General features: G+C 35.1%; 56 protein-coding genes, 1 tRNA gene and 1 pseudogene (2 of these 58 running past the window's edge). 45 read left to right on the plus strand and 13 right to left on the minus strand.

Annotated elements, in window-relative coordinates:
- Positions 1–173, plus strand: partial view of a hypothetical protein gene (locus tag KDN24_RS08730; protein WP_409974480.1) — the 3' portion only. Its footprint begins 532 nt before the window's first position; only the last 173 of its 705 coding nucleotides appear in the window; its start codon lies off the left edge, out of view; the stop codon is at positions 171–173.
- Between the two features lie 65 nt (positions 174–238).
- A tRNA-Val gene (locus KDN24_RS08735) sits at positions 239–311 on the plus strand.
- Positions 312–430: 119 nt separating this feature from the next.
- Here KDN24_RS08735 and KDN24_RS08740 read toward each other — a convergent pair.
- Positions 431–811 carry a tyrosine-type recombinase/integrase gene (locus KDN24_RS08740; protein ID WP_491348382.1) on the minus strand — a complete coding sequence of 127 codons (381 nt, stop codon included), beginning with the start codon at positions 809–811 and terminating at the stop codon, positions 431–433.
- Positions 812–861: 50 nt separating this feature from the next.
- A complete protein-coding gene (locus KDN24_RS08745; RefSeq protein WP_409974481.1) occupies positions 862–1,086 on the minus strand; it encodes a hypothetical protein in 225 nt (74 codons plus the stop codon).
- A 251-nt stretch (positions 1,087–1,337) separates the two neighbouring features.
- On the opposite strand from KDN24_RS08745, the gene KDN24_RS08750 reads away from it, so the two are divergent.
- The 3 genes from KDN24_RS08750 to KDN24_RS08760 all read left to right on the plus strand — a co-directional run bounded on the left by KDN24_RS08750 (position 1,338) and on the right by KDN24_RS08760 (position 4,768).
- Entirely contained in the window at positions 1,338–1,985 is a 648-nt protein-coding gene (locus tag KDN24_RS08750) for a hypothetical protein (protein WP_409974482.1), read from the plus strand.
- A gap of 1,049 nt (positions 1,986–3,034) precedes the next feature.
- Entirely contained in the window at positions 3,035–3,895 is an 861-nt protein-coding gene (locus KDN24_RS08755) for an alpha/beta fold hydrolase (protein WP_409974483.1), read from the plus strand.
- Between the two features lie 315 nt (positions 3,896–4,210).
- Positions 4,211–4,768, plus strand: a complete 558-nt coding sequence (locus tag KDN24_RS08760) for a hypothetical protein (protein ID WP_409974484.1) — start codon at positions 4,211–4,213, stop codon at positions 4,766–4,768.
- A 164-nt stretch (positions 4,769–4,932) separates the two neighbouring features.
- Here the strand turns inward: KDN24_RS08760 and KDN24_RS08765 are convergent, their stop codons facing one another.
- Entirely contained in the window at positions 4,933–5,277 is a 345-nt protein-coding gene (locus KDN24_RS08765) for a hypothetical protein (protein WP_409974485.1), read from the minus strand.
- Positions 5,278–5,490: 213 nt separating this feature from the next.
- On the opposite strand from KDN24_RS08765, the gene KDN24_RS08770 reads away from it, so the two are divergent.
- Both KDN24_RS08770 and KDN24_RS08775 read left to right on the plus strand, forming a co-directional pair.
- Positions 5,491–6,111, plus strand: coding sequence for a TetR/AcrR family transcriptional regulator (locus KDN24_RS08770; protein ID WP_409974486.1), 621 nt, complete (start codon positions 5,491–5,493; stop codon positions 6,109–6,111).
- A 139-nt stretch (positions 6,112–6,250) separates the two neighbouring features.
- Complete coding sequence (locus KDN24_RS08775) at positions 6,251–7,783, plus strand: DHA2 family efflux MFS transporter permease subunit (RefSeq protein ID WP_409974487.1); 1,533 nt, start codon at positions 6,251–6,253, stop codon at positions 7,781–7,783.
- A gap of 665 nt (positions 7,784–8,448) precedes the next feature.
- Here the strand turns inward: KDN24_RS08775 and KDN24_RS08780 are convergent.
- On the minus strand, positions 8,449–8,529 hold the full coding sequence (locus tag KDN24_RS08780) for a hypothetical protein (RefSeq protein WP_409974888.1): 81 nt from the start codon (positions 8,527–8,529) through the stop codon (positions 8,449–8,451).
- Between the two features lie 445 nt (positions 8,530–8,974).
- On the opposite strand from KDN24_RS08780, the gene KDN24_RS08785 reads away from it, so the two are divergent.
- Positions 8,975–9,739, plus strand: a complete 765-nt coding sequence (locus KDN24_RS08785; protein WP_491348383.1) for a hypothetical protein — start codon at positions 8,975–8,977, stop codon at positions 9,737–9,739.
- Positions 9,740–10,518: 779 nt separating this feature from the next.
- On the opposite strand, the gene KDN24_RS08790 is transcribed toward KDN24_RS08785, so the two are convergent.
- Positions 10,519–10,623, minus strand: coding sequence for an IS3 family transposase (locus KDN24_RS08790; protein ID WP_409974489.1), 105 nt, complete (start codon positions 10,621–10,623; stop codon positions 10,519–10,521).
- A 126-nt stretch (positions 10,624–10,749) separates the two neighbouring features.
- On the opposite strand from KDN24_RS08790, the pseudogene KDN24_RS08795 reads away from it, so the two are divergent.
- The 4 genes and pseudogenes from KDN24_RS08795 to KDN24_RS08810 all read left to right on the plus strand — a co-directional run bounded on the left by KDN24_RS08795 (position 10,750) and on the right by KDN24_RS08810 (position 12,843).
- Positions 10,750–11,252: pseudogene (locus KDN24_RS08795) on the plus strand (TIGR00366 family protein).
- An 83-nt stretch (positions 11,253–11,335) separates the two neighbouring features.
- Entirely contained in the window at positions 11,336–11,578 is a 243-nt protein-coding gene (locus KDN24_RS08800; RefSeq protein ID WP_409974490.1) for a GntR family transcriptional regulator, read from the plus strand.
- 131 nt (positions 11,579–11,709) lie between these two features.
- Positions 11,710–11,961: an FCD domain-containing protein gene (locus KDN24_RS08805; RefSeq protein ID WP_491348384.1), complete on the plus strand. Its 252-nt coding sequence runs from the start codon at positions 11,710–11,712 to the stop codon at positions 11,959–11,961.
- Between the two features lie 21 nt (positions 11,962–11,982).
- Positions 11,983–12,843 (plus strand): fumarylacetoacetate hydrolase family protein, encoded by an 861-nt coding sequence (locus tag KDN24_RS08810; protein WP_409974491.1) that lies wholly within the window; start codon positions 11,983–11,985, stop codon positions 12,841–12,843.
- Positions 12,844–13,292: 449 nt separating this feature from the next.
- On the opposite strand, the gene KDN24_RS08815 is transcribed toward KDN24_RS08810, so the two are convergent.
- Positions 13,293–13,427, minus strand: a complete 135-nt coding sequence (locus KDN24_RS08815) for a hypothetical protein (protein WP_409974492.1) — start codon at positions 13,425–13,427, stop codon at positions 13,293–13,295.
- A 466-nt stretch (positions 13,428–13,893) separates the two neighbouring features.
- On the opposite strand from KDN24_RS08815, the gene KDN24_RS08820 reads away from it, so the two are divergent.
- The 9 genes from KDN24_RS08820 to KDN24_RS08860 all read left to right on the plus strand — a co-directional run bounded on the left by KDN24_RS08820 (position 13,894) and on the right by KDN24_RS08860 (position 24,145).
- Entirely contained in the window at positions 13,894–14,358 is a 465-nt protein-coding gene (locus KDN24_RS08820) for an NUDIX domain-containing protein (RefSeq protein WP_409974493.1), read from the plus strand.
- 460 nt (positions 14,359–14,818) lie between these two features.
- On the plus strand, positions 14,819–16,027 hold the full coding sequence (locus KDN24_RS08825; RefSeq protein WP_409974494.1) for a chromate transporter: 1,209 nt from the start codon (positions 14,819–14,821) through the stop codon (positions 16,025–16,027).
- Between the two features lie 237 nt (positions 16,028–16,264).
- A complete protein-coding gene (locus KDN24_RS08830; RefSeq protein ID WP_409974495.1) occupies positions 16,265–17,794 on the plus strand; it encodes an MDR family MFS transporter in 1,530 nt (509 codons plus the stop codon).
- Positions 17,795–17,929: 135 nt separating this feature from the next.
- A complete protein-coding gene (locus KDN24_RS08835) occupies positions 17,930–18,859 on the plus strand; it encodes a stalk domain-containing protein (protein WP_409974496.1) in 930 nt (309 codons plus the stop codon).
- A 68-nt stretch (positions 18,860–18,927) separates the two neighbouring features.
- A complete protein-coding gene (locus tag KDN24_RS08840) occupies positions 18,928–19,479 on the plus strand; it encodes a cysteine hydrolase family protein (protein ID WP_409974497.1) in 552 nt (183 codons plus the stop codon).
- Between the two features lie 135 nt (positions 19,480–19,614).
- A complete protein-coding gene (locus tag KDN24_RS08845; protein ID WP_409974498.1) occupies positions 19,615–20,322 on the plus strand; it encodes an MOSC domain-containing protein in 708 nt (235 codons plus the stop codon).
- A gap of 370 nt (positions 20,323–20,692) precedes the next feature.
- Positions 20,693–21,337 (plus strand): glycosyltransferase, encoded by a 645-nt coding sequence (locus tag KDN24_RS08850; protein ID WP_409974499.1) that lies wholly within the window; start codon positions 20,693–20,695, stop codon positions 21,335–21,337.
- Positions 21,338–21,518: 181 nt separating this feature from the next.
- The gene (locus KDN24_RS08855; RefSeq protein ID WP_409974500.1) at positions 21,519–22,862 is read left to right on the plus strand and encodes an alkaline phosphatase family protein; all 1,344 of its coding nucleotides are present in this window, start codon (positions 21,519–21,521) and stop codon (positions 22,860–22,862) included.
- Positions 22,862–24,145, plus strand: a complete 1,284-nt coding sequence (locus tag KDN24_RS08860) for an MFS transporter (protein ID WP_409974501.1) — start codon at positions 22,862–22,864, stop codon at positions 24,143–24,145. Before KDN24_RS08855 ends, KDN24_RS08860 begins: the two co-directional genes overlap by 1 nt.
- 42 nt (positions 24,146–24,187) lie before the next feature.
- Here KDN24_RS08860 and KDN24_RS08865 read toward each other — a convergent pair whose 3' ends face one another.
- Positions 24,188–24,394: a DUF2187 family protein gene (locus KDN24_RS08865; RefSeq protein WP_409974502.1), complete on the minus strand. Its 207-nt coding sequence runs from the start codon at positions 24,392–24,394 to the stop codon at positions 24,188–24,190.
- Between the two features lie 163 nt (positions 24,395–24,557).
- Here KDN24_RS08865 and KDN24_RS08870 point away from each other — a divergent pair, with 163 nt between their 5' ends.
- From KDN24_RS08870 to KDN24_RS08920, 11 genes are all read left to right on the plus strand, one after another.
- Positions 24,558–25,214: a TetR/AcrR family transcriptional regulator gene (locus tag KDN24_RS08870; protein ID WP_409974503.1), complete on the plus strand. Its 657-nt coding sequence runs from the start codon at positions 24,558–24,560 to the stop codon at positions 25,212–25,214.
- A 39-nt stretch (positions 25,215–25,253) separates the two neighbouring features.
- The gene (locus tag KDN24_RS08875; protein ID WP_409974504.1) at positions 25,254–25,718 is read left to right on the plus strand and encodes a CBS domain-containing protein; all 465 of its coding nucleotides are present in this window, start codon (positions 25,254–25,256) and stop codon (positions 25,716–25,718) included.
- A 35-nt stretch (positions 25,719–25,753) separates the two neighbouring features.
- Positions 25,754–26,491, plus strand: coding sequence for a GTP pyrophosphokinase (locus KDN24_RS08880; protein WP_409974505.1), 738 nt, complete (start codon positions 25,754–25,756; stop codon positions 26,489–26,491).
- 473 nt (positions 26,492–26,964) lie between these two features.
- Positions 26,965–28,338 (plus strand): NAD(P)-dependent oxidoreductase, encoded by a 1,374-nt coding sequence (locus KDN24_RS08885; protein WP_491348385.1) that lies wholly within the window; start codon positions 26,965–26,967, stop codon positions 28,336–28,338.
- Between the two features lie 29 nt (positions 28,339–28,367).
- Complete coding sequence (preA, locus tag KDN24_RS08890) at positions 28,368–29,654, plus strand: NAD-dependent dihydropyrimidine dehydrogenase subunit PreA (RefSeq protein ID WP_409974507.1); 1,287 nt, start codon at positions 28,368–28,370, stop codon at positions 29,652–29,654.
- A gap of 45 nt (positions 29,655–29,699) precedes the next feature.
- Positions 29,700–31,124, plus strand: coding sequence for a dihydropyrimidinase (gene hydA, locus KDN24_RS08895; RefSeq protein ID WP_409974508.1), 1,425 nt, complete (start codon positions 29,700–29,702; stop codon positions 31,122–31,124).
- A 122-nt stretch (positions 31,125–31,246) separates the two neighbouring features.
- Positions 31,247–32,722, plus strand: a complete 1,476-nt coding sequence (locus tag KDN24_RS08900; RefSeq protein WP_409974509.1) for an NCS1 family transporter — start codon at positions 31,247–31,249, stop codon at positions 32,720–32,722.
- Positions 32,723–32,754: 32 nt separating this feature from the next.
- Positions 32,755–32,979, plus strand: a complete 225-nt coding sequence (locus tag KDN24_RS08905) for a hypothetical protein (RefSeq protein ID WP_409974510.1) — start codon at positions 32,755–32,757, stop codon at positions 32,977–32,979.
- A 138-nt stretch (positions 32,980–33,117) separates the two neighbouring features.
- On the plus strand, positions 33,118–34,719 hold the full coding sequence (locus KDN24_RS08910; RefSeq protein WP_409974511.1) for a PucR family transcriptional regulator: 1,602 nt from the start codon (positions 33,118–33,120) through the stop codon (positions 34,717–34,719).
- Between the two features lie 178 nt (positions 34,720–34,897).
- Entirely contained in the window at positions 34,898–36,364 is a 1,467-nt protein-coding gene (locus KDN24_RS08915; protein WP_409974512.1) for a CoA-acylating methylmalonate-semialdehyde dehydrogenase, read from the plus strand.
- Positions 36,365–36,585: 221 nt separating this feature from the next.
- Entirely contained in the window at positions 36,586–37,938 is a 1,353-nt protein-coding gene (locus KDN24_RS08920; RefSeq protein WP_409974513.1) for an aspartate aminotransferase family protein, read from the plus strand.
- A 142-nt stretch (positions 37,939–38,080) separates the two neighbouring features.
- On the opposite strand, the gene pepT is transcribed toward KDN24_RS08920, so the two are convergent.
- Together pepT and KDN24_RS08930 are read right to left on the minus strand one after the other, a co-directional pair.
- Positions 38,081–39,319 carry a peptidase T gene (gene pepT / locus KDN24_RS08925; RefSeq protein WP_409974514.1) on the minus strand — a complete coding sequence of 413 codons (1,239 nt, stop codon included), beginning with the start codon at positions 39,317–39,319 and terminating at the stop codon, positions 38,081–38,083.
- Positions 39,320–39,355: 36 nt separating this feature from the next.
- Complete coding sequence (locus KDN24_RS08930) at positions 39,356–39,838, minus strand: hypothetical protein (protein ID WP_409974515.1); 483 nt, start codon at positions 39,836–39,838, stop codon at positions 39,356–39,358.
- Positions 39,839–40,076: 238 nt separating this feature from the next.
- Between KDN24_RS08930 and KDN24_RS08935 the strand changes: the two genes are divergently transcribed.
- Positions 40,077–41,216: an amidohydrolase gene (locus tag KDN24_RS08935; protein ID WP_409974516.1), complete on the plus strand. Its 1,140-nt coding sequence runs from the start codon at positions 40,077–40,079 to the stop codon at positions 41,214–41,216.
- Between the two features lie 61 nt (positions 41,217–41,277).
- On the opposite strand, the gene KDN24_RS08940 is transcribed toward KDN24_RS08935, so the two are convergent.
- Entirely contained in the window at positions 41,278–41,463 is a 186-nt protein-coding gene (locus KDN24_RS08940) for an alpha/beta-type small acid-soluble spore protein (RefSeq protein WP_409974517.1), read from the minus strand.
- Between the two features lie 120 nt (positions 41,464–41,583).
- Positions 41,584–41,820, minus strand: a complete 237-nt coding sequence (locus KDN24_RS08945) for a helix-turn-helix domain-containing protein (RefSeq protein ID WP_409974518.1) — start codon at positions 41,818–41,820, stop codon at positions 41,584–41,586.
- Between the two features lie 133 nt (positions 41,821–41,953).
- On the opposite strand from KDN24_RS08945, the gene tgl reads away from it, so the two are divergent.
- From tgl to KDN24_RS08975, 6 genes are all read left to right on the plus strand, one after another.
- On the plus strand, positions 41,954–42,709 hold the full coding sequence (gene tgl / locus KDN24_RS08950; RefSeq protein WP_409974519.1) for a spore coat transglutaminase TGL: 756 nt from the start codon (positions 41,954–41,956) through the stop codon (positions 42,707–42,709).
- A gap of 94 nt (positions 42,710–42,803) precedes the next feature.
- On the plus strand, positions 42,804–43,115 hold the full coding sequence (locus KDN24_RS08955) for a metal-sulfur cluster assembly factor (RefSeq protein WP_409974520.1): 312 nt from the start codon (positions 42,804–42,806) through the stop codon (positions 43,113–43,115).
- Between the two features lie 329 nt (positions 43,116–43,444).
- Positions 43,445–43,969, plus strand: a complete 525-nt coding sequence (locus KDN24_RS08960) for an NfeD family membrane protein (protein ID WP_409974521.1) — start codon at positions 43,445–43,447, stop codon at positions 43,967–43,969.
- A 15-nt stretch (positions 43,970–43,984) separates the two neighbouring features.
- Positions 43,985–45,514 (plus strand): flotillin lipid rafts scaffold protein FloT, encoded by a 1,530-nt coding sequence (gene floT / locus KDN24_RS08965; protein WP_409974522.1) that lies wholly within the window; start codon positions 43,985–43,987, stop codon positions 45,512–45,514.
- A 211-nt stretch (positions 45,515–45,725) separates the two neighbouring features.
- The gene (locus KDN24_RS08970) at positions 45,726–45,854 is read left to right on the plus strand and encodes a YjcZ family sporulation protein (protein ID WP_409974523.1); all 129 of its coding nucleotides are present in this window, start codon (positions 45,726–45,728) and stop codon (positions 45,852–45,854) included.
- Between the two features lie 43 nt (positions 45,855–45,897).
- Positions 45,898–46,035 carry a YjcZ family sporulation protein gene (locus tag KDN24_RS08975; RefSeq protein WP_409974524.1) on the plus strand — a complete coding sequence of 46 codons (138 nt, stop codon included), beginning with the start codon at positions 45,898–45,900 and terminating at the stop codon, positions 46,033–46,035.
- Positions 46,036–46,135: 100 nt separating this feature from the next.
- Here the strand turns inward: KDN24_RS08975 and KDN24_RS08980 are convergent, their stop codons facing one another.
- Positions 46,136–50,491: a S8 family serine peptidase gene (locus KDN24_RS08980; RefSeq protein WP_409974890.1), complete on the minus strand. Its 4,356-nt coding sequence runs from the start codon at positions 50,489–50,491 to the stop codon at positions 46,136–46,138.
- Between the two features lie 710 nt (positions 50,492–51,201).
- Here KDN24_RS08980 and KDN24_RS08985 point away from each other — a divergent pair.
- Together KDN24_RS08985 and KDN24_RS08990 are read left to right on the plus strand one after the other, a co-directional pair.
- The gene (locus tag KDN24_RS08985; RefSeq protein WP_409974525.1) at positions 51,202–51,729 is read left to right on the plus strand and encodes an RNA polymerase sigma factor; all 528 of its coding nucleotides are present in this window, start codon (positions 51,202–51,204) and stop codon (positions 51,727–51,729) included.
- On the plus strand, positions 51,713–52,324 hold the full coding sequence (locus KDN24_RS08990; protein ID WP_409974526.1) for a YhfM domain-containing protein: 612 nt from the start codon (positions 51,713–51,715) through the stop codon (positions 52,322–52,324). The genes KDN24_RS08985 and KDN24_RS08990 overlap by 17 nt, the downstream gene beginning before the upstream one ends.
- A 99-nt stretch (positions 52,325–52,423) precedes the next feature.
- Here KDN24_RS08990 and KDN24_RS08995 read toward each other — a convergent pair whose 3' ends face one another.
- On the minus strand, positions 52,424–52,780 hold the full coding sequence (locus KDN24_RS08995) for a hypothetical protein (RefSeq protein WP_409974527.1): 357 nt from the start codon (positions 52,778–52,780) through the stop codon (positions 52,424–52,426).
- A gap of 498 nt (positions 52,781–53,278) precedes the next feature.
- On the opposite strand from KDN24_RS08995, the gene KDN24_RS09000 reads away from it, so the two are divergent.
- The 4 genes from KDN24_RS09000 to mtnK form a co-directional block, all read left to right on the plus strand.
- Positions 53,279–54,388 carry a sugar ABC transporter substrate-binding protein gene (locus KDN24_RS09000; RefSeq protein ID WP_409974528.1) on the plus strand — a complete coding sequence of 370 codons (1,110 nt, stop codon included), beginning with the start codon at positions 53,279–53,281 and terminating at the stop codon, positions 54,386–54,388.
- Positions 54,389–54,722: 334 nt separating this feature from the next.
- The gene (locus tag KDN24_RS09005) at positions 54,723–56,231 is read left to right on the plus strand and encodes a sugar ABC transporter ATP-binding protein (protein ID WP_409974891.1); all 1,509 of its coding nucleotides are present in this window, start codon (positions 54,723–54,725) and stop codon (positions 56,229–56,231) included.
- Position 56,232: 1 nt separating this feature from the next.
- Positions 56,233–57,234 carry an ABC transporter permease gene (locus tag KDN24_RS09010; protein ID WP_409974529.1) on the plus strand — a complete coding sequence of 334 codons (1,002 nt, stop codon included), beginning with the start codon at positions 56,233–56,235 and terminating at the stop codon, positions 57,232–57,234.
- A 15-nt stretch (positions 57,235–57,249) separates the two neighbouring features.
- Positions 57,250–57,671: the beginning of an S-methyl-5-thioribose kinase gene (gene mtnK, locus KDN24_RS09015; RefSeq protein WP_409974530.1), read on the plus strand. It continues 802 nt past the right edge of the window; only the first 422 of its 1,224 coding nucleotides appear in the window; its start codon is at positions 57,250–57,252; the stop codon falls past the right edge of the window.

The raw sequence follows: 57,671 nt of genomic DNA on the forward strand, positions 1-57,671 counted from the left end.
TAAAGTGGCTCATATGGATTTTCCCGCCCATATTTAGAGTGATCGGGTATATGGGAGATGAGGATATTATCATAGTCGACCAAGGCTTTATGATTGACCTCCTATTAGTGGTTTTATATTTAACCGTTTTTTTAGGATTATCTATCTTTCTATTTATAAAAAAGGAAAGGTAGCATATTGACTTTTTGTTGTAAATATTATATATTAATTATTGTCTTTACTAATGTTTACAATAATCGATTCCGTAGCTCAGCTGGGAGAGCGCTACCTTGACAGGGTAGAGGTCGCTGGTTCAAGCCCAGTCGGAATCATTGGGTGCCAAACCCGTAGGAACCCTTCGGAACAAAGGGTTCCCGTAAAAAGACTGTCTCAGCCGGGGCGGTCTTTTTTTTTCATGGTTTTTGCTAAAAGTGACCAACGAGTGACCAATTCAAAGTAATTCATCAAATACATCACTTGCCTTCTCATCATCTTTTTCAGTTACGTGGGAATATGTGTTTAATGTTGTTTTGATATTTTTATGACCCAGACGCTTTTGAACAATCTTCATATTGACTCCCTCACTCAATATATATGATGCTGACGAATGCCGAAGATCATGGAACCTAATTCTTTTAATCTTCTTTTCATTACGGATCATAAATCGATTCCAAAATTGGGTAACTGTATCGGGTCTATAAGGAGTTCCGTCATCATTTGAAAATAATAAAATTACTTCCTTACCTTCTTTATCTTTAACCTCTTTCCAATTCTCACCCATCTCCATTTTCACATTTAACTTTTTAATATAAATTGCATGCAGTTTATCCATAATTTTTTTAGGGAGAGTAACTGTTCTTTCATCCTCTGTTTTAGTTCCCTTTAGTACTCACCCATCCCGCTTAGTAAATTGTAAGGAACGTTTAATTTAACAAATACTCTACCTAGAATCCTCCGTTGTAATTTTTTAAGCTCTTTCTTCTCTTCGTTCTCCTTATTTGCTTCTTCGGTGTTGCCCTTTTTTATTTCATCCAGTGAGCAATCAACTTTGATAAAAATATCCAACGTAGGATCGTAAAGCCACTTTTTCTTTTCTCTAATTTCCAAAAAAATATCACACTCCTTCACATATTAATTTAGCTTTATAAGCAAGGAGTCCTTACTGCAACATAATAAAAAATTTTAGAAATGCAAGTAATCTTGTATTGTGAATTAATTCATTTTAATTTCCAAAGGTTTTTAGAGTTTAATATATACCAAAAAACTACAAAAATTGCTAATTTAATTACAAAATTAGGAAAGTATGTTATCCTAATAAAGGAGAGTGATAGATAAGAAATAGTTAAGGGGAGGAAATAATGAAAAAAATTTTATCTTTATTACTAACACTTGTATTAATTTTATCTGTAGCTGTCCCGTTTGGTTCAGCTCAAAGTAATCAGCCAGAAGATGGCTATACTTTCTCTCAAGAAGAAATTGATCAAATAATAGCTACCTTAGAAAATGAAGAAGTAAGAAAAGAAATAGAAGATGGACTTCTTTTACAACCCTATATCAATACAAGTGGTACTATTATTGAATTTGATGATGTAAAGGCTTTAGAAGATGGATTAGATCCATCACTTGTTCAGAAGGTTAAAGAAGATTATGATCGAGCTAATGAAATTTTAGCAGAACAACAGCCCCAATTTTCTACGATGGCAGCAACGTTAAGTTCTTGTGGAGGGGCAACCTATTTCGATGGAAATTGGTTTGGTGGTATAATCTACCTTGATTCATGTGATGCAAATAGAGCCGCTGCTATTGTGGCTGGCGGTGGTTCAATAACCGCTCTTGTTGCATTACTTCCAGGGGGAGCTGCAGTAGCTGGTATTGCTGTTGCAGTATTTGGGTTAGGTGCAGCATTAATACTTTACAATAACGCTGAGAATACTGGAGTCAAGATTAATGTTGTAAAAAATATAGCTAACGGTGATTACGTACCGTATTGGATAAGACCACAATAATCTTAATAGGCGATTGTTCTGTTCTCCAGCAGCGCTATCAACATATTAAAAAAACTGTGATTTTACCCAATATAGATTAATTTTATCTTTTGTTGAGGAAAAGCACAATAATAAAAAAAGAGGTGATTAAAAAAATGAAGATATTGAAACTTTTATTAGTGTTGGCTTGTATTGCTGGCATTGCGATCAGTATGTACATATACTTCAACCCGGTACAATCATCTGTTCAATCTTTATTATTAATCACATCAGTATTATTTTTTCTAATATTATTTTTAATAATATTGATATTCAAAAAATCAAGAAGTAATTGAAACAAATTTTTTTGTTCCAACAGTAAATCATCACTCTCCCAGATTATTAAAATAAAAGGAGTCCAGTTTGATTAGATTCCTTTTATTTTTAGATACAGTCAAGAAAATGAGCTTACCGTTGTAAATCTAATTTTTCCTTCTTATCGTAATCTTTGTGAAGTTTTAAATGTAAAATAACCATCGACGATAATTGATTTTCTTCATAAATTGAGAGCTAGGGGATATATAAATTGGCTGGAAGGACAACTTAGAACTCTTCAAGTAATTAAAACCGCCTCATGAGAGACGGCATAATTAGGAAAAGCTTTATGTCACCGAGTGACCAAAAAGTGACCAACGAGTGACTAAAAGTGACAAAAGATAATTTTTAATGAATACGAATGACATTTTTCAAAACGTTAAACCTTGTTGAATCAACGTTTTGACATAGTGTGATACTTCTTGATAGTGCGATATTCGTCTTTGACAGGGTAGAGGTCGCTGGTTCAAGCCCAGTCAGAATCATTGGGTGCCAAACCCGTAGGAACCCTTCGGAACAAAGGGTTCCCTTATAAAAGACCGTCTCTTCGGAGGCGGTCTTTTTCTATGTTTGGTTTGTTCTCTTTCATTAAATTACACATTTATTATTTTATGTTTTCTAAGTAAGGGGAGATTAGTTGAAGAAGGATTCCTTCTAATATATGGAGAATTATTTGTTAATAGCAAAATTAAAGGATGGATATAAGAGAGGACTATATGAGTATATACAAAACACAATCTGGAAGAGAAATGTCACTAAAGCTTTATGATGCCCAATTGAAGAAATTGGAATATTCATGTAAGGATGTTTACGTTCATACTCGTTTTGGAAGAACACATATCGTTGAAACTGGCAATCTATCGGGAGAACCATTGTTAGTATTTCATGGTGGGAATAGTACGACTGCCTATAATTTACTAATGTACAGATTCCTGCTTAAGGATTTTCACATCTATGCCGTTGATATTATTGGCCACCCTGGAAAAAGTGATGAAGTTAATCTCTCTCATAGCAATTATGATTATGGAAAGTGGGCAAGTGATGTTATTTCAGGGCTTGGATTTGATAAAATAGCATGTTTTGGGGTTTCGTTTGGAGGCGGAGTTTTGGCAAAACTGATGTGTATCTCACCGGAAACAGTAAAAAAATCCGTATTAATTGTGCCATCAGGTATTAACAATGCCTTTCCAATCAGTACTGTGAAAATGATGATACCACTACTCAAATATAAACTAACAAAGAAAGAAAAATATATAAAAGAAACAGCTTTATTTATGTCTATTAAAGAAGAAATTCTTGATAAAGATACTTTGGATATGGTGAAAGATAGTTTTGAACATGTAAAAACAAAAGTAGGGATGCCGTCCAATGTGAGCGAAAAATTAATGCAACATTGTAAAGCACCGACACTTATTATGGCAGGTGAAAAAGACTGTTTATTTCCATCGAAAAAAGTATTACCAAGAGCAAAAAGAATCATACCAAATAACACGGTTCATATGCTAAAAGGGTGCGGACACATGCATATGATGTCAGAACGAGAAAAGAAAATGATCGTTGATTTCTTAAGTACTTAGTAACTTTAAAGTACTTTAAAAAATAATAATGTTGTTTAATTCTTATTGAACGAACGGGGGCTATTCTTCAAGAAGTAGAATAGCTCTTTCTTATTGAAGTAAAGGTTTGTTGAAGAAGAATATAAAAATCTATATGCAAAGTAATAGAATTTAAGGTAAATAATATTAAATACTGAAGTAAAGGAGATTGATTTTATGAAATCATTATCTAATTTTCTTCAATTTATTTTTCCGATTTTAGCAATAAAATCGTGGATTGTAGGGAATCAGAATGGGATATTCTGTTAAAATATGTTACAAAGGGGGGTGTCGCATATGCGAAGAATAAAAGGAAAGAGATATTTATATTTTATCTTGTTAATTCTAACAGTAGCACTAACAGCTTGTACATCTACATCAAGCCCACCAAGCCCACCAAGCCCTGATTTCAAGCTGTATGAAGGAAACTCTTTAAGAATAGCAGTTGTTGGAGAACCACCAAAGGTAAAAGAGAAACAAGTGAGATTTACAGAAATTTCATTTGATGAGATGACAAGTGAAGAACTCAAGTCTTATGATGCTGTCTTTATTACAGAAAATAACCTTTTTGAAGCCGCTGAAAAGAATTATGCAGATGTTTATTTAAATTCAACTATTCCATTCTTTTTTATAGGAACCTATAATTTTGTTCCTTTTACTGAAAGAGATTTAGAGTACGACAAGTCTTGGAATTGGGCTACTGGTGATAGTTATGCTGTTGGTGTTCTTGTATCACAAGAAGATGATACATTAAAACATTGGGGATATGGTTTATATAATGAAGAAAAGACTGATGAAAATATTGAAGATGTTTATTCAAGAATTTTCAAGACAATTGATGAACTAAATCATTAAAATGTAAAAAGGAGCATGATTAAAATGCTCCTTTTTTAACGTCATAATAGTTGGTAATTAAGTTGTTACCAATTAAAACTAAACCTTTTAGGCTCCGCTCTTGCATGGCGAAATGCCTTGTCCTTCAAATGAGGACTTTAATATTCTGACGTTATACTTGGCACTTATTTACTCGTAAACCCTTTACCGACAACTGTTTCCTTATCCAAATCAACAAAAACCGTAAGTCTGCCAGTAGAATCAGTCTCAGTATTATTAAATGTAACAGCATAAACTTGGTCTTTGTCATAATTCTTGTCAATAAAGGAATTATTTTCATTATTATTAACTGTTATTTTTTCTACGATTGAATCTTTCGGACTTGCAGGAATTAAATCTTTTTCTTCATCTGTAAGACTATTGAATGCAATCAATTCAATCGAAACACTATCCTTTGATGGAATTAAATTACAACCCATTACACTCGCAGATAAAACAATCAATATTGAAATAAATACTAACTTTCTCAAAAATACTTACCTCCTTTTAATATTTGACGAATATACTTGATGCTTTGTTTCTTAATATGCTTTTCCTGTTTGACAACTTAATATATATAAAAATACATGTATTATATGTGACACACTGTCATCTTTTTTATTGACATATGACGGTGTGTCACATATAATTCATTTATTATTTTTTATGACACATTGTCACTTTTTGAGGTTGGAGGACTATATATGCCAAAACAAACATTTTTTCATTTGCCTAAAGATAAACGAGACACTCTAATTCAAGCTGCTAAAAAGGAATTTTCCAGGGTCCCTTTACACGAAGCATCAATCGCTAATATTATCATAGATGCGGGAATCCCAAGAGGAAGTTTTTATCAATATTTTGAGGGGAAAGAGGATCTATATTATTATCTGTTAGACCAGCTTTCTCAGAAAAATAATGACCGATTTGTTAAGGCCTTAAAAGAGAACAATGGAGATCTATTTAAAGCTTGTATTGATTCATTTCAATATATGATTCAGAATCACAAAAATCAAGAACACAAGAATTTTTTTAAGAATACTTTTTTAAATATGAATTATAAAATGGAAAATACATTAGCAAATAATATTTATGAAGAAAATCGGAAAAATCAGCATTTATCTATAATTCGCTTAATAAATACAAAAAACTTAAAGATTAAAGATGAACGGGAACTTCAGCATGTTATAAAGATTATGGTATCTGTAACTTTTCAAAACCTTGTTCAAATATTCGTTAAGGATTTAACAGATGAAGAAGCTTTAAAAAATTATATTGAGCAATTGGAACTACTTAAAAGAGGATTATATAAGGAAGAGCACTAATGAATTCCCTTAAAGCAGTCAAAAAAGAAAGTATCCTCTTGGGGAATATTATTAAAAATTTCCAAAACAAGGTATTGACGCATAGATATGCAAACGGCCTAAAATGATCGAAAAAATTATAACAAGGAGAAAACAATATATGAATTCAACATTGCAACAAAGAAAACCACCGTATTTTATGCTTGTAATTCTTTTTGTTGGAGCATTTGTATCTTTTTTAAATAACTCGCTTTTAAATGTAGCCTTACCGTCTATGATGGTTGATTTAGGGATTAAAGATTATTCAACGATTCAGTGGCTTGCGACAGGCTATATGCTTGTTAGTGGTATTTTAATTCCGGCATCGGCATTTTTATTAACACGGTTCTCGAATAGAAGTTTATTTATTACATCCATGGTCATTTTCACTTTAGGTACTGCCTTAGCAGCCTTTGCACCAAATTTTGGATTATTACTTACAGGAAGGATGGTTCAGGCAGCAGGTTCTTCGGTAATGGGTCCTTTGTTAATGAATATTATGCTAATAAGCTTTCCGCGAGAAAAACGCGGAACAGTAATGGGGATTTTCGGATTAGTTATGATTACAGCCCCAGCAATCGGGCCAACATTATCAGGCTATATTGTAGAATATTATGACTGGCGTTTGCTTTTCGAAATGATTTTACCGTTAGCGGTTATTAGCTTGCTATTAGGGATTTGGAAATCAGAGAATGTCATGGAACAAAATAAAAATGCCCAACTTGATTATTTTTCAGTGGTCTTATCATCCATCGGATTTGGCGGACTGCTGTACGGCTTTAGTGCCGCAAGCTCAGACGGCTGGACAGACAAAATTGTTTTAACCACGTTAATCGTCGGTGCTATTGCCCTCACAGTCTTTATCGTTCGTCAATTAAGAATGGATGAGCCATTATTAGATTTACGTGTTTACAAGTATCCAATGTTTGCACTTGCGTCTGTAATAGCAATTGTCAACGCGGTAGCTATGTTTTCCGGTATGATTTTAACACCTGCATATGTACAAAGCGTCCGTGGTATTTCACCGCTGGATTCAGGGCTAATCATGTTGCCGGGTGCAATCATAATGGGGGTTATGTCACCAATTACAGGTAAACTCTTTGATAAATATGGACCACGAATTCTTGGTGTAACAGGGCTTACCATTACAGCCATTTCAACTTATATGTTGGCGCATCTGCAAATTGACTCTAGTCACACCTATATTATCCTTGTTTACACTCTTCGTATGTTTGGGATGGCAATGGTGATGATGCCAATTATGACAAATGGCCTTAATCAGCTGCCAAATCACTTAAATCCGCACGGTACGGCTATTAACAATACAGCTCAACAAGTATCCGGTTCGATTGGTACAGCTGTTCTCATTACGATTATGAATTCCGTGACAAAAACAAAAGCTGAAAGTTTATTGACTGGTGTGGATCCAACAACGATTACAACAGCTTCAAAAGCATTATTAACTCAGAAAGCATTATTAACTCAGAAAGCATTATTAGCCGGAATTCAATATTCATTCTATGTAGCGCTTGGCATTAATATTGTCGCACTACTATTAGTTTTCTTCGTTAAACGTGTGGATGTAAGTAAGGAACCAGACAGTATGTTAAAGCAGCAAGGGAAAACCACAATTAAACTCGTGAAAAATAATTAAAAGGATATGTCCTTACAATTTAGATTTTAATTTTGAAGAAATTTCAGTAATAAATGGGATGAAAATAGCTTCTAAAATTATTTCTAAAAAAAAAGCTAACACTTATGCTTTTGAAACAAAAGTGTTAGCTATTATTAAAATGAAGGGGCACGAAGATGTTGGATGAACCACATATGCACCTGGCTAGTTGTTGGCAAAATTGGTCAACAACTATAATTTTTGTTCAGTTTAAATCATACCGATATTCTATGAGATTTATTACATCAAGGTTTCAACATTGTTAGTCATATTGGTTCTGACTCGGTTATCTACCTGACAGGATAGAAGTCGCTAGTTCAAGTCCAGTCGGAATCATTGGGTGTCAAACCCGTAGGAACCATTCGGAACAAAGGGTTCCTATACAAAAGACCATCTCTTCGGAGGCGGTCTTTTTCTATGTTTGGTTTGTTCTCTTTCATTAAATTGCACTTAAGGTCTAATTCGCTCAATAATTTTAATTTTCATTAGTAAAAACTTTAAATCTCACTGGTTTATTTTCTAGTATATTTTTCCAAAATGCAGAAATTTCATCAATTAAGCTAGATGAAGTTTTCATATACTTTCACTCCTATTTAAGAAAAAATCTATAATCTGTTTAAATTCATCCCATTCTGTTCTTTTATTAGCTAATCTTTTATTCCAGAATCTGTTATAGAATAGCATTTTCTTTTGATACTTCCTTGAGAATTATCCCACCAAGACTTAATGAATCCATTTTGTTCTAATCTTTTTCTTTTATTAAAAAGATACCTTTAGTATTCCATTAAGATTTCTTTAGACAGTATATAACCGTATGGCTCCTTAGATATAATCGATAATAATATAGTATCGATATAACCTTTTAAAATCTCTCTATCAAATTCCAATAATTTAATCCTATACTTTTTTATTTAATAATAACAGATGAGGCTGGGACATAACTAATTTTCCACTGCGTAAAACCGAATGATATATTGAGAAACAACGTACAAAGAAAGTAAAAACCGAACTATTACGAAGTACTTAATTGTAGCTTCGTAAAATAGTTCGGTTTTTTATTGGCTAAAATACTTTTGTCCCAGCCTCATTTCCTCTATTTTTGTATTTTTGTAAATTTTTATGTTATAATAAAAATGAAATAGAAAAATATTGTAAAAATGGAGGTAATAACCAATGAAAAAAACATTTTTAGGTTTAATGATTGGAATGTTGCTTGTGTTTTCTCTTCCAATACTAGTAGGAGCTGCTAGCGAAAAGACTATGAACGAAAAAGAGATTTTAATGGATTATTTAAAAGCTGTAAAAAATGAAAATATTGATAAAGTAATAGAGCTTGTAAATGATAGTCGTTATGAATCTATTGATCAACAAAAGGTAGAATACCAGTATTTCCTCAGTAAAGATAAACTTGAAGAATTTACAATTATTGAAAGTAAAAGTAACAATGAATTTATAGTTCTACTACATTTTGAAAATGGTGAGATTACACAAGCACCATTTAAAATTATTTCAAATAAAGTAGATATCAACCCTAACTCGCTAGATAATAGCGACTATGAAGTTATTAAAGAAGGTATAGACATTTCAATAAGACCTATGCATACTTTAGTTGACTGGAATTTTTCTGGTGCTAGGGGTGGGAGTGAATTTTACTCAATTGGCAAATTTGATATAGTTGGTACTTCTGTTGTAGAGTTACTCCTTACACAATACACTGATACTTCTAAAGTACCAGCCATTACTTATTCAATTGTTGATAAAAGACTTTTTGGTGATGATATATGGGGAAGTGGATATGTAAGTGGCACATATAAAAGTGCGCATTCTACATTCATTACAGGGAAAAATAGCTCATTTAAAGGAGCACAAGTGAGATTTAATATAAGTCCTATTGATAACATATCAGCTCATTATGGTATTGGTAGTGTATTAAAATAACATAACTGATTAAACCCTAGTGGCACAACTCCCTAGGGTTTAATTTTTAACTAGATACTTAAATCGAAGAAGACATGCAAACCTACATTTTAAATTATTTGTACCATTTTCCCTATGTTAAAATGGGTGAAAAAGGTTATCAAATTTTTTTATGGGACTCCAGTAAAAAGGCAGTTTAATATACTAGTTAATAATGAGAGGGTGAATTGATATAGTGGAATGGCTGATAAAGTCTCTTTTTTTTGACTATGTTTAAAGCAGTTTTTCACAAAATTAAATTATATCCATGTATGAATTCTCTTAAGTGAATAAACTATTAGTGAATAGATTATTGTAGATTACTTACTAATAAGAGGCTACAAGATAAACCAAAACGATTTTATATGAATCGAAACATATGATTCTATTAAATATATATCTAAAGAACCAAAACTCAAAGGACTTCATGTTACTCTTTCACTTACAAAAAATCAAGATGAGCATAAAGAATCTATGAAAGTTATTAAAGAATTTTTTATAAGATAAGTCTTTTGATTATTAGAGATGGAAGGGAATCTTGATGAATGTCAATTAGAGTAAAGTAAAATGAATGGAATAAAGTCCAAAATGAGGAAGTTAAAGAGATATTTATTGGATAGACTAGGTACTATAGTTGAACACAGAGTTTAAAAATAGTGTTCAAATAAGGACTGGATTGTCAACATTAAACTAGACAACTTTTTTAAGGTGTTCAAGTTTGTAATCAATTGGACTTACATAACCAAGCGTCACATGAATTCTTATGTGATTAACCAGTGGACATAGTCATGTAATTCCCTTATCAATTCTTCTAAACTATCAAATTGCTGATCTTTCACAAACTCTGTTTTAATGATTTTGAACATTGCTGCAGCTACCGCATTGTCATAAGGTAGCCCTTTTGTTCATCTGATTAGTTGTCTTTTTCCATAAAAGAACCAGAGTTTTGATTATGACTCACCCACTTATCTAGCGAAGAAGGAGTACTGTTAGTGATTGGATTAGGTTTAGTATTATATAGGGGAGTTAGGTTACATTTGGATGAAATTAGTAAATCGGTTAAATTTGTGGTACCTTTATTAATTGGTTATCCTTTTTATGGAGCTATCCAAAGTATGATGGCCACATCTGGAATTGGAGAATATTTAACTGAATTTTTTACATCAATAGCAACTGCAGAGGCACTCCCATTATTAACTTATATTGCGGCAGGTTCATTAAACCTTTTATTCCCTCTGCTGGTGGACAAATTATTATCCAAGGATCAATATTCCTCCCTATTGCCGAGCAACTTGGAGTTTCACAAGGTCTAGTCGCAATGGCAATTACGTATGGTGATACGTGGACAAACTTACTTCAACCATTCTGGGCATTATCTGCCCTAGCTTTAACTGGATTAGGTATTCGTCATATTATGGGATACTGTATCATCGCCATGTTAGTCAGTGGTATTGTAACAGGTAGTTTACTGTTCTTACTGCCTCTAATTCTTTAATAGAAAGACATCAAGCATTTTCATATAAAGAATTAAACTGATGTCTAAGGAGAGAGCGTTTTGAAACAGTTTCAAACAAAGAAATGATTTATCAGACGTTAAAACAGAAAATCTATGATGGAAAGTATAAACCCGGAGAAAAGTTAGTTATCGCTAGATTAGCAAAGGATTTTGAATGTAGTGATATTCCTGTCCGTGAAGCTCTAAATTTATTAGAATCCGAAAAGTTAATTTTATTCAAACCTCATATCGGTGCCATCGTTAGTCCTTTATCATTGGAAGAAATTAAAGAAATATTTGGTGTCCGAGTCATTTTAGAAGGCTAAGCAGCATCTTTGGCTACATTTAATTTGACCGGACATGACATGATCAACTTAGAAAATATCTTAAAAGAAGCTGATAGAGCATACGAAGAAAAAATTATGAGAAATATAGCGAATTAAATTCTGATTTTCATATGTCCATTTATAAAAAAAGCGAAAATAATCTACTAATTTCGCTCATAGTAGACTTATGGAAAAATGCGAATCGATATGATTCTGTATTCGATAGAAATGACGCATACATTCAGAAATCGACTGAAGAGCACTATGCCATTTTAAAGTTATTAAAAGAAAAAGATAGTCTAGGTGTTCAACAAAAAGTTTCTGTTCATAAGGAGAGAGTAGGTCATGAAATTATTAATCTTTCGAGAAAATATATCGATTAAACATTAAAAGGAGTATGAATTTTGAAATATATTTCCTTCTTTAAGAAAAATCTGGATAAAATTACAAATGTAGGATTTTTTAAAAATGATCATGAAATATATGACTTGACGCCAATTTTTTCAGCTATAACTTCCCTCATTGAGAAAGAAAACAGGGAGGAGCTCATTTTAAATCATATATCAAATTTAGAAGTCTTATCATTAGATGATATTGAATTATGTGCACCTATCCCGAATCCGAGACGCAATATTTTTTGTGTAGGCTGGAACTATCTCGAACATTTTGAAGAGCGTCATAATCAAGAGATTGAATTACCAGAAAAACCAACATTTTTTACTAAACCAACTACTACAATAGCTGGTCCTTATGAAGATATACCTTTGATAAATACTTTCACTTCCAAGCTAGACTATGAGGCAGAATTAGCGGTTATTATTGGAAAAAAAGGACGAGATATTAGTACAGAAGATGCGCTAAATTATGTGTTTGGATATATGTGTGCAAATGATATTTCTGCACGAGATGTTCAATTCGAACATGGAGGACAGTGGTTTAAAGGCAAAAGCATGGATAAATCTTGCCCGATCGGTCCTTATTTGGTCTCTGCAAACGAGATTAAAAATCCTCAGAAATTAGACATTTCCTGTGAGGTAAATGGGGAAACCGTACAATCAAGTAATACAGGGCTAATGAACTTTTCTGTAGCTCAAATTATATCGGAACTTTCTCAAGGTCTCACCCTATTACCAGGCGACATCATTTTAACAGGAACACCTAGTGGAATCGGTTCAAAAAGAAATCCACCATTATTTTTAAAGCCTAATGATAAAGTAACAGTCAAAATTTCAGAGCTTGGGCAAATTAGTAACATCATTAAATAAAATAAATGATTTACTCCATTTTATGTAAGCGTCCAATAGCCCCCATCTTTGTGCAGATGGGGGCTATTTGATGTTTTTGATAGATGGTTAGAAGAATTATAGATGTATTCTTAATCATAGTAATCGTTTAACCCTTATTCCAATCGAATTCACAGACCTTCTCTGATAAGTTGTTGGAGTGGTTGTATAGAAGAGTGTGCCTCTTCATTTTAAAAAAGCGATATGGTGATTTTCTTCAAACCCCTTATCACCTTTTTCCAGTCAGTTTAAGTTCTCGAGTTCTACTACAATTGAAGAGGAAAGGAATGCTCTTTAAGAATATTGATTTCGTTTGTGTATAATTATAATATTGAATTAACAATTAGTTAATTATTGGATTTTCTATTGAGTTTTCTAGATTATCTCCGATTATGAGAAAAAGCGCTAAAAAATCTAGCGCTTCAGTCATATTAAGGAGCAGAACAAGTTAGTGGATGAGTAAAATTAGTACCACAAGCAGATGCTTCAGTTGTAAAAGCAGGAGTTGCCGAAATAGATATTACGAAACCAAAAGCTATGGCAAAATAAAGTAATTTCTTTTTCATAGATACACCACCTTTCCATTTATAAGTACATTATATCAAATTTTGGAAGTTGACAAACTTTTATATTTCTAAAAAATCTGACAATAACTTATTTTATTCGACAAATTAATTACTAGTTTAATTAAAACGATTTCATATTTTTTGGAATTATATGAATATTAGCTGAATAAAAATGATTTATAATGGAGAATTCGCAACGAAAAATGAGAGTTTAGCTAGTAATAAGGGGAATTATATAGCTCGATTAACGCCTCGACGCAAGTATTGCTGACAAGCAGTGGTTAATGGGCCGAAATATTCAACCGTCTTTTCTGGAGAGTTTGTTACAAACGTTTTTTATAATTATGATACTGAACAAAAATTAGGAGAAAGTTTGTTAACAATAAAAAAAGTGAAATGGCAGATTTTTATTTTGATAACTATAAAGAATTCCTAGAAAAATTACAAGAATAGAGGAGGCTTCCTAATGGGGGTTAGAAATTCAGCAAAAGCTGTTATTGTACAGGAGGGAAAGCTATTAGCAATAAAGAAGCAGGATAAAGAGGGGTTTTACTATGTTCTACCAGGTGGAGGCCAAGAACATGGGGAGAACTTGCATGAAGCCTTAAAAAGGGAATGTGTAGAAGAAATAAATGTAGAGGTTGAGATCGGTGAATTAATGTTTATTCGAGAATATATTGGTCAAAATCATGAACATGCTGCATTTGATTCAGATGTACATCGAACGGAGTTTATGTTTTTATGTGAGATTAAAGCTGGCCATACAGATGTAGGAAATGGAACGGTTCCTGATGATGGCCAAATTGGTGTTGAGTGGATTCCCTTAACAGATTTACTAGATTATCGATTGTATCCACAAACAATGCGTAAGTATGTGATTGACTATTTTTTAGGGAAAAAGAGACCGACTTATTTAGGAGATATAAATTAAATAATTTTAAAAACGGCACCATCAATCATTATTTTTTGTAACTCATTGATGGTGCCGTTTTAATGTCTACCACATTAATTTAATAGCTCAAATGGCCGTTAGCCATTTTTATTCATTTGGGGAAATCTCAATTCTGTCAAATCCTAAATTTCCTATTAGTTTCTAGTTTTCAAATGTATATTCCATTTTCACACCCCAATATAGACAAATGCTAGGCCGCCATAGGAAAATGGCCATTTTCCATTTCCCACGCTGCTAAGCCAAATCAAATACAAATCCGATATCATTCTTCCTCATTCACTCCTTTTCTATCTCATTATTGTGAAGGTTTGTTAAAGTTTGATTAAGATTACGAAAAGTATTAAATTATAGCCGTCATTATATGGTATTATCGATATTCAAAGAATTTAAAGATGAAGTCATTGCCACTTTCATATAAAAATTTTAGAGGAGTAAATAAATGGGGAAAGAGGTATTAGTCGAGGCTAAAGAAAAAAGTTACATAAAATCTTTAGTTGAAATATTATTTGTATCGATGAGACTTGGATTTACTTCTTTTGGGGGGCCAATCGCTCATTTAGGCTATTTTCATGATGAATATATTCGAAGAAGGAAATGGATGGATGAAAAAAGCTATGCAGATTTAGTTGCGTTATGTCAATTTCTTCCCGGTCCAGCAAGCAGCCAAGTCGGGATTGGAATTGGAGTTATTCGTGCAGGTGTATTAGGTGGAATCGTATCATTCCTAGGATTTACGCTGCCATCTGTCATAGCATTAATCCTTTTCGCCTTAATATTTCAAGGTTTAGATGTCGGAGAAGCTGGCTGGATTCACGGGTTAAAAATTGTAGCTGTAGTAGTTGTTGCTCATGCCATAATGGGAATGGCCGAAAAGCTGACACCCGATTTAAAAAGAAAAGCAATCGCTCTAATAGCATTAGTGGGCACATTATTATGGCAAACAGCATATATTCAAATAGGGATGATTCTATTATCAGGTTTACTTGGTTTTCTTATTTATAGAAAGCATACAGAAAATGATGATGGTAAAGTCTATTTTCCAATCTCGCATCGATTCGCTATCATTTGTTTAACATTATTTTTTGGTTTACTCATTTTACTTCCTATTTTAAGAGAAGTTACATCCTTTAGTTGGATTGCATTATTTGATAGTTTTTATCGATCTGGTTCACTCGTGTTTGGTGGTGGACATGTCGTATTGCCATTACTTGAGCGTGAATTTGTACCGACTGGCTGGATAAGTAAAGAAATGTTTCTTGCTGGGTATGGAGCGACTCAAGCAGTTCCTGGTCCATTATTTACATTTGCTGCATATTTAGGGACAGTCATGAATGGTTGGGTAGGTGGACTAGTAGCAACCGTCGCGATATTCTTACCAGCTTTTTTATTAGTTTTAGGGACACTTCCATTTTGGGAGCGCCTTCGTCGTAATCCTAAAATTAAGGGGGCGATAATGGGGGTAAATGCTGCAGTAGTTGGAATATTAATTTCTGCATTTTATTACCCGATTTGGACGAGTTCAATATTGGAGCCAATTGATTTTGCTTTTGCTGCGATATTATTTAGCATGCTTGTTTTTGGGAAGTTGCCACCATGGATGATAGTGCTGACAGGTGCAATTGGTGGGGCATTACTAAAATTTATATAAAAAATGATCTTACATTGAAAAATGTCCGAGTAGTTTGAATCGGGCATTTTTTTGTTTTATATTCATAAAGTTTGTAAGAAAAAAAACCATTTCTTCCATATATAATGTATGAATTTACCCTTAAATGGAATATTTCTACTAAGTACTTATTTATTGCAATCCTTAAATTCATAGGTTATTATATTTTTTATGCAAAAATTAGTGGGAATTTTGTTTAACCATTTGAGGAGGGCATCTATGGATCAATCCATAAAAAAGAATAATCGTCCACGATACGGGATATTAACAGTCCTGATGATTGGGGCCTTTATTACATTTTTAAATAACACTTTATTAAATATTGCACTGCCATCAATTATGGTTGATTTAAAAATTGAACCTTCAACAGTGCAATGGTTGACAACAGGGTTTATGCTTGTAAATGGAGTCTTAATTCCAGCAACTGCATATTTAATTCAAAAATTTTCTGTACGACATCTATTTTTAATCGCGATGAGCTTATTTACAATTGGAACCGTTTTGGCAGGATTTGCACACGTATTTCCAGTTTTATTAATCGGGCGAATGGTTCAAGCTTCTGGTTCTGCCATCATGATGCCGCTTTTAATGAATGTTATGTTAGTAAGCTTTCCCGTAGAAAAACGGGGAGCGGCGATGGGTGTATTTGGATTGATTTTAATGTCTGCACCAGCTATTGGACCAACCTTATCAGGTTGGATTATCGAACATTATGACTGGAGAATGCTTTTCCATTTTATCACACCAATCGCCATTATCGTCTTATTAATTGGCTTTTTCTTACTTAAAGATAAAAAGGAAAAAGTTAATGTTTCTCTTGATCTATTCTCGCTTCTTTTATCAAGCTTAGGTTTTGGAGGATTGCTTTATGGGTTTAGTTCAGCAGGTAGTAAAGGCTGGGATAGCCCATATGTTTATGGAAGTTTAATTATTGGGGTTATAGCTTTAGTATGGTTTATTTTACGCCAAATCAAATTGGAGCAACCAATGTTAAACTTTAAAGTTTATAAATACCCAATGTTTGCTTTAGCTTCTGCCATTACGATGGTCATAAATATGTCCATGTTCTCTGGCATGTTATTAATCCCGATCTATGTTCAAACAATTCGCGGGATATCACCGATGGATGCAGGGCTAATGATGCTGCCGGGAGCTATTCTCATGTCCATAATGTCACCCATTACTGGTAAGCTTTTTGATAAGTTTGGTGGTCGTATATTAGCTATTACTGGCTTAACCATTACAACCATTACTACTTATTATTTCAGCAAACTGACAATGGATACTACTTATACTCATTTGGTTGTTTTAAACTCAATTCGAATGTTTGGAATGTCGATGGTCATGATGCCTGTTTCAACAAATGGGTTAAATCAATTGCCTACACGTTTCTATCCACATGGTACAGCCATGAATAATACATTAAACCAAGTAGCAGGTGCAATTGGTACGGCTTTATTAGTAACGCTCATGTCTAATCGAACTGCCACACATGCAGCTGAAATGGCTCAAGCAGCCATGAAGAATGCTACTGCACAGCCAACGGAAGCAGCACTGGCTGAAATGAAGCAGCTAATTGAAATGAAAGCCATGTTAGCGGGAATCAATGATGCATTCTTAGCTGCTACTCTCATTTCTGTCATTGCCATCATCCTTTCGCTCTTTATAAAACGTGCTAAACAAGCAGAGGATCCTGTTGAAGAAAAACAACAAGATAAGGACATCAGAACGGAACTGGCAAAAAATTAATGATAATGAATTATGCTTGAAAAAATGAGAGACTGACAAAAGCTGAGGAGAGTTGCTTTACGTCAGTCTTTTTTTTGTGTAACTTTTCTGATGGTTTTTCGTCCATTTGATTGAAGTCGAAAGGAGCTGGAAAAATTGAAAAATATTGGACTGTTATCAACGGCATTATTATTAACAAGTGGAATTATCCTAACACCATTAGTATCGGCAAAGGAAAAAGTAGTTCAAAATGTTGAAAGTGAACAACAACTTATTGAGGATGTGGAAACAACGGATTATTTGAAATATACTGGATCAATTAAGGAAATTACAAAAGATGAGAAAAGATGGACGGTTTCGATTGGGGATGAGAACGGTATTATTGCTGTATTGCTATTAGATAAAGAATCTTTACTATTCCATAGTGGAACAGGTGAGCAACTGAAGGATACTGATTTGAAAATTGGTTCAACACTTGATGCCTATTATGATAAAAATAAACCTATGCTCCTTATTTATCCTCCACAGTTGGCACCAGATTTTATTATCATTAATGATGAAGAGGTAAAAGGAAATGTGAAAGTAAGTAAATTTGATGAAAACAATTTGAGTCTAGATGGACAATTGAAATTAAATATTAGTAAAGATACGATTCTTGAAAATCAGCTAGGCGAATCTATAGAAGAAGCTAAATTGTCAAGCAAAGAACTAATTGTTTTCTATTCAGCGACAACGAGAAGTATTCCAGCTCAGACAAGTCCGGTAAAAATTATCGCTATTGATAAAATAGCTGCTGTGAAAGAGAAGATTCGGGTAATAATTAAAAATGATCATATTATGAAAAATGGCGAAAAAATGATTCCTCTTAGACAAGTGGCTGAAGTATTGGGCTATCAAGTGCAAACTGAATCAAAAACTTCAGAAATTTATGTGACGAAACAAAACTTATCATTTTCGCTCAAAAGTGGGGAAAAAGTATACGGTTTTAATCGCAGCATCGGTCAGTTTAAAGTAGCACCTTTTTTGAAAAATAATGAATTATACGTACCAGAAGCATTTGTTGAACAATTATTGGAAAATAGTTAAAAATTTGGTATAACTAAAAATAGGAGCAACATTTTGAAAGATGGTAGAATGATAGAAGGAGCCAAAAAATGGATAAAAAAGCATTGCTTAATGTTGACTACACAGTAGATTTCGTGGCATCGGATGGTGCATTAACTTGTGGTGAGCCTGGTCAAGTATTAGAACAGAGAATAACGCAAATAACGAAAAGTTTTATTGAAAATGGTGATTTTACTGTTTTTGCGATTGATGTTCATGAAAAAGGAGACAAGTATCATCCAGAAACGAAATTATTTCCTCCACATAATATTCGCAACACAAATGGCAGAGATTTATTTGGAACATTGCAACATGTGTATGAAATGAATAAAGAAACAGAACATGTGTATTACATGGATAAAACAAGATATTCCGCCTTTGCTGGAACCGATCTCGAAATAAAATTACGTGAACGAGGAATTGTGGAGGTCCATATTGTAGGAGTTTGCACGGATATTTGTGTACTTCATACAGCAGTTGATGCCTACAATAAGGGGTTTAAGATCGTCATTTATAAAGATGCTGTCGCTTCATTTAATCAAGCTGGTCATGATTGGGCACTTAGTCATTTTGAACATACACTAGGAGCAACGGTTGTTTAATAATCAATTTTTGATAGATACAAATTGTAAACCCTTGAAATGATAGGCAAACTCAAGGGTTTTTTTATCGAACTTCGGAAATTTAACAAAAAAGATTAATTTTGTTAAATGGATTGACGCAGGGGGCTTAAAAGAATGGACGCTTTACTAAAAAAAATATTTGTTGGTGTACCTAAAACAGTAGGAAGCAAAGAGGCGAAAGATCCGATGGATAGGGAATGGAGAAGTGGGATTTTTAAAGAACCTATTCAAGGGAATATTTGGGTTGGGAAGACGAATGTAGCAGGGGATGGACAAGCAGATTTAAAACATCATGGTGGTCCTGAAAAGGCGGTATTTTCATACCCAAATGAACATTATGCATATTGGCAAAACGAATTAAATCACCCGCATATTACAGCTGGTGGCATGGGTGAAAATTTTTTAATGGAAAACATGACTGAAGAAATGATCTCAATCGGCGATACGTTTCAAATCGGAGAAGCGATTATTCAAGTATCTCAGCCTAGACAGCCATGCTGGAAGCCCGCTAGACGATTCAAAATGAAAGAACTGGCATTACTTCTACAAAATACAGGAAGAACAGGATGGTATTTCCGAGTACTTCAAGAAGGATTTGTTGAAGAAGGGCAGAAGTTTACACTACTTGAACGACCTTTTTCAAAATGGACGATCGAAAAATGCAATCAAATTATGCATATGGAAAAAGATAATCTCGAAGAAGCAAGAGAGCTTGCAAATTGTGAACTTTTAGCTATTAATTGGAAAACAACTTTACACAACCGTGTTGAAAAAGGGGAAATATCTAATATTCGTAATCGAATTATTGGGCCAAATGAATAAGTTTTTCAACTTAGAAAAAACCTGCTATTAAATTAGCGGGTTTTTTCTTGGCTAAGTAAAAATGAGCTGTTAATTATTTTTTGCGCTGAGTTGATTGGAGTGGAAGACGCGAAGACTCCTGTGGGAAAAGCGGACAGGTGAGACCCCGCAGTAGCGTTAGTGACGAGGAGACTTACCGTTTGCCTCACGGAAAGCGAAGCGTCTGGAACGGAAATCAACGGACAGGTTAATAAGATCATACAACAATAAAGAGAGTTCTCCTAAAAGTTATGCTTTTGGGACACCCTCTATTTAAAATTTTCGTTCGTATATAAAGTAAAAAAAAATGAATAATAATTGTTGAAGTAAATATATGTAAAGGGGTTAAAAAATGATAAAAAGAACCATTATGTTCATATTGATTTCTTCACTTATTGTCATGAGCACACCTTTGATGGCAAAGGCTGAAGGAGAAAATGCAAAAGAGCCGAGTATAACCGCTACACATTGTAATTTAAAAAGTGATTTCCAAAAGCTTTGGATTGAACATGCTTGGTGGACAAGAAACTTTATCATTAGTAGCTTAGCAGGAATCGAGGATCAAAATCATGTATTAAACAGACTATTGCAAAATCAAGTGGATATCGGAAATATGATTAAGCCTTATTATGGGGACGAAGCGGGGAATAAACTTGCAGCCCTTTTAAAAGAACATATTTTGATTGCCGGTAAGATTGTTGAAGCAGCAAAAAAAGGTGATAAAGTGAGTATAGAGAAATTGAATAAAAATTGGCATCGTAATGCTGATGCCATCGTTTCCTTTTTAGCAGCAGCAAATCCAAATTGGAGCAAAAAAGAACTTACAGATATGTTCTATACTCATTTAAAATTTATCATAGATCAGGTAGTTGCAAGGCTTAATAAAGATTGGGTAAATGAAATTAGAGTCGTCGATCAAAATGAAAATCACCTCATTAAATTAGCTAATATCTTAACAGATGGAATTGTAAAGCAATTTCCTGAGAAGTTTAAATAAACAATTTATGTAGCGGCGCCTGAACATGGCGTCGCTTTTCCTATTTAATAATATAGATAGCTTTATTAACAAATAATCTGTAAAATTTAGAATAAATATACACTTGCTTAATATTATTCTATTAATTTACAGTACAATTGGATTAGTGATTCATGAATTCCTATTTTTGGAGGTGTATGAAATGACTGCACTAACGAAGCAAATGATTGTTATATCGTTTGATTGCTTATCGGCTTTAGATTATTCACTTATTAAATCATTGCCGAATTTTCAACGAGTCTTTGAAAAAGGCTCTTATGTCCAGCATGTTGAAACGATTTATCCATCTTTAACATATCCTTGTCATACAACGATTGTAACGGGTAATTATCCAGTTAGACATGGAATTGTTAATAATACACTTTTGCAGCCGGGAAGAGAATCACCTGACTGGAATTGGTATCGTAGTGCGATAAAGGGTACTACACTTTATGATGAAGCGAATAAAGCAAATCTCACAACCGCTGCATTATTGTGGCCAGTAACAGGAAAAGCAAAAAGTATTCAATACAATCTTCCAGAAATATTTCCGAATCGTCCATGGAAAAGCCAGATCATGGTTTCACTCTTAAATGGAACTCCATCCTATCAATGGGAGCTGAATAAACAGTTTGGGCATATTCGAAATGGATTAAAGCAGCCTGAGCTAGATGATTTTGTGCTAGAATCGACGGTCCATACCATTTTAACAAAAGCCCCTAATTTACTGCTTGTTCATTTTACAGACTTAGATACGATGCGCCATCATCATGGAGTTTTTTCAGAAGAAGCGACTGAGGCCATTCGACGACATGATAGAAGACTTGGTCGAATTCTCCATGCACTTGATGCAAGTGGTAAAATTCAAGAAACAACCATCATCATTCTCGGTGATCATAGTGCTATAGATGAAGATAAAGCTATTCATCTTAATGTTGTTTTTCGTGAACATGATCTTATTTCGGTTGATTCAAATGATAGGATTATAGATTGGAAAGCATATTGCAAAAGTTGTGATGGCTCGGCATATATTTATGTTAAGAATGATGATGACGTTATAAAAGAAAAAGTAAAAGAAATCTTAACGACACTTGCCAGTGATAGTCAAAATGGGATTGAAAAGATTTTGAGTGGAAAGGAGGCTGGTCAGACAGGGGCAGATTCTACGTGTGCTTTTATGATTGAAGCTAGTCGTGGTTTTTACTTTTTAGAGGATCATGTTGGTGAATATATAAAGCATGTGAGTGCTGCTGATGTACGAGCTAATAATAAGTATACACTTGCTTGTCACGGATATTCCCCTACTAAATCAGATTATACGACATTTTTTCTTGCCTCAGGTAATGGGATTAGAGAAAATGAAGTGATTCCTTTTATGCATTTAGTTGATATTGGTCCTACGTTAGCAAGATTACTAGGATTAGATTTAGGACAAACAGATGGGAAGGCAATTGAGCAATTGCTTCACATTGAACAAAAAAATATGATGACAAAAGGGGTAGTTTAATGGCAAAAATGTCAAAACCTGAACGTGGATGGGTATTTTATGATTGGGCAAATTCTGCCTATTCGATTATCGTTGTGACAGCGATATTTCCACTATATTATAAAGCAGCTGCAACAGAAGCAGGAATCGCGGCTTCAACCTCAACTGCTTATTTAGGCTATGCTAATTCGATTGCCACACTCATCGTCTCACTACTAGCTCCAATATTAGGTACAATTGCGGATTTTAAAGGGTTTAAGAAGAAGTTTTTTATTTTTTTTACTGCACTAGGCGTTCTTTTTACAATTGTGTTAGGACTTATCCCAAGTGATCAGTGGATCATTTTATTAGCATGTTTCGTTTTAACGTCTGTTGGGTTTGCAGGCGCCAATATTTTCTACGATGCCTTTTTAGTCGATGTAACATCAGTAAATCGGATGAATCGCATTTCAGCGAACGGCTATGCACTCGGCTATATCGGTAGCTGTATTCCATTTGTGATTGCGATTGCAATCATTATTATGGCTCAGCAAGAAATAATTTCACTTTCGGTTGCAGTTGCTAGTCAACTCGGTTTTGCCATTACAGGCTTATGGTGGGGATTATTTACAATCCCGATGTTGAAGCATGTAGACCAAAAATATTATGTTGAGCGGGTTCCCAATCCGATTTCGACCAGCTTTAAACGTCTATTTGCCACACTGAAAAATATTAAAGCATATCGTGCTGTTTTTCTTTTTTTAATCGCGTACTTTTTTTATATTGATGGGGTTCATACGATTATAAAAATGGCAACAGCTTACGGCTCAGATTTAGGTGTTGGAGCAACAACATTATTAATCATATTGTTTGTTACCCAAATTGTCGCAGCACCTGCCGCTTACCTATTCGGAAAGCTAGGAGAGAAATTTACAGAAAAACGAATGATAATGGCAGGCATTATTGTTTATACATTTATTTGTATTTATTCATATTTCATGAATTCAGCACTTGATTTTTGGATTCTCGCCATGGTAGTAGGCTGTGTTCAAGGAGGAATTCAGGCGCTGAGTCGTTCTTATTTTGCTAAGTTGATTCCGAAAGAATCATCTAATGAATTTTTTGGTTTTTATAATGTATTCGGGAAATTTGCTGCGATCGCAGGCCCATTGTTAGTTGGAGTAACTGCTCAAATGACAGGAAATACTAATAGTGGAGTATTCAGTCTCGTTATTTTATTTATCATTGGTGGAATTTTGTTAATGCGAGTTCCGAATCAAAGTACGATTAGTTTTGAACATTCTGTTACAAACAAAGTAGATTAAACGTCATATTATTGAACAATAGGAACGCCATTAGTATTTTTACTAAATGGCGTTTTCTTTGATTATTTCATAATTTTTGTGAGCAACAACGGTTAAAGGAGTCTCAATTTTAATTTTTTCTGCATCTGAATCACTTATTTTTACAATGACACTTTCTTCTTTCACTTTTACTACTTCTCCACTAATTGAAAGTTTATTTCTTTTAAAAAGGATTTTATCTCCTACAATGGCAATAATGGCAATAGGCAATGTCATCAAACTCCTTATTCAAAAATAGACTTTGTTAATGAATAATGATGGAACAAAACTTGAACCTTGGGTCAATTATGCATGTGATTATTTCGTTTGTCAATAAGTTGAACTATAGTTCATGTTTGTGATTTTATGTTATTATTAAGTAGAGGTGGTTTCGATGCCAGGAAGGGATGACGATCAATTAGTAGGGACATTTCCATATATACCGAAGCAGGAGCGAGCTCAAAAAAAAAGAGAGGCTTTACTTGAAAGTGGGCGTTTCTTATTTTTGAAAAATGGATATGAGCAAACAACAGCGAAGGATATTGCTTCACATGCTGGGGTTGCAACAGGCACATTTTATCGCTATTTTAATGATAAACGCCAGCTACTTTTATCTATTTTTGGGGATCAACTAGAAAAACTACTGCCACCAGTTCCCGATTGGTTTAAGAAAAATCCAGAACTTTTTTTAGCTTCACTTTTGGACAAGCATTATAAACGATTAAATGAAATTGGTATTGATCGTGTAATTCCAGAATTATTACCAAAGGACCCAGAATTATCAGAAGTGATTTCAGAGGCAAGGAGAAATTTACATGCACGAATTCGGTCAGGATTAGTTTTGGCTCAAGAAAAAGGACTTACTTGGAAGGATCTTGATTTAGATACAGTAACATGGGCGATTATTTTAATAATAGAACATGGGAGAAAGAAAGTTGATTCCAGTGAGGAACCATTAGATTTATTAAATATGGCAAAAGTCATTTGCCGATTAGTCTTTTCACCAGATGTGTTAACGAACTTTCCACAAGAAGCGTATGAAGAAGAGTAATTTTCCTAAGTATACTTGTTAATAAACGGGGTGAACGTAATGAAGGTAAAAGAGTTTATGCTTGAAAATGTAATTAAAGCTAGTCCAAATTCAACGATAAAAGAAGTAATGGAAATCTTTGTTGTTAGGAAAATTGGTGGATTGCCAATTTGTGACTCAGATGGAACATTACTTGGGGTTGTTTCTGACGGAGATATATTACGTGCAATCAAACCCATTGATCGTAAAATCTATAGCTTTCTCTTTTATATGGAGTATTTAGAGGCTCGGGATTTAAAAGAAAGACTTGAAGATATTACAGAAACTGCGATTATTAATATTGCTAAGAAAAAAGGGATTGTAACTGTTTCACCAGATGATGATATCGAATCGGTTGTTACGTTATTATCGAAACATCATTTTAAAAAGCTCCCAGTTATTGATGAAAATAATCGAGTAATTGGGGTTATCAGTAGAGGAGATGTCCTACGTAAAATCCAGGCATCAATCCTAAATAAATTATAATTTTTATGTTGGCGTTATAGAAAGGAAGAACCATTTTGGAGAATGCACAATCTTTAGATATAAGAGATATAAAATTAATAAGAACTCAACTCAAAAGGTTTATGATGGCTTATAAATTTGCCTTAGATGAGATAAATACGAAAATCAATATACTTAAAGAAGAGTTTAATTATGTACATGATTATAATCCGATAGAACATGTGAAATCACGGGTAAAATCACCTGAAAGTATCATAAAAAAGGTGTATAAGAAAAATATTGAATTATCTCTTTCAGCAATTAAAGAAAATATTCGAGACATTGCAGGGGTTAGAATTACATGTTCTTTTATTTCAGATATATATAGATTAAGTTCAATGCTAGAAAAACAAAAAGATATTAAGGTTATTGAAGTTAAGGATTATATTAAAAATCCAAAACCGAATGGCTATCAAAGCTTGCATATGATCGTAGAAATTCCAATTTTTATGTCTGACCACGAGGAATTAATTAATGTTGAAGTTCAGATTCGTACAATTGCGATGGATTTTTGGGCTAGTCTCGAGCATAAAATCTTTTACAAATACAATAAAGCCGCGCCAGAGCGACTGCTGGCAGAGTTAAAGGAAGCTGCAATGATAGGTGCGGAACTCGATAAAAAAATGGAGCGGCTGCATGATGAAATTAAGAAATTAAAACAGGAAGATGAGAATAATGAAGAGCTTGATTTCATTAATAAAACTATTAACGATCAAGTATCTGTATCAATGAATTTATTGAATAGTATTAAATAATCGTTCGCGAGTGGTGTGTAGCACTACTCGTGATTTTTTCTATTAACTTTATGCATTCTAGTAATTTCTACAAATTTTTTATAGAGAATATGTTATCGTAAAATTTATATTTATTCATAGGCGAGATTTAACGGAAATGTTACAAAGTGGATAGCTAGTAAGGAACAATATTTAACAAATTGTATAATGCAAACAAGCATGTAAGCAAGTAAAATAGTTTTTAACTTAGTTGATTATTTAATATTCTGAAAAATTAAACTATTTTTATTTACAATGGGCTTAACCAATTAGATAGTTAGCACATTACATTCCCTTAATGAAAACGACTAAATATGGAATGGAACATTCATTAGAGAGGAGGGGTATACATTAAAATAAAGGTCGGAGGACATCGATTTTTGTAAGCGCTTCCAACAAAATGTCGAAATAGCAGTTTTTTTGTGCCACTAAAACTCTTTAAGGAGGTTGTTATTATGAGTCATACAAATAATTCAAGAATTTCATTAGAGAATTTAAGTAATAACTTTCAAGAGGTTTTTCCGGGATTAACAAAGCAAGAAGCGAATGAAGAATCGAATCGCTGTCTTTATTGTTATGATGCTCCTTGTATTACAGCCTGTCCAACTGGAATTGATATCCCTACTTTTATTAAAAAAATTGCCTCAGGTAATCTGAAAGGTTCTGCAAAGACTATTATGACAGCTAATCCAATTGGAGCTAGCTGTGCCCGTGTCTGTCCAACGGAGGAATTATGTGAAGGTGCTTGTGTCCTTAATCATTCGACAAAGCCAATTATGATCGGAAATTTGCAAAGATATGCAACTGACTGGGCGATAAAAAATGAACAAGTATTATTTAAGCCAGGAGTGAAGAATGGTGTAACAGTAGCAATTATTGGCGGTGGTCCAGCTGGACTCTCTGCAGCTCGTGAGCTAGCATTACTTGGATATGATGTTACGATTTTTGAAGTTGAAGAGAGAGCAGGGGGATTAAACACTTATGGAATCGTATCATTCAGACTCCCTCAAGAAATCTCTTTCTGGGAAGTAAGTCAAGTAGAAACACTAGGTGTAAAGATAAAGACAAATACTTGTGTAGGCAAAGATATATTAGTTGATGAAGTTCTCGAAGAGTTTGAGATAGTCATTTTAGCAGTTGGGATGTCAGGTGTGCCGAGTTTAGGAATAGCTGGAGAGGAATTAACAGGAGTCTACGATGCAATTGATTTCGTAAAGAAGACGAAAACAGGATCTTTATCAACTGAATTTCTTGGGAAAAAGGTCGTTGTTATTGGTGCAGGAAATACAGCAATAGATGGTGCGACATGCTCTATTCGTTTAGGTGCCGACAATGTCAAAATACTATACCGCCGAACAGTGGAGGAAATGACAGCTTATGACTTTGAGTATGAATTTGCTAAGCAGGATGGCGTTGAATTTAGATGGCTTACTGCACCGAAACGAATAATAGGTGATCAGGATGGAAATGTAAAGGAAATTGAATGCATCAATATGGAATTAAGTGAGCCTGGTGAGGATGGGCGTCGTCGTCCTGTTCCAATTGAAGGGTCAGAATTTTTACTTAAGGTCGATGCTGTCATTAAAGCAATCGGACAGTCAAGATATAGTGAGCTAATCGAAAAAATGGGATTAGTGCATAATGGTGGGGTTGTTAAAGTAGATCAAAACACATATCAAACTTCAAATGAGAAAGTGTTTGCTTGTGGAGATGTGATTTTTGGCAAAGGTCAAGGGGAAGCAATGGTCGTATCTGCGGCTCAGCAAGGAAAAGATGCTGCTTATGCCATTCATAAGCGATATGCGACTCGTGTTATTGAAACAGCATAAAACACTAGAAAAATGTAGGAGGTAAGATGATGGCAGACTTACGTATTAATTTGGCAGGGATAGAATCTCCGAATCCATTTTGGTTAGCTTCTGCTCCTCCAACAAACTCAGGTTATCAAGTTCAGCGTGCATTTGAAGCTGGATGGGGTGGGGCAGTTTGGAAAACGCTAGGAGACCCAATCTTAAACGTTACTTCTCGGTTTGCGGCTGTTAGCTTTAACGGCCAAAGAGTAGCAGGATTTAATAATATTGAATTAATTACAGATCGACCATTAGAAGTTAACTTAAAGGAGATTTATGAAACGAAAAAACGATTTCCTCATCACGCAATTATTGCTTCGTTAATGGTTGAACCAAAACAAGAAAAATGGCATGAGATTGTCAAAAGGGTTGAGGATGTCGGTGTAGATGGACTCGAGTTAAATTTTGGCTGTCCTCACGGAATGGCTGAAAGAGGAATGGGCTCGGCTTCAGGCCAAGTGCCTGAATTAGTAGAAAAACAAACATATTGGGTTAAAGAAGCGGCGAAAACACCTGTTATTGTAAAACTCACCCCGAATATTACGGATATTACTGCGACAGCTGAAGCTGCTGCCAATGGTGGGGCAGATGCGATTAGCATGATTAATACAATAAATAGTTTAGCAGGGGTTGATCTTGATACTTGGGATACAATTCCCCATGTTGGAGGAAAAGGTGCCCATGGCGGCTATTGTGGGCCTGCTGTTAAACCAATTGCGTTACATATGGTCGGTGAATGTGCTCGTAATCCTCGAATTAATATTCCGATCTCAGGGATTGGTGGGATTTCAAATTGGCAAAACGCGGTTGAATTTTTGTTAATGGGTGCAACAGGTGTTCAAGTATGTACAGCTGCTATGCATCACGGTTTTAGAATTGTCGAGGATATGATTGAAGGATTACATCATTATTTAGATGAGAAAGGCATTACTTCTGTTATGGATATTGTCGGAAAATCTGTTCATAAATATTCAGATTGGGGCGACCTTGATCTCAATTATAAGATTGTAGCAAAAATTAATAATAAGGTTTGTATCAACTGTAATAAATGCCATATTGCCTGTGAAGATACGTCACATCAATGCATTGATATGCTAAAAGATGATCGTGGAAATAACATTTTGCGAGTAAGGGAAGAGGATTGTGTCGGCTGTAATTTATGTTCGATCGTTTGTCCAGTTGACGGGGCGATTGATATGATTGAAATTCCAAGTGAGCTGCCGCCAATGACTTGGAATGAACGTCAGGCAGCTTTAGGAGCAATCGCTTGTGGGGTTAGTACTTTAAATAAATAAATTTAGTTAAGCAGAAAGAAGAATCATAAGTTTGGGGGAATTGGCATGATAAAAGTAATTAAAAATGGAACGATCGTGACAGCAACAGATACTTTCAATGCAGATATTTTAATAGAAAATGGTGTGATTAGCTTAATTGGAGAGCAGCTTTTCATTGAGGGAGCTGAAGTAATCGATGCAAAAGGCTGTTATGTGTTTCCTGGTGGCATTGACCCTCATACCCATTTAGAAATGCCTTTCGGTGGTACGGTAACGAAGGATGATTTTGAGACGGGCACAATCGCTGCAGCCTTTGGAGGAACAACGACAATTATTGATTTTTGCTTAACAACGAAGGGAGAGCCTTTGAAGGATGCTATTGAAACTTGGCACGCAAAGGCAAAAGATAAAGCAGTCATCGATTATGGCTTCCATCTCATGATCGGAGAAATGAATGAAACGGTATTGAGCGAACTCCCTGCTGTTTTGAATGATGAAGGAATTACATCTTTTAAAGTGTTTATGGCTTATAAAAATGTCCTTCAGGCTGATGATGAAACACTTTTTCAAACACTTATCGCTGCGAAAGAGCTAGGTGCTCTCGTTATGGTACACGCGGAAAATGGTGATGTAATTGACTATTTAGTAAAAAAAGCATTGACAGAAGGTAATACAGATCCTATTTTTCATGCATTAACAAGACCTCCAGAAATTGAAGGGGAAGCAACCGGAAGAGCGGCTACTTTTACTGGGCTAGCAAATTCTCAATTATATGTTGTCCATGTTTCTTGTGCTGAGGCAGCTCAAAAAATAGCTGAAGCAAGGAATAAAGGGATAGACGTATGGGGTGAAACATGTCCACAATATTTAGTGCTTGACCAGACTTATTTAGAAAAACCAAATTTTGAAGGTGCTAAATATGTATGGTCTCCACCATTACGTGAAAAATGGAACCAAGATGTTTTATGGAATGCACTTAAAACAGGACAGTTACAGACTGTAGGTTCAGACCAATGCTCATTTGACTTTAACGGACAGAAAGAATTAGGGAAAGGTGATTTTTCAAAGATTCCGAATGGTGGTCCGATCATTGAGGATCGCTTAAGCATATTGTTCTCTGAAGGGGTAAGAAAAGGGAAAATTACGCTCAACCAATTTGTTGATATTACTTCAACTAGAGCTGCAAAATTATTCGGGTTATATCCAAGAAAAGGAACAATAGCAGCAGGGGTAGATGCAGATATTGTTATATTTGATCCAACGATAGAAAGAACTATTTCTGCTGAAACACATCATATGGCTGTAGATTATAGTGCATTTGAAGGGATGAAAGTTGTAGGGGAGCCTGTAACCGTTTTGTCTAGAGGAAACTTTGTCATTCGAGATAAGCAATTTGTTGGAAAGCTGGGAGAAGGACAGTTTCTGAAAAGGGCAAAATATGGAGAAAATAATCAACTTGAAGAGAATAGACGTTTACCAATTCAAAAATAGATTGTATATAATGTGCAGGGGGAGTTGCGATCTTGCTCTTACCCTTATAAATCATTAAATACGTGTTAATAAATCAGAAAATTTAGACTATTTTTAAATAAAAGCCAATAAGGGGTGTTTAAATGAAGAAAAATGAAGGCTATTTAAAGTCACCTGATTTATTGCCTATTTCAAGCAAGGATCGAAATATTGGAGTAAAAGGCTTTGCAGTTATTTGGGTTGGGATGGCAGTTGTTTTGGCAGCATTTGCGATTGGGGGAGCAGGCGTACAAAGCTTATCTTTAGGATGGGTTATTGTTGCAACACTTGTTGGATCAGTTGCAATCGGCATTTTTATGACGATTATTGGTGATATTGGCGTGGAGCACGGTCTTTCATTCCCAGTATATATGAGGGCCCCATTTGGAACAATTGGGACACATATCCCTTCATTAGTCCGTGGAATAACAGCAGCTTGTTGGTTTGGGCTGAACACGTATTTTGGAGCTACAGCAATGAATGGAATTTTGAATTTATTATTTGAATTTAACAATTGGTTTGCATGCTTTTTAATTTTTGCTGCACTACAGCTTATTAATACTGCCCTAGGGATAAAAGCAATTGAAAGATTTGCTGATTTAGCTGCACCTACGATCATTCTAATTTCAGCTTGGATGTATACGTCACTCTCTGATAAAGCGATGGAGCAAGGCAGAGAAATATGGTCATGGGTGGAGAGCCCTGCAATTGGTGGTGCCGCGATTACCGCTTTTATGGTTGTTGTCATGAGTAATATGGGATTTTGGGCTACTTTAGCAGCAGATATGCCCTCTTTATCAAGATTTTTTAAAGCTCCAAAAAACGAAAGAAACTGGTTTAAAAGAAATAAATCACAATTAGTTGGCAGTGTCATTGTCATGCCGATTGTCAATACTTTTATGATTATTATCGGTGCAGTATCCTATATCGCTGTTTCAAACTTTGATCCTGTTGCAGCCCTTCAAGAAGCGGCTAGTGGCTTTATTCTCGGAATTCTCTTATTAATGATTGTTTTTGCTCAATGGTCTACGAATACTTCAGCAAACGTAATTCCAGCAGCAACTATTTTTTCAAATGTGGGAGGTCCGAAAGTACCGTTTTGGCTAGCTGTTTTGATAGCGGGAATTATTGGGATTATTGTTCAGCCGTGGAGTTTATTCGGTGTTATTATCCCAGCCTTACTTATTATTGGTGGAATTCTATCTGCCATAGTGGGAATTTTATTTATAGATTATTACGTTCTTCGAAAGAGGAGAGTAAATGTTCAAGAGCTATATGAGGATAATGGACAATATCGATATTTAAAGGGATTTAATATGGCTGGAATGATTGCATGGATTATTGGTGGGGTAGCATCCTATTTATTCCCGGCTTATTCATTCCTCGTTGGTTTTGCTGTAGGTGGAGCTATCTATTATGTACTTGCAAAATATTGGTGGTTCAAAAAGTATAAACAGGCTGAAATAGAAGACCCGAGTGATGAAAAATATTTAGGTATTACTGTTGGAAGAGATTGGATGATTGAAACGGAAGAAAAGGAACCTATGATTATACAAGAAAATGTAAATCCACAAATGTAATGTTTAACATAGGAAAGAGGAGGGAGAATTTCATGTCAGAGTATAAGGAATATTTACAGGAAAGAGATCGGATTGACTATCTCATACAGAAGGGCTACAAAATAAAAAATATTACAGAAAATTTAAGTGGGGCATTTATTGATTTTGAAAAAATAGCTGATGTGAAAGAAGAATTTGAAACAGTGCAAGTCGTTACGCCTGAAGGGCGGAAATACTTTTCTGTCTTATTAATAAAGCAGCAAAAAGAATTCTCGTAAAGAGTAAGAACGAAAAACTGGTAATTCAATTTGATTTACCAGTTTTTTAAATATTCTAAAAAATAATCTCCAAAAACACCTCTTATTGGCGTATAATAATATAGATGAGAAAATTCCAATGTTTGAGGTGCTTTTACATTGAAATCTTATTTTACAGTAAATGATATTTTACAAAGAAAGCATTTTGAAAGGATTGAGATCATTGCAGGTGAGGAGGGATTAAACCGGTTAGTAAAATGGGTTCATGTAGTCGAAGTAACGAATATTCGCAAGCTTTTGAATGGAAATGAACTAATTCTTTCTACAGGTGTTGCGTGGAAAAAGAACAAGGAGCTTTTTATTTCGTTATTAAACCAGCTAATTGAGGCAGAAGCTGCTGGGCTTTGTATTGAAATTGGCACATATACTTCATCGATTCCTCAAGAGATTATTAGCATTGCCAATCATTCTCAGTTTCCTATCATTTTATTTCTTAAAGAAGTCCCCTTTGTTGAAATTACTCAAGACATACATACTCTCCTTATCAATCATCAATATCGAATAATTTCAGATTTAGAAAGCTACTCGCAAGCATTAAATAAAAAATTATTAACGATCGAACACTATATGGAGATTCTTAAATTTATCCAACAATATTTAAAAGTTCAAGTGGTGATTACGTTTAGTAACGATGATGTTCGATTCTTTCCAGAACCAGTAGAGCAAGAGAAAAAAAATCTTCTTAATATGATACACGAACAGAAAAATTTAAATGATGATTTCATCTATTCGATTGCAAGTTTACCCATATATTTATTAGGTGATAACTATGCTGAGCTAATTATTATATCGAAAGAACGAGTATTAAGTGAGTTTGAACACCTTATTTTAGATCGGACAGCTATTGCCTTAGCACAATTCCTTTTACGTGAAATGTATGTGGAAGAGAAGAAGAAAGTTGAAGAAACAGAATGGATTTCACGTTGGTTAAGTGGAAAGCAAAGTGAGGATTCGATAAAAGAGTATATTAGTTATCTTAATCCAAACATAAAGTCAAAAGGTGCAGTCGTCTGTTATTGCAAACATGACTCATTTCAACAATATTCAAATTTAGATTTAACATACTTCAAATTGTATTTCCGAACGATCATGGAGCAGCAAGGCTTCTGCCTATTTTCGAGTGAAATGCACAATGCACTTGTCTTTATCATAATAAACGAAAGAACTCCATCCACTTGGAAGAAAAGAATGAAGGAAGGGGTAGATAGGTTATTAAAATCAGATTTAAAACTTGGGTCTAATCAGTCTAAGCTATTGATCGGGATTGGCAAATTTGTCGAACATTTAACAAATATACATATAAGCTATCAAACTGCAATGGAATCAATTCGCATACAAGAAAGATTAGCATATAAGGAAGTTAATTATTTTTACGATGATTTACATATTTATCGACTGATCTCACGATTACATCGGCATTTTGACTTACATGAAATTGTCTTAGAATACCTCCAACCAGTGATTGACTATGACAAAAAACATAATGGAAAGCTTATGGAGACGTTAAAAACTTTACTCGCTTGTAATGGTTCGAAGCAGGAGACTGCAAAACGATTATTTATTGTTAGGCAAACATTATATCATCGTATCCAAAAATTAGAAAAATTACTCGGCGATGATTTTATGAAGCATGAAAAAAGAATCGCGATTGAATTTATGATTCTTTCAAATGACTTTTTGAAGTCCTCAGAGAATGTTTAATTGTTTGTATTTCAAACCTACTAAAAATAGTAGGTTTTTTTTTGACAAAAAACTCATGCAAAGCGTGGTATAAACATCGTTAGCTATTTTACAAACTGTCTAATGAAAGCACTTTCAAAATCAGAGATAATTTAATTATATGATGGAAAATTCAGATAAAAGAGGAGGAAATGTAAAGATGACAGTCATAAAAAATGAAACAGCATTATTAAAAAACTTTATTAATGGAGAATGGGTTGATGCTGAAAGTTCAGAAATACTAGACGTACCAAATCCAGCAACTAGAGAAATAATTGCTAGAGTTCCAATTTCCTCAAAAAATGACGTAGCAAAAGCAGTCGCTGCTGCCCAGGAAGCCTTTCTAACTTGGAAAAATACGCCTGTTCCGAAAAGAGCGAGAATTTTGTATAAATACCATTATCTATTAACAGAAAATCATGAAAAACTTGCCAAGCTTGTAGTACTTGAAAATGGAAAGGCGTTTAAAGAAGCATATGGTGAAGTTCAACGAGGGATTGAATGTGTTGAATTTGCAGCAGGTGCTCCAACATTAATGATGGGAGAGACATTATCAAATATTGCGGAAGACATTGATTCAGAGATGTTTCGTTATCCGTTAGGGGTCGTAGGAGGGATTACACCATTTAATTTTCCTATGATGGTTCCACTTTGGATGTTTCCATTAGCCATTGCATGTGGAAACACATTTGTATTGAAACCTTCCGAACGTACACCGGTTTTAGCAAATGAACTTGTAAACTTATTTACACTAGCAGGTGCCCCGAAAGGTGTGCTAAACATTGTTCATGGTGCACATGATGTTGTAAATGGGTTACTTGAGCATAAAGATGTTAAAGCCATTTCATTCGTTGGTTCTCAGCCCGTTGCTAAATACATCTATGAGCGAGCAGCAGCAGAAGGAAAAAGAGTTCAAGCGTTATCAGGGGCAAAAAATCACCACATTGTAATGCCTGATGCAGATATGGATAAAGCTGTTTCACATATTATCAGCTCAGCGTTTGGAAGTGCAGGGCAACGGTGTATGGCATGCAGTGCAGTCGTCGTCGTTGGTGAAGGGGAAGCACTTGTCAACGCATTGAAGGAGAAGGCAGAAGAACTCATCATAGGAAATGGGATTGATGAGGAAGTATTGCTTACCCCGGTTATAAGGGACTCCCATCGTGCGAAAGTTTTAGATTATATTCAAACAGGTATTGAAGAAGGTGCCACATTAATTCGTGACGGCCGAAAAGAAATGGAGGAATTAAAGGAAGGAACCTTCCTGGGAGCAACGATTTTTGATCATGTAACACCTGAGATGACGATTGCAAAGGATGAAATATTTGCTCCAGTACTTAGTTTGCTTCGAGCGAATGATCTTGCAGAGGGACTTGATTATATTCAAAAATCGCGTTTTGGAAATGGGGCGACAATCTATACGAAAGATGCGAAGGCTGTAAGACAATTTAGAGAGGAAGCGGATGCTGGCATGTTAGGAATTAATGTCGGCGTACCAGCAACGATGGCCTTTTTCCCATTCTCAGGCTGGAAGGATTCCTTCTACGGTGATCTTCATGTAAACGGAAAAGACGGAGTTAATTTCTACACACGAAAAAAAATGATCACATCTAGATTTGATTATTAATAGAAAAGCGGAAGTGGCTTGCCCAGGGGCGACAAGCATAAGGCAAGCTTCTCAAAAAGGTGTATTTTACCTTTTAGAGAAGATAGCCTTATGACCTCGAGCCCCTAGCCACTGGAGCTAGACAAGATGGGAACGAAGGCTAAAGACGCCACGTCCTGTGGGCAGGAGGCAGAGACACTTGAATAAGTAAAAAATTAATTTAGTCAAAAGGGGTGGATTAAATGGAAAATGTAAAACTCAATGACGAGTTGCTTACAAAGGATAAAGATTATGTTTGGCATGGAATGCGGCCATATAGCCCAAATTCAACAATGATTGCAGAAAAGGCAGAAGGTTCATGGATAACAGATCATAATGGAAAGAAATTTCTAGATGGAATGTCAGGGTTATGGTGTGTAAATGTCGGATATGGAAGAAAGGAGCTGGCTGAAGCTGCATATGAGCAATTAAAGGAAATGGCCTATTTTCCACTTACTCAAAGTCATAAACCTGCAATTAAGCTTGCTGAAAAGCTAAATGAAATGCTTGGAGAAGAATATGTCATTTTCTTTTCAAATAGTGGTTCAGAAGCAAATGAAACGGCCTTTAAAATAGTTAGACAATATCATCAGCAAAAAGGGGATTATGCACGTTACAAGTTTATTTCAAGATACCGATCCTATCATGGCAACTCAATGGGTTCTCTTGCTGCAACTGGCCAAGCACAACGGAAATATAAATTTGAGCCATTAGCGCCAGGTTTTATTCATGTGACTCCACCAGATTTGTATCGTTCTTCAGATAGGGTGGATAGTAGTCCAGATGAATTACAGTCAGTACAAGAAATGGATCGAGTCATGACGTGGGAATTAAGTGAGACGGTAGCGGGTGTTATTATGGAGCCGATCATAACAGGCGGCGGTGTCATCGTTCCACCTGATAAGTATATGGAAGGAGTAAAAGCGGTTTGTGAGAAACATGGTGCTTTATTAATTGTCGATGAGGTGATTTGTGGCTTTGGTAGAACTGGAAAACCATTTGGATTTATGAATTACGGAGTACAACCTGATGTAATTACGATGGCGAAGGGAATTACGAGCGCTTATTTACCATTATCAGCTACAGCAGTAAGAAAAGAAATTTATGATGTATTTAAAGGTTCGGAGGAATATGATTATTTCCGTCATATTAATACATTTGGGGGGAATCCTGCAGCATGTGCCCTTGCGCTGAAAAACCTTGAAATTATGGAAGCGGAAAATCTATATGCACGTTCAGCTGACCTTGGAAAATGGTTAAAAGAGCGGTTAATTGAAGAGATCGGTGATCATCCATTTGTTGGAGATGTTAGAGGAAAAGGTCTTTTAATTGGAATTGAGTTAGTAAAAAATAAGATATCGAAAGAACCACACGATGTAACATATGTAAATAAAGTGATCGCAGGGTGTAATCATAAAGGATTGATTATTGGCAAAAATGGTGCGACTGTTGAAGGATATAATAATGTGTTAGCATTAGCGCCACCTTTAAGTATTGAAGAAGAAGATCTTGAATTTATTATTAAAACGATTGGAGAAGAAATAAGAGCTTTATAATGACATCGATAACAGAGAGATAATAAAACACGCCGCTCCTATTGGGGAAGTTTCCTCATAGGAGCGGCGTACTATTTTATTTATAGATTAGAAAGGATAAAATTTTTGAAGCTAGAGAACTGTCAAACTAGCGTTTTTATTATTAAATGTCTCCATTTTCCTCGTATAATTTAATGATATTTATGATTACATTCGTTGCTTTTATCATATTATCAACAGAAATAAATTCGTATTTGCCATGATAATTTTCACCGCCAGTGAAAATATTTGGCGTTGGCAAGCCCATGTATGATAATTGAGAGCCGTCTGTTCCACCCCGAATTGGTTTTATGATCGGAGTAATATGTAAATCTTTCATCGCTTTTTCGGCGATATGAACAATTTCCATGACAGGTTCAATTTTTTCTCTCATATTGTAATATTGATCTTTCATTTCGAGCAATATATGATCCTGACCGTATTTTTCTTTCAATTCTTGAATCATTTCTTCCATTTTCGTCTTTCTTGCATGAAAATTTTCTTTTTCGAAATCACGAATAATATAATGGAGCTTTGTTTCTTCAACATTGCCATTAATAGATAATAAATGGTAGAATCCCTCATAGCCATCCGTATATTCGGGGGCTTCTTCTCTTGGTAATTTTTCATTTAGTTCCATCGCGATTTTTGCAGAATTGATCATTTTCCCTTTGGCAGTCCCAGGGTGAATATTATTCCCTTTAATCGTAATACTCGCTCCAGCTGCATTAAAGCTCTCATATTCAAGCTCTCCAAGTGGGCCACCATCTACAGTATAAGCGTATGTTGCATTAAAGGCTTCAACATTGAATTTATGTGGACCTCTTCCAATCTCTTCATCTGGAGTAAATGCAACTCTAATTTTCCCATGTTTAATTTCTGGATGCTTGATTAAGTAGTCCATAGCAGTCATAATCTCAGCAATTCCTGCTTTATTATCAGCGCCAAGCAAGGTTGTCCCATCTGTTGTAATTAAAGTATGACCTTTATAATTGTCCAAATTAGGGAAATCATTTGGAGAGAGGACGATATGTAATTCTTTATTTAACATAATATCGCTTCCATCGTAATTCTCGATAATCTGTGGAAGGACATTCTTTCCAGTAAAATCAGTTGCTGTATCGAGATGGGCTAAAAATCCGATAGTTGGCACCTTTTTTTCCGTATTTGCAGGTAAAGTTGCCATAACATACGCATTCTCATCAATTGTAACTTCAGTCATCCCGATTTTATTTAGTTCTTCAACGAGTAATTTAGCCAATGTCCATTGACCTTCAGTTGATGGACAGGCTTCGTTTAACTCACTGGACTGAGTATCTACTTTTACATAAGTGGTAAATCGTTCGATTATTTCATTTTTCACTTTTTCACATCTCCTTTAATGATTTCATCTTTCACTTTATACAAAAACATGTAATATAACAAATGCAAAGAACAGAAATGACATTGTGTAATGAAATTTTCTTCTATTACCAGAAGCCCTCCATCTTCGTAATAAACCACTAAATAACAAAATAATTAATACTCCAAATGTAATGGCTCCACTTAGAATCTTTATATTCAGTAACCTTTCGAAATAAGCATTGATCATAATGACAGCATGAATAAGAATGAGCGTTGAAGATGTTAACGCAATGGGAATATGATATTTCATCATTCGTTTGGAGATTTTTGCAAGTTTAATTTTTACATTACGTACTTTGCTTTTACGAATAAGGAGAAAGACAAAAAACATATTGATGTTTATTAAAAAGAGAATAAATGCTGCTTGAGCCACTATTTTTCCGATGAGGACATTATTTGAATCATATCCTTGATAGAAGCTCCATATAACAATGATAAATACAGTGATTAAATTGGTTATTAGCCATTTTACAATCACCTTATTTCACCGTCCTTATAGGAAAACTATATATTAGTTATTATCATGTAATTGCAGGGAAGCCATTTTCTCTATTATATTATAGGCTATTACGATTGGGCGTTAACATCGTCACTTAACATTAACCATTTCATGTTCTAGCTATTTAAAAGATTGACAAAAAAACTTTAAAAAAGTGTATAATTATTGAATATTTGAAAATTGATATTTTTTTATTGATGACATGGGAGGAACTATCATGAGGCAAGACCCGATTCAATTTATAAATGAGCAGCGTGAATTAATTTTTCAAACATATGGAGAGCTCCATCAGCTTGCTGAACCAAGCTGGGGTGAAGAGAATACATCTAAATATATTGCGGAAATTCTTAGAAATGCCGGACTGCATGTACAAACATTCACTGGACATTTTGGGTTAGTCGCGGAAATTAAAGGCGAAATAACAGATGTAATTGCGCTTCGAGCAGATTTAGATGCATTAGTTCAAGAAGTAGATGGCATTATCCGACCAAACCATTCATGTGGGCATGATTCCCATAGCACGATGGTATTATTCACTGCTCTTGCGTTAGCTAAATCTGGTCAAAAGTTTAAACATACAGTTCGTTTTATTTTTCAACCAGCAGAAGAAAAAGGAGAAGGTGCGCTGAAGATGATGGAGGAAGGGGCGCTTCGAAATGTTAAATTTCTAGGTGGTATTCATTTGCGCCCAGCGATTGAAGTTCAATATAATTGTGCAGCACCTGTTATTCTTCACGGCTCGACCGTCAGTATAAAAGGAGTTATCAAAGGAGTCCCAGCTCATGCGGCGCGACCAGCGGAAGGTAATAATCCATTGGAGGCTGCTGCACTATTAATTCAGGCAATTCGTCAAATACGCTTAAAAGATGAAGGCAATTACTCAATAAAAATTACAGAGCTACATGGTGGAGAAGCCTCGAATCTTATTCCAGAATCGTCCAGCTTTACATTTGATTTGCGTGCAAGAACGAATGACATTATGAAGGAAGTAATTGAAAAGGCAGAACATATAATTAAGAAAATGGCAGAGTTAACAGAAACAACGATCGAATATAAGCTTGTCGAATATTCACCTGCTGCTAAAAAAAATCTACATGCCATTGAACTTGCAGAAAGTGCCATTTTAGCTATTCTTGGGAAGGAAGGTTTTCAAGAAGTTTGCAACTCTCCAGGAGCGGAGGACTTCCATTTTTATACATTGAAAAATCCAGAAATTGCTGCAACGATGATTGGACTTGGCTGTGATCTTCATCCAGGTCTGCACCATCCTAAAATGACATTTAATCATGAAGCAATGATTTATGGAGCACAAATATTGACGAAATTGTTATTAGAGGCTGATCAAAAACCATGGTAATAACTATAAAAAAGCTAACTCAATTTAAATATTGAGTTAGCTTTTTTTCACAATGAATGTCTTACTTGTTTTTCAGCTGTTCCTGAGCCATTGCTACAAGTCGCTTTGTCATTTCGCCACCAACTGAACCATTTGCTCGTGCGGTCGTATCAGCACCAAGCTGAACTCCAAACTCACCCGCAATTTCTTCTTTCATTTGATCCATAACATTTTCAGCACCGGGTACGAGAAGTTTGTTTCTTGCCATGATACATCACTCCCACGACGAATTTTTGAGCGATCAAACGAATTGATTGCTCTTTTCTAAGTTATGCGTTTATGTTTCCAATCATACATGGCGGAATTTGGCGAAAGCGGGATATGATTTTTACATAAGAGGCGGTACGTTCTTACTAATTTCTGATAGGAGAGAACCAATTGATTCAAGATGCTGGTCATCAAGATCAAAAGCCTCTTTTATTTTATTTTCTAAATTAGTTGTTACCCTTCTTTTGCCAATTTCGACTAAGGCAATAAGCGAGAAGCTGCAGCTGACAATTTTGGCGAATTCTCGTTGAGACATATTGTAACTTTCCCGTAAAAATTTGATGATGTCTTTGTCCATATTTTCACCTACTAATATAATGTCAGTTTATTAAAAATAGCATTGAAATTATGCTTTTGTCAAAACAAATATTGAACAGTCAGTCTGTAATACCCATAAGGTAAATTAATAACCTATGAAAGAGGGGAGTAAGATGATTGTTATTCGGAATAATGAAAAAAAGCCTTCGCTTAATGAATTTCAAGGCAAGAAACAGGAAATTTACCTTGCCCTAGAAAATAGCCCTATTATTTATCCATATAGCTCACTTCACGAATTTATTTTTGATCTCTTTTTAAGAGAAAATATTATTTTAACTGCCAGAAAACTAAATGAAAGTGGAGCAACATTTGCCCCTTTCTCCACCTCAAAGTTTAATCCACAAATTTGGACAAAAACCAAATACGGCTATTTGTTAAAGACTGATATATTACCATCTGAAGCAATAAAAGACGTTTTTACAAATGGGAAAGAATATGCATTTGAATGTTCAACTGCTATCGTGCTTATTTTTTATAAAGCTGTTTTAGAAACAATTGCTACGAGCTATTTTAATACATTATTTCAAAGGCTTTTAGTATGGGATTGGAATTATGATAAGGATCTAGGCATTATAACAAAGCGCGGAAGAGATTTCATACCTGGAGATGTCGTTTATTTCTACAATCCAGATTTTGGTCATCCAGTTTGGACAGGAGAGAATACTGTTTATTTAGGGGAAGGCCTATTTTTTGGACATGGTATTGGAATCGAAACAGAAGAAGGAATGATTAACGCACTTAATACTTTAAGAAGGCCTAATGCTACAAGACCAGCCTATTTAATTTCTCAGCATAGTCGATTGGACACTCAATATTTATCTCAATTTACAAGGAAATCTTTTTCAACAGATAGGAAGGTTTATGTTTAAGTAAGTGTGATGTGGTTCACTTCATCTTCTAGTTAATTTTCTTATAATGATAATAAATCTCAATTAAAAATAAGAGGAAATGGGATGAAAAGAGATGAGTGATCACATTAAAGAAAAGATAATGGAAGCACTAGAGGAAGTCATGGATCCTGAATTAGGCGTAGATATTGTAAATTTAGGATTAATATATGAAGTGAATATTGAAGAGGATGAAGCAAACATTGTAATGACGATGACTTCAATGGGCTGTCCGATGGCTGGAACAATCATGACAGGAGTAAAAATGGCCATCATTGAGAATGTTGAGGAAATGAATAAAGTTAACATAGATATTGTTTGGAATCCCCCTTGGACTAAAGATAAAATGTCTAGGTACGCAAAACTGGCACTTGGTGTTCATATTTAGTGTGTCAAAACTCTATGTAGAAAAATGAATTCAGTATTTTAGCTCTGTACAATGGTGCAGAGCTTTTTTGAGTTCGCTATGAAATGAAAAAACCCATTTATATTTCTCAATATTTTGAAACATTTTATGACTTTACCCGTATATATAGTGAGCCAGAAAAAAGATGTCAAAAAAGGGGGAATGAAAATGGCTGTCATTACCTTTGTAAAAAAAAACAATTTGAGATTAGGCAGTCTTTATGGAGAAACAAAAATTCATCATTTTTGTGTTAGATTCAAACGACTATCAAGAGTTTATTTTGTTGAATTTTCGGAGAGGGCTGTATAATTATGGAGTTATTCGGTCTTCCTATTCAAACCATTTACTTATATGTCTTAATTATTTCTGGCCTCTTAATTATTCTTTATTTATTTTTTGGGGATGTAATGGAAGGGATTTCAGAGGCAACTGGGTTTCTTAATCCAGTATTGATCCTTGCATTCTTAATATTTTTATCAGCTATCGGTTATTTATTTGAAGCATTAACGGCTCTAAACTCAATCTTAATAATGGCAATTGCTGCAATAGCCTCACTTGTTCTAGATACTTTATTAAATATTTTTGTTCTTATTCCATTAGCTAATACGGAAGAATCTTTGGCATATACGGAGGAGTCATTAAAAGGAAGGATTGCAACGGTGCTTATTCCGATTCCAGAAGATGGTTTTGGAGAAATTCTAATTGAAAGCATTAGTGGAAGAATTTCTAAGCCTGCTGCTAGTTTTGAAAATAAAATAATTGCCGCTGATGAAAAGGTACTCATTATTGATGTAAAGGATGGGGTTCTCTATGTTGTTCCTCATAATAAATATTAGATTGGAGGAAAGCTTATGCTCACTACTTGGATTATTATAGGAATTGTCGCTTTTTTATTAATTGCTTTACTTGGAGTCTTCGTAACAAAATATCGAACAGCCGGTCCTGATGAAGCATTAATTGTCACTGGAAGTTATTTAGGAAATAAAAATGTTCATGTTGATGAATCTGGTAATAAAATAAAAATTATCCGTGGTGGCGGAACGTTCGTCCTTCCAGTATTCCAGCAAGCTCAGCCACTTAGTTTATTATCAAGTAAGCTAGAAGTATCGACACCAGAAGTCTATACGGAGCAGGGAGTTCCAGTTATGGCAGATGGAACTGCGATTATTAAAATTGGTGGATCGATTGGCGAAATTGCTACCGCAGCTGAACAATTCCTCGGTAAGTCAAAGGAAGATAGAGAGAATGAAGCGAAGGAAGTGCTTGAAGGGCATTTAAGATCCATCCTTGGTTCAATGACAGTTGAAGAGATTTACAAAAACCGCGATAAGTTTTCACAAGAAGTTCAACGTGTAGCTTCACAAGATCTTGCTAAAATGGGCCTTATTATCGTTTCGTTTACTATTAAAGATGTTCGTGATAAAAATGGTTATTTAGATTCCTTAGGAAAACCACGGATTGCACAAGTAAAACGTGACGCTGATATTGCCACAGCAGAAGCTGAAAAAGAAACAAGGATCAAACGAGCAGAAGCAGATAAAGACGCACAAAAGGCGGAACTTGAAAGAGCGACTGAAATTGCTGAAGCAGAAAAAGAAAATCAAATGAAAATGGCAGATTACAGAAGAGAACAAGATGTCGCAAAAGCTCGAGCTGACCAAGCATATGATCTTGAAACTGCCCGCGCAAAACAAGAAGTTACTGAGCAGGAAATGCAAATTAAAATTATTGAGCGTCAAAAGCAAATTGAACTAGAAGAAAAAGAGATATTAAGAAGAGAGCGTCAATATGATTCAGAAGTAAAGAAAAAGGCTGATGCTGACAGATACTCTGTTGAACAAGCAGCAGAAGCGGAAAAGAGAAAACAAATTGCTGAAGCGGATGCAAATAAATATCGGATCGAATCTCAAGCCCGCGCAGAAGCTGAGCGTGTGAAAGTAGATGGGTTAGCTAAAGCTGAATCCCAACGTGCTCAAGGGGAAGCAGAAGCAGATATTATCCGTCTAAAAGGTCTTGCAGAAGCAGAGGCAAAACGAAAGATTGCTGAAGCATTTGAGCAATACGGACAAGCAGCGATTATGGATATGGTTTTAGAAATGCTGCCTGAATATGCAAGAGAAGTTGCTAGCCCACTTTCTAATATTGATAAGATTACAGTTGTTGATACGGGAAGTGACAGTAAAAATGGTGGTGCAAATAAAGTTACTGGCTATGCAACAAATTTAATGTCGACTATGCAGGAAAGCTTGAAAGCAACGTCAGGCATTGATGTGAAAGAATTGCTAGAGAATTTTTCAGGCAAAGGGAATATCCGACAGAGCATTAATGAATTAACAACCGAAATAAAAGAAAAGCAGGAAAAGGTTGAAACAGCAGAATAAACGAATTGAAAAGGCATCAAATCGAAAATTCGGTTTGGTGTTTTTTTATATAGACAATTATTTGTTTTCGATTTGCTCAGCAAGAGCTACAAGCCGCTTCCGCTTTTCGGGCCTGTACTAGTGAATTCACCTAAAAATTGTGTGTTAGTCTATCGCACATATTGGGATAGGTGAATAGGATATATGGAAACAATTAAAGGAGGTATTGAAGATGTCAGATGAATGCTGTGGAGTTGGAATCGGAGGCGGCTTCGCTTTATTAGTTGTCTTGTTTATTTTGTTAATCATCATTGGTGCTTCATGGGGTTATGGTGGATGCGGTGGCTTCGGATTTTTCTAATGTTTGAAAATAAAATCAATTTGGCAAGGAGGAGATTTTTATTATGTCATATGGATACGGCGGCTTCGGCTATGGCGGCCCAGGGTTCGGGTACGGAGGATGTGGCTTTGGAGGCGGTTTCGCATTAATCGTAGTCCTGTTTATCCTTCTTATCATCGTTGGCGCAGCTTGTTTTAGATAATGTATAGAAAAAAGCAGGAGAGTCCCTCTTTTGCCTTTCACTAGAAATAAAAAATCAGGTCAAGTTGGTGTTGCACTAGACCTGATTTTTTATTATTTAATTAAGGACTAACTTCATTGATGATTTCATCATCATTAGTTTCTGTTTTTTTCTCATCATTATTTCCGTTATTTGGAGTATCGTTTTTATCTTTCTTCTTTTCATTAATATAAAGTTTACCGGTAGCTACTTTCCGAGTTTCATTACCATATTCATCTGCTACTTTAACTTCAATTTCAGCTCCAGGAGCCTTTACATTTGAAGTGGCAGTGTAATATCCGACATAATGACCTGGTGAAGTTTCCATCATCGGAAGTTCCGTTGCATTTTCAATTCCTCCAGCATTTGTCAATGGCATTCTTATTGAGAATGTAGCTTTTAGGCCAGGTGAACTGTCGAATTCAATCTTTACAGACTCACCCTTTTTCAATTCCTTATCTTCTGTCGGTACAAGATTTTCAATCGTAGGTGCATCATAAATAGCGTGTACTGTTATGGATTTCTCAGTCGAATTTCCAGCCTTATCTTGGGCAACAACGGTAATAATATTTTCTCCAGGATTTAGAAGGATACGGAGAGAGAATTTGCCATCATGAATGTTAGCGTTTTGTCCATTAACTTTTACAGTATCTAAATGTTCATCAGATACTGTCCCCTCAACTGTCACTGTTTCCTTATTTGTTTTTGATTTATCCTCCGGAGAAGTAATTTCTACTTCAGGATTTGTCTTGTCAAAAATAATCTTTACAGGTTTCGAGGCATCTGTTGATCCTAAATCAGTCGTCACTTTTGCAGTTAAAATATTCTCCCCTTCTGCTAAAGTTACATCAGCAGAGAAGACTCCTGCTTCTGTCGTTTTAATAGTAGCAATTTCCTCATTATGATTGAATAGCTTTACTGTTGTTGAAGGTGCTGATGTACCTTCTACTGTTACTGTTTCTTCATTTGTATATGTTCCATCAGTAGGTGATGTAATAACTGGGGCTGTTACCTCATAGTTGACGATGGAACGAATCATGTAATTTCCTTCTGATTCAGGTGCAGGGGACCAAGCACCACTAACTAGCTGCCAGCTGCGTTTTGCATTTGGACTATTCTCATCTGTTGCTAGTCCTGGGGCATTTGGATTTGGTGCACTTTGAATATAAACCATATAGAAATCACCGTTTACCATGATTCCATGCTCACTTAAATCGACATGTGTCCATTCATCATTTCTTAAGGCAGTCGCATCAAATGGCCCTGCTAACTTCTTACCAGGTGCTCCATCTGGACCGCTAGCGTCGTAAACTTCGACTTTGAATGCTGTACCGCCTGGCACAGGCCATTCAGTATTCCAAAAACGGAATAGACCTCCTGTTACCATAGCATTTTCATGTCCATCAGCTAATGACATTTTTACTGCCCAGCCATTTCCAGCATCATAGAATGCACGTGCATTTTCAGCCGTTCCGTCATCATACTTGATTTCACCAGGAAATCCGATAAATGGTTTTAACTGAACGTTTTGGCTGGCGGATCCTTCCCTAATTGAAAGCTCAATTTCTTGGCTATAGTAAAATGGCGCCATAACTTTTAATGTGTAGTTTCCTTCATATGCTGTTAACGAATACTCACCGTTGGCATTTGTTTGTACAGGCTGAATGGCTGCATCCTCTACTAAAAGCAATGTTGCGTTGGCAATTGGTTCACCTGTAGCCTCGTTTGTAACAACTCCAGTAACAGTACCTTGTGGAATTTCTTCTAGAACAAAGTTTGCTGTAGCTTCACCATCTTGTGGAATGTTAACAGTCTGTGATTGTGAGCGATAGCCATATGCTTCCGCTTGAACAGTGAAGCTTCCAGATGCATGGGTAAATTCATATGTTCCATCCTGAGGCTTTGTGAATACAGATCTGCCAGATTCAAGAATACTCACTTCAGCTGTTAAAGGTAGAAGAACGGGTGCAGGCTGCTTTTGGGTGCCTTCATCCTTTTTGACCTCATTCTTTTTAGGAACAATTGAGTCTGGATTAACCTTTTCTTCTTTTAATGCAACAGTTGAGTCATTTACAGCATTATTTGACTTGTTCATCCCAAGCTGTGCTTTATTCGATGCTTGGAGCGGAGTATTAGCTAATCGTACATCATCAATATACCAGCCAGGTCTTGTTACGGAACCATCAGAGGTCACATTAAATCCAACATAAATTCTTTGACCAGCATATTGACTTAAATCAACTTCTCCATCAATCCAACTTGAGGTAATGTCATGAACGCGAAGCATCTGTGTCCAATTTTTCATGTCAGTTGAAACGAAGACATGACCAAAATCATAATTTCTTTCAAGATTATACCATTGCTTAAATTGCAAGTATGCATTGCCTTCTGGTAGGTCAATTGGTGGCATTAATAAAGTCATATTTGCACTGTTATCATAATTTCCTGAAAGGTTTGTAGCAAACACTTTTTCGCCAGAAGCTGCATTGCCAGGACCAGAAGTTGGGGTTCCCCATTGCCAACTGTTTTTTTCTCCATAAGATGTCCAACCAATTGGCTCAGATTCAAAATCTTGCTCATAACCTATTGTAATTCCAGGTTTAACAGAAACTGCATATGTTTGAGTTTCAATTTCATTTCCGCCGAAATCATTGACCTTCCATTTGTATGATATGGATGGAACGACAATGTGTTCACCAGGGATTACGGCTTTATAAATGCCATCCTGATAATCCCCAGAGATACGCTCCGCTTGAATGGTAGCAAAGCTACCATCTGTTTTTAAGTATTCAAGGTTAACTTTTAATACGCTAACATTGTCAGTTGCTTTTAGCTCTAAAGCTAAATCCATACCCGCGTATGTTTCCTGAGGAGCATGATGTTCAGCTTTTGGTGCTTCATCATCATTTCCACCCTTTGCAACTTGGCCTTTAACTTTTCCAAGCCCTGAAATGATAGATGAAACGGCATCGTAAGCATTCACAAGGCCATAACCAAAGCCATTATTTGGAGTTTGAGGATATGTTCCATTCGTTAAAGGTGTTGCGGTAGTCGTCAAAATCTCCTCAATTTCAGGAACTGTTAAGCTTGAGTCAACTTGACGGAGCAATGCTACGACTGCCGAAACATGAGGTCCAGCCATTGAAGTACCGTTCCAGCCACCTTCATAGCTGCTTCCTGGAACAGCTGAGCGAATATTTACACCTGGTGCAGATATATCTGGTTTAATTTCTCCATATGGTGATGGTCCTTGGAGTGAAAAGCTTCCTAAACCATTATTAATATCTGTAGCTCCAGTAGCAAATGATTCAGGATAGTTAGCTGGATTAGCAATTGAGCCAGGTCCACCAGGATTTCCTACTCTTGTGTTTCCAGCAGAGAATTCAGGAAAGATTTCAGCTGCTCTCCATGCAAGAACCATTGGGCGATACCATTCATCAAGTCCTGGACCACCACCCCATGAGTTATTTACGACGTCAGGAGCCTTATCAGGATGAGGATTTCCAGCAGCATCTTTTGGCGCTATTATCCATTCACCTGCAGCAAGTAAGTCCCTATCTGTTCCCCCATCTGCTGTAAATGCTTTAACAGCAATCCATTTCGCACCAGGAGCAACACCGATTTGATTCGCTCCGTTTGGCTCAGCACCAACCATTGTTCCTGTTACATGTGTACCGTGGCCAAGATCGTCATATGCTGCACCTCTTCCGGCAGTTGCATCAAACCAATTAAATTCATGTGTAGGAGAATTCGGACTAGCTGGGTTATAACCACGATATTTTTCTTTAAGTGCAGGATGATCCCACTGAACGCCCGTATCAATTGAGGCGACGACCGTTCCCGCGCCATCAATTCCCATTTCCCAAACAGCTGGTGCACCAACACGTTCAATATTCCACTCAATCGAGTTTGTATTCGCTTTCGTTTCTACACCTAGTTGTAAGGAAGGCTTGCTAGTTACGACCTCTGGTGTATAAAGCTGTCTAGTTTCATTTGGAAGAATTTTTTCTACTTCTGGGAATGTAGCAACTTGTTCCATGACATTTTTAGTTGCAGTTACTGCGATAGCATTTACTATATAAAAAGATTCGATATCTTTTGCATTACCAGCATTCTCCTGTTTTTGGAGAAAATCTGATACAGGACCTTGTGTTTCAATAGCAGTAGATCTTAAGGAGGAAAGAACAGCAGAACGTTTCAAGTATTTAGCTTTTGCTGGAGTAAGTTTTTGGGTTAATGCTTTATTTTCGGCATCCACAGCCGCCTTTACTGTATCGGCCTGTTCTTTAAATTTAATGAGAAAGGTGACTTTCTCTTGTTTACCGAATTGTTCTAGTAATTTATTGTTTATTTTATTTGTCGTCTTTTCTATAGCTGCTTTTTTCAGTGAAGTGTGAGGAGATTTGTTCGTTTCTGCTGCCACCATGTTTGGAAACATTAGTGGAAGGATCAAAAAAGCAATTAGCGTAATGTAGAGCCATTTCCATTGACCATTTCTTTTACTCTTCAAAAAAAACCCTCCTTAATTTTTTTATATAATCGAGCCTCATTCAACTTCATTTGAAGATCATCACCCCCTCATAAGGGCGTCTTTACTTTCAAAAGCCCTTTCATCTAAAACCATAGCTGAACATACTTAGAATAGTTGTCGAAATAGTTCGAAAAATCAGTAAGAAAGAATAAAATGATAGGAACGTATGAGTGGGTATGTATGAAATTAGGTCCTATTCCATACGAAATCTGTCACTTTATTAGTCTGATGCACACAAAATTAGTAGGAATAAATAACGAAAAGGTTTGAATTATTAAAAAATAAGAAGAAGGTGGTGGCTTCAATTTTTTATGAGAGTAAAATAGTTTATAAGAATGAGTGATAAGGGAGGAAGGAAAATAGTTCTAATTCAAGGATATTAATCGTTTTTTATAATTAAAATAGGAGATTAGATATGTAACTTTATTAAAAATGATAAATGTATATTATTTTTTGGAAAGTTTCAGTTAGAATGGATTGTTTTTGCTAAAATTTTACAAATATAACCATTTACCTGTAACGAAATGATAAAATAGGTAGATAGATTCTTATTGTTACATTAGTGTTTCTTTTTCCATTTTGAATCGTCTAATACTAAACAAGGGGGCGCCATGATCATGGAGAGAGTTTCGATTGAAGGATTTGAGCAACTATATAATGAACATAGTGATAAAATTTATGGATACATATTTCTCCTTGTAAATAATAAAGAAGTTGCTGAGGATTTGACTCAAGAATCTTTCATTAAAGCTTATAAATGTTTAGAACAATTTAATGGAGAATCTCAATTATTCACTTGGCTTTTTCGAATTTCAAGAAATGTAACGATTGATTATTTAAGGAAAAAAAATCGGTTTAAATTTTTTTCAATTGATAAATATCAATTTGAATCTGAAAAGCAAACACCTTTGGAAATTGTTATGAAAGGTGAGGATATTACAACTTTATATGAGGCTATCCGAAGCTTAAAAATGAACTATCAGGAAGTATTAATTTTAAGAAAAATTAAGGAATATTCCATAAAGGAAACGGCTGAAATACTAAATTGGAATGAAAATAAAGTGAAAACAAATACTTTAAGAGCAATGACAGCCTTAAAAAAGGAATTAATGAAAAGGGGGGAAACGTATGAAGAAATTATCTAATTTAGAACAATTATTTCATGATTTAAATGATATCCCACGAACGAGACAGCAGAAACAATTTTCCTTCAATAAAATTATGTACGCTCTACATAAAGACGGGAACAAGAAAAGAAACCTACTTCCCAAATTTTTAACTTTTTCCTTTTCAATAGCAGCATGTTTTTTATTTCTGTTCATTATATATTTTGAAACAGAGATCTTCAAAAGTGATCAATTGAGTGCAAGCTTAGATGGAAAGGAAATAACCCAAATGTGGTTAACACCTTCAAAGTCTGCTAATTCGTTTATACCAAATAAAGAAGAGCGACAACAGAATATTATTACGATGAATGATAAAAGTGTAAATGAGATTATTTCTAACATGATCAAAAATGCTAACTCTGTATCAAGTAGACCAATTTCTGAACCGAAGTATGATTTAATGATTGCTTTAGACAATGATGATGAACTAAAAATAAAAGTATGGGTTGAGGGAGAAACATTATATATAAAAGAATTGAGTGATAAGAAATACTACTTTATATCAGAAAAGAATAGTGTTGCATTTCTTGAAAACGTAAATATTATGAAAGAAAATATCGATCTTTTCCCTTAATAATCGCTATAAAAAAATCGGCTAGCAAGAGGCATAGCCGATTTTTTTATAGCGATTATATTTTTAATTCGCAGAATTTACACTCATTCAAACGTTACATTATTTGATTCGGCAGTAGGTTGCCCAATAACCTTCCACACATACTGAATATCTTGGAACATAGCAGTTTGTTTCAAAGTCAGAGTCAGGTGAGTTTTCACTATTTTGACTAGATAAGTCGAGTGAACTTGCCTCCGCATTTGAGTTTGTACAAGCATGTCCTCCACCAGTAATAAATTTTGTACATACCCAGCAAAGCTGTTGCGCTTCAGTTGAGTTATCATCTGTTAATAAATTAGACACTTGTCCAATTTGATTAACATTGGGATTGTTGTTATCCTGTGAGGCAAAAGTTTGTGTCGAAATAGTCAGTAGTAAAATTAGTATGATCATAATATTTTTCTTCATTATTCCCATTCTCCTTTCTACCTTCATGTATTCAATCATTAATAGAATAACTTATTTTTCCAATAAAAGAATGATACAAAACGAGGATTATTATATGGTAATATTATCCTATTCGTAATTTTCTGATACAGAAACATAAAGTTAAGTAATTAAGGGGAAATTTCAATATTTTTGTTTGTCTTCCATAATTGACCACATGAAAATTTGGGGTTATATTGTTTTTGAGTGTTTAATAGTCATATATTATAGTTTTATATAGTTTATAAATGGTATATATCTAAATAATAGAAAAATAAAATGAGTTTTAGATAATAATTAGTAATAAAGTAACTATAAAACCAAATAAACTATGATTAATACAAAAAAATGTATTGTAGAAGGAATAAATACATGATAAGATTTATTTAAATTCTTTATATGAAAGCGCTATGAATTGTCTGACTCATCTTAAATTTCCTATAATTTTTATGAGTTAAATGAAAACAACCAAAAGGAGTGTATTTTTTAATGAAGAAGATTTTTAAATCAACTTTGATTTTTGTACTAGCTTTATCTCTTCTTCTAACAGGATGTTCTCAAAAGGAAAATGTGGAACCAGCAAGTAAAAAGAATGTATCAATAGAGAATGTACCTGATAGATTTAAAGATGGAAAAGAAGTAAAAATCAAGGTTATTAGAAAAATTGGCGGGGATGATCATACAGCACAATTTTTAGCTGGAGCTAAAGAAGAGGGAGAAGCACTTGGATTTAAAGTTGATGTGTTTACTGCGAATGGTGACACAGCTAAATTCCATGATGCAATTGCACAGAGCCTAAATGAAAATTATGATGGTTTTATTATCTCTCACGGTGATGACGCAGCAACTGTACAAGATGTTCAAAAAATTATTGACGCTGGGAAGAGTGTAGTCACATTCGATTCAAATGGCGATATTGCTTCGATAAATGGTGTAACACTTACATCTCAAGATGATGAAGCATTAGCAACTTTAGCACTGGATCAATTAATTCTTGATACAGATGGTAAGGCAAATATTGTTTATTTATGGGTTGACGGTTTTCCGCCAATGGTAAGACGAAATAATGTATATCAAGAAAAACTAAAAAGTTTCCCTGAAATTAAAGAGGTTGAAAGATTTGGAGTAGCTGCAGCTGATACATCAGTGCAAACGCAAAATGCTGTAGCAGCAATGTTAAATAAACATAAAAAAGGTGAAATTGATGCCATTTTTGCGACTTGGGATGCATTTGCAATCGGTGCAGCTCGTGCAGTTAAAGAAGCTGGCAGAGATGAAATAAAAATTTATGGCATTGACGTATCAAATGCTGATCTTCAATTAATGCAAGAAGAGAATAGCCCATGGAAATATACTGCAGCAGTTGATCCGAAGCTTATCGGCTCTGTAAACATGAGAATTCTTGCTAAGAAGATTGCTGGAGAAGAAACACCTGCAACATTTGATTTAGAAGCATCAATTATTTCACAAGAACAATTACAAAAATCTAATTCACCGGTAAACATGGTTAATCTATCTGAACTTGTTGATGGATGGGGAGTGTCATCTGCATTTGAAGAAGAGTGGATGAAAACTTTAAAAGATTACTATAAAAAATAGGAATTTATTGAAACCTTATGTCAGTGCAGAGAAATCTACTGGTATAAGGTTTCACCATATTCTTAGCTAATAAGTCGCAACAGAAAATCGCAGCTTTCTCTGAAAGGATTTAGTGAACAGGCTTTTTTAATAATATTAGATTTTATATCTTTGAAGTTAGATGAGTGTCTAGCTACAGCGCCTAGCGACTAGTAAACTTCCGACGCACAGGACGTGGCGATCTTAGCCTGCGATCATATCTTCACTCGTCGTGTTTCCTTTATCTCAGTTGAGGTCAGTCCAGTTTATACGTCGCTGAGCAAGGCGCTTGCGCTTTTCTAATGTGAGGAGGGGAATGGGCTTGTCAGTATTACTTGAGATGAAAAATATCTCTATCGAATTTCCAGGTGTAAAAGCGTTAAACGAAGTTCATTTTTCAACGCAAACAGGTACCTCGCACGCTCTAATTGGGGCTAATGGAGCTGGAAAATCAACATTAATGAAAGTTCTATCAGGAGCTTATAATCATTACACTGGTGATATTTTTCTGAATGGAAAAAAGGTAAATATTAGATCACCAAAGGAAGCACAGGATCATGGGATACAAATCGTATATCAAGAGGTAGATACAGCTCTTATCCCCTATTTAACGGTTGGGGAAAATATTATGTTGAATGAAACTGTGCATAATATGGGGAAAAAGCAATTTGTGAAATGGAAGGATATACATAAAAAAGCAACAGCCATTCTTTCAGGCATGAACTTGTCAGTGTCCTCTAAAAAGCTTGTCAGTGAATTAACATTAGCAGAAAAACAAATGGTCTTAATTGCTAGAGCTATTTCTAAACAATGTAAATTTCTTATTTTGGATGAACCAACTGCACCTTTAAGTCATTCTGAAACGAAGGAACTATTTCGAATTGTTCGAGATTTACTAAAAAAAGAAGTAGGGATTATCTTTATTTCACATCGATTACCTGAGCTTTTTGAAATTTGTGAAGAAATTACTGTTATGAAAAATGGTGAGTTTGTTTGCAAAGAAAAAATAGCAGAAACATCGCAAAATATAATTGTAGAGCATATGCTAGGAAAAAAATTAGAAGAACAGTTTCCAAAGTATAATGTTGAGATCGGCGATAAAGTCCTTGAGGTTAGAGGACTTCATGATATAGGGTTAGTAAGGAATTTTAATATGCATGTTAATGCTGGTGAGATTGTAGGGATAGCTGGATTAGTAGGTGCTGGAAAAACAGAGCTTTGCAAAGTATTGTTTGGGGCAACAAAAGCTGCCTCTGGGGATATTATTATCCGAGGTAACAAAGTGAAAATAAAAAATCCAAATGATGCTGTAAAACATGGGATTGCTCTAGTACCAGAGGAGCGAAGAAAAGAAGGTATCTTAGTACAAGAATCTGTCGCTACGAATCTTACAGCATCTAGTTTGAAGAAGTTTTCGAAGATTTTAAGTTTCGTAGATGTTAAGAGTGAAAAAAGTATTGCGAAAGAATTGATTGGTAGTTTAGGCATTAAAACACCTTCTGAAGAAACAAAAGTGCAAAATCTATCTGGGGGAAATCAGCAGAAGGTAGCAATAGGGAAGTGGCTCATAACTGATGCAGAAGTTTACATTTTTGATGAGCCTACAAAGGGTGTTGATGTCGGTGCGAAGAAGGATATTTTTGAACTGATATCTGGTCTAGCTAAACGTGGAAAATCAATTATTTATGCTTCATGTGAGCTCTCTGAAATTCTTGGCATTACAGATCGTGTTTATGTCGTATATGATGGTGAAGTTGCAAAGGAGCTTGAAACGAAATTAACGAATGAAGAAGAACTATTATATTACTCAACAGGAGGTAAATAGGATGGGCGCGGCAAATCCTGTTCAAAAAACAGTTCCCACTAAAAAGGGCTTTGAATTATTTGAATTCTTATATAAATATGGAACGATTATTACAATTTTTGTGTTAATTGCTATTTTCGCAATTACGAATCCTTCCTTTATTCAAGGAGCAAATATTGTAAATATTTTAAGATCGATTTCAATCGTTACGATTATTGCAATCGGGATTACTATTTCCTTATCTGTTGATGGATTTGATTTATCAGTTGGTTCAACAGTATCTTTAGCAAATGCAGTAGTCATATCGATGTTTGTATGGTTCTCTCAAAACTTATTCGTAGCAGTCTTAGCTGCAATAGGAGCTGCACTTGTTGTTGGTGCATTTAACTCATTTATGATCGTAAAAGTAAGAATTCCAGATATGCTTATGACTCTTGCAACAATGTTTATTATTCAAGGAATTGCTTTGACATACACAAAGGGTGCAACTGTTTCACAAAATATGATTTTATCTGATGGATCATTTTCTGAAGGAATTATCCCTGCATCCTTTTCAAAAATTGGGCAAGTTCCTTGGATTATCATAATTATGGTAGTCGTCGTTATTGTTGTGCATATTTTCTTAAACTATACGAAGCATGGCCGTTATATGTATGTTATTGGAGGGAATAAGGAAGCTGCTAGATTGTCAGGTATTCCTGTAAATAAATATAAAGTTCTTGCTTATTTATTATCTGCGCTTTTTGCAGCAATTGGCGGAATTGTCCTTGCTTCCCGTGTTATGACTGCCGAAATTAACTCTGGTGCCCCTTATTTAATGGATGCTGTAGCTGCAGCATTTATCGGTTCATCTGTATTAGGTGCTGGAAAACCAAACGCTTTCGGAACATTTGTTGGTGCTGTATTAATTGGTATTTTACAAAATGGTTTAGTAATGATGTCTGTTCCTTATTACGCGATGGATATAGTTAAAGGGACCGTTCTAGCCCTTGCCCTTGCGTTAACCTACTATAAACAGAAATAAATGGAGGGGATTGCGATGAAAGACTTTACGAAAGAATATTTTACGATGACTGAAGAGGAAGCGGTTGACTATGCAAAAACAATGCTAGACTTCTTTCAAGAGGATGCCCAATTATCTTGTAAAGAAATTGGTGATGGGAATTTAAACTATGTTTTTAAAGTAGTTGATCAAAAAAATAATCAGTCTGTCATAATAAAACAAGCGGGTCCGATAGCTCGTATTTCTGATGAATTCAAACTTTCGCCAGATCGCAATAGAATTGAAAGTGAAATCCTTCAAATGCAGAATGATTTAGCACCTGGATTTGTCCCTGAAGTATATAAATATGACCCGGTGATGAATTGCTGTGTAATGGAAGACTTATCTGACCACGAAATTATGAGAACTGCTTTAATTAAACATCGAAAGTTTCCGCTTTTTGCAGATCACATTTCAAC

It is taken from the genome of Cytobacillus sp. Bva_UNVM-123, assembly GCF_046351715.2.
Classification (GTDB): Bacteria; Bacillota; Bacilli; order Bacillales; family Cytobacillaceae; genus Cytobacillus.

Coding starts and splice junctions, on each gene's coding strand:
- KDN24_RS08840 (WP_409974497.1), top strand. CDS start 18,928: ATGGATAAAAAAGCATTGCTTAATGTTGACTACACAGTAGATTTCGTG.
- KDN24_RS09005 (WP_409974891.1), top strand. CDS start 54,723: ATGGGCTTGTCAGTATTACTTGAGATGAAAAATATCTCTATCGAATTT.
- KDN24_RS08855 (WP_409974500.1), top strand. CDS start 21,519: ATGACTGCACTAACGAAGCAAATGATTGTTATATCGTTTGATTGCTTA.
- KDN24_RS08875 (WP_409974504.1), top strand. CDS start 25,254: ATGAAGGTAAAAGAGTTTATGCTTGAAAATGTAATTAAAGCTAGTCCA.
- KDN24_RS08790 (WP_409974489.1), bottom strand. CDS start 10,623: ATGTTCAAAATCATTAAAACAGAGTTTGTGAAAGATCAGCAATTTGAT.
- KDN24_RS08935 (WP_409974516.1), top strand. CDS start 40,077: ATGAGGCAAGACCCGATTCAATTTATAAATGAGCAGCGTGAATTAATT.
- KDN24_RS08775 (WP_409974487.1), top strand. CDS start 6,251: ATGAATTCAACATTGCAACAAAGAAAACCACCGTATTTTATGCTTGTA.
- KDN24_RS08760 (WP_409974484.1), top strand. CDS start 4,211: ATGCGAAGAATAAAAGGAAAGAGATATTTATATTTTATCTTGTTAATT.
- KDN24_RS09000 (WP_409974528.1), top strand. CDS start 53,279: ATGAAGAAGATTTTTAAATCAACTTTGATTTTTGTACTAGCTTTATCT.
- KDN24_RS08990 (WP_409974526.1), top strand. CDS start 51,713: ATGAAGAAATTATCTAATTTAGAACAATTATTTCATGATTTAAATGAT.
- KDN24_RS08900 (WP_409974509.1), top strand. CDS start 31,247: ATGAAGAAAAATGAAGGCTATTTAAAGTCACCTGATTTATTGCCTATT.
- KDN24_RS08785 (WP_491348383.1), top strand. CDS start 8,975: ATGAAAAAAACATTTTTAGGTTTAATGATTGGAATGTTGCTTGTGTTT.
- KDN24_RS08825 (WP_409974494.1), top strand. CDS start 14,819: ATGGGGAAAGAGGTATTAGTCGAGGCTAAAGAAAAAAGTTACATAAAA.
- KDN24_RS08850 (WP_409974499.1), top strand. CDS start 20,693: ATGATAAAAAGAACCATTATGTTCATATTGATTTCTTCACTTATTGTC.
- KDN24_RS08800 (WP_409974490.1), top strand. CDS start 11,336: ATGATTTATCAGACGTTAAAACAGAAAATCTATGATGGAAAGTATAAA.
- preA (WP_409974507.1), top strand. CDS start 28,368: ATGGCAGACTTACGTATTAATTTGGCAGGGATAGAATCTCCGAATCCA.
- KDN24_RS08960 (WP_409974521.1), top strand. CDS start 43,445: ATGGAGTTATTCGGTCTTCCTATTCAAACCATTTACTTATATGTCTTA.
- floT (WP_409974522.1), top strand. CDS start 43,985: ATGCTCACTACTTGGATTATTATAGGAATTGTCGCTTTTTTATTAATT.
- KDN24_RS08945 (WP_409974518.1), bottom strand. CDS start 41,820: ATGGACAAAGACATCATCAAATTTTTACGGGAAAGTTACAATATGTCT.
- KDN24_RS08740 (WP_491348382.1), bottom strand. CDS start 811: ATGGATAAACTGCATGCAATTTATATTAAAAAGTTAAATGTGAAAATG.
- KDN24_RS08755 (WP_409974483.1), top strand. CDS start 3,035: ATGAGTATATACAAAACACAATCTGGAAGAGAAATGTCACTAAAGCTT.
- KDN24_RS08805 (WP_491348384.1), top strand. CDS start 11,710: ATGTCCATTTATAAAAAAAGCGAAAATAATCTACTAATTTCGCTCATA.
- KDN24_RS08920 (WP_409974513.1), top strand. CDS start 36,586: ATGGAAAATGTAAAACTCAATGACGAGTTGCTTACAAAGGATAAAGAT.
- KDN24_RS08845 (WP_409974498.1), top strand. CDS start 19,615: ATGGACGCTTTACTAAAAAAAATATTTGTTGGTGTACCTAAAACAGTA.
- KDN24_RS08905 (WP_409974510.1), top strand. CDS start 32,755: ATGTCAGAGTATAAGGAATATTTACAGGAAAGAGATCGGATTGACTAT.
- KDN24_RS09010 (WP_409974529.1), top strand. CDS start 56,233: ATGGGCGCGGCAAATCCTGTTCAAAAAACAGTTCCCACTAAAAAGGGC.
- KDN24_RS08750 (WP_409974482.1), top strand. CDS start 1,338: ATGAAAAAAATTTTATCTTTATTACTAACACTTGTATTAATTTTATCT.
- KDN24_RS08870 (WP_409974503.1), top strand. CDS start 24,558: ATGCCAGGAAGGGATGACGATCAATTAGTAGGGACATTTCCATATATA.
- KDN24_RS08940 (WP_409974517.1), bottom strand. CDS start 41,463: ATGGCAAGAAACAAACTTCTCGTACCCGGTGCTGAAAATGTTATGGAT.
- KDN24_RS08995 (WP_409974527.1), bottom strand. CDS start 52,780: ATGGGAATAATGAAGAAAAATATTATGATCATACTAATTTTACTACTG.
- KDN24_RS08985 (WP_409974525.1), top strand. CDS start 51,202: ATGGAGAGAGTTTCGATTGAAGGATTTGAGCAACTATATAATGAACAT.
- KDN24_RS08820 (WP_409974493.1), top strand. CDS start 13,894: ATGGGGGTTAGAAATTCAGCAAAAGCTGTTATTGTACAGGAGGGAAAG.
- KDN24_RS08815 (WP_409974492.1), bottom strand. CDS start 13,427: ATGAAAAAGAAATTACTTTATTTTGCCATAGCTTTTGGTTTCGTAATA.
- KDN24_RS08830 (WP_409974495.1), top strand. CDS start 16,265: ATGGATCAATCCATAAAAAAGAATAATCGTCCACGATACGGGATATTA.
- KDN24_RS08885 (WP_491348385.1), top strand. CDS start 26,965: ATGAGTCATACAAATAATTCAAGAATTTCATTAGAGAATTTAAGTAAT.
- KDN24_RS08915 (WP_409974512.1), top strand. CDS start 34,898: ATGACAGTCATAAAAAATGAAACAGCATTATTAAAAAACTTTATTAAT.
- tgl (WP_409974519.1), top strand. CDS start 41,954: ATGATTGTTATTCGGAATAATGAAAAAAAGCCTTCGCTTAATGAATTT.
- KDN24_RS08975 (WP_409974524.1), top strand. CDS start 45,898: ATGTCATATGGATACGGCGGCTTCGGCTATGGCGGCCCAGGGTTCGGG.
- KDN24_RS08860 (WP_409974501.1), top strand. CDS start 22,862: ATGGCAAAAATGTCAAAACCTGAACGTGGATGGGTATTTTATGATTGG.
- KDN24_RS08955 (WP_409974520.1), top strand. CDS start 42,804: ATGAGTGATCACATTAAAGAAAAGATAATGGAAGCACTAGAGGAAGTC.
- KDN24_RS08970 (WP_409974523.1), top strand. CDS start 45,726: ATGTCAGATGAATGCTGTGGAGTTGGAATCGGAGGCGGCTTCGCTTTA.
- KDN24_RS08770 (WP_409974486.1), top strand. CDS start 5,491: ATGCCAAAACAAACATTTTTTCATTTGCCTAAAGATAAACGAGACACT.
- hydA (WP_409974508.1), top strand. CDS start 29,700: ATGATAAAAGTAATTAAAAATGGAACGATCGTGACAGCAACAGATACT.
- KDN24_RS08980 (WP_409974890.1), bottom strand. CDS start 50,491: ATGTTTCCAAACATGGTGGCAGCAGAAACGAACAAATCTCCTCACACT.